53 protein-coding genes and 4 tRNA genes (2 of these 57 cut by a window edge) are annotated in these 55,375 nt (G+C 69.9%); 27 read left to right on the top strand and 30 right to left on the bottom strand.

Annotated elements, in window-relative coordinates; translation table 11 throughout:
• Positions 1 to 871 carry the 3' end of a DNA gyrase/topoisomerase IV subunit B gene (locus AC07VM_RS15145; protein ID WP_494912029.1) on the top strand. It extends 1,256 nt beyond the left edge of the window, so 871 of the gene's 2,127 nt are visible here — the last part of the coding sequence; the start codon falls outside the window, past its left edge; it ends in the stop codon at positions 869 to 871.
• Positions 872 to 952: 81 nt separating this feature from the next.
• Here AC07VM_RS15145 and AC07VM_RS15150 read toward each other — a convergent pair whose 3' ends face one another.
• The gene (locus AC07VM_RS15150) at positions 953 to 3,394 is read right to left on the bottom strand and encodes a DNA gyrase/topoisomerase IV subunit A (protein WP_494912031.1); all 2,442 of its coding nucleotides are present in this window, start codon (positions 3,392 to 3,394) and stop codon (positions 953 to 955) included.
• Between the two features lie 44 nt (positions 3,395 to 3,438).
• Here AC07VM_RS15150 and AC07VM_RS15155 point away from each other — a divergent pair, with 44 nt between their 5' ends.
• Entirely contained in the window at positions 3,439 to 4,560 is a 1,122-nt protein-coding gene (locus AC07VM_RS15155; RefSeq protein WP_494912032.1) for an alkaline phosphatase family protein, read from the top strand.
• Between the two features lie 42 nt (positions 4,561 to 4,602).
• Here the strand turns inward: AC07VM_RS15155 and sepH are convergent, their stop codons facing one another.
• The gene (sepH, locus tag AC07VM_RS15160) at positions 4,603 to 5,655 is read right to left on the bottom strand and encodes a septation protein SepH (protein WP_494912033.1); all 1,053 of its coding nucleotides are present in this window, start codon (positions 5,653 to 5,655) and stop codon (positions 4,603 to 4,605) included.
• Between the two features lie 198 nt (positions 5,656 to 5,853).
• Between sepH and AC07VM_RS15165 the strand changes: the two genes are divergently transcribed.
• Positions 5,854 to 6,147, top strand: coding sequence for a DUF4193 domain-containing protein (locus AC07VM_RS15165; protein ID WP_029259298.1), 294 nt, complete (start codon positions 5,854 to 5,856; stop codon positions 6,145 to 6,147).
• Between the two features lie 175 nt (positions 6,148 to 6,322).
• Here AC07VM_RS15165 and AC07VM_RS15170 read toward each other — a convergent pair whose 3' ends face one another.
• Entirely contained in the window at positions 6,323 to 6,787 is a 465-nt protein-coding gene (locus tag AC07VM_RS15170; RefSeq protein ID WP_494912035.1) for a DUF3093 family protein, read from the bottom strand.
• Positions 6,788 to 6,799: 12 nt separating this feature from the next.
• Between AC07VM_RS15170 and dut the strand changes: the two genes are divergently transcribed.
• The 5 genes from dut (at position 6,800) to dxs (ending at position 13,694) form a co-directional block, all read left to right on the top strand.
• Positions 6,800 to 7,270, top strand: coding sequence for a dUTP diphosphatase (gene dut / locus AC07VM_RS15175; RefSeq protein ID WP_267414700.1), 471 nt, complete (start codon positions 6,800 to 6,802; stop codon positions 7,268 to 7,270).
• Positions 7,267 to 7,854, top strand: coding sequence for a DUF3710 domain-containing protein (locus AC07VM_RS15180; protein ID WP_267414698.1), 588 nt, complete (start codon positions 7,267 to 7,269; stop codon positions 7,852 to 7,854). The genes dut and AC07VM_RS15180 overlap by 4 nt, the downstream gene beginning before the upstream one ends.
• The gene (locus AC07VM_RS15185; RefSeq protein ID WP_494912036.1) at positions 7,851 to 8,597 is read left to right on the top strand and encodes a DUF3159 domain-containing protein; all 747 of its coding nucleotides are present in this window, start codon (positions 7,851 to 7,853) and stop codon (positions 8,595 to 8,597) included. Before AC07VM_RS15180 ends, AC07VM_RS15185 begins: the two co-directional genes overlap by 4 nt.
• Before the next feature lie 153 nt (positions 8,598 to 8,750).
• Entirely contained in the window at positions 8,751 to 11,585 is a 2,835-nt protein-coding gene (locus AC07VM_RS15190) for an aconitate hydratase (RefSeq protein WP_494912037.1), read from the top strand.
• A gap of 168 nt (positions 11,586 to 11,753) precedes the next feature.
• Positions 11,754 to 13,694, top strand: a complete 1,941-nt coding sequence (gene dxs, locus AC07VM_RS15195; protein ID WP_494912038.1) for a 1-deoxy-D-xylulose-5-phosphate synthase — start codon at positions 11,754 to 11,756, stop codon at positions 13,692 to 13,694.
• A 24-nt stretch (positions 13,695 to 13,718) separates the two neighbouring features.
• Here dxs and AC07VM_RS15200 read toward each other — a convergent pair whose 3' ends face one another.
• The 3 genes from AC07VM_RS15200 to AC07VM_RS15210 all read right to left on the bottom strand — a co-directional run bounded on the left by AC07VM_RS15200 (position 13,719) and on the right by AC07VM_RS15210 (position 16,581).
• Entirely contained in the window at positions 13,719 to 14,414 is a 696-nt protein-coding gene (locus AC07VM_RS15200; protein ID WP_267414690.1) for an SPFH domain-containing protein, read from the bottom strand.
• A 140-nt stretch (positions 14,415 to 14,554) separates the two neighbouring features.
• The gene (locus tag AC07VM_RS15205) at positions 14,555 to 16,006 is read right to left on the bottom strand and encodes a glycerol-3-phosphate dehydrogenase/oxidase (RefSeq protein WP_494912039.1); all 1,452 of its coding nucleotides are present in this window, start codon (positions 16,004 to 16,006) and stop codon (positions 14,555 to 14,557) included.
• A complete protein-coding gene (locus AC07VM_RS15210) occupies positions 16,003 to 16,581 on the bottom strand; it encodes a TetR/AcrR family transcriptional regulator (RefSeq protein WP_494912040.1) in 579 nt (192 codons plus the stop codon). Before AC07VM_RS15210 ends, AC07VM_RS15205 begins: the two co-directional genes overlap by 4 nt.
• A gap of 20 nt (positions 16,582 to 16,601) precedes the next feature.
• Between AC07VM_RS15210 and AC07VM_RS15215 the strand changes: the two genes are divergently transcribed.
• Genes AC07VM_RS15215 through AC07VM_RS15225 form a run of 3 tightly spaced genes read left to right on the top strand, consistent with a single transcriptional unit; the run spans position 16,602 to position 20,755 of the window.
• The gene (locus AC07VM_RS15215; protein WP_494912041.1) at positions 16,602 to 18,224 is read left to right on the top strand and encodes an FAD-binding oxidoreductase; all 1,623 of its coding nucleotides are present in this window, start codon (positions 16,602 to 16,604) and stop codon (positions 18,222 to 18,224) included.
• A 1-nt stretch (position 18,225) separates the two neighbouring features.
• Complete coding sequence (locus tag AC07VM_RS15220; RefSeq protein ID WP_494912042.1) at positions 18,226 to 19,131, top strand: YegS/Rv2252/BmrU family lipid kinase; 906 nt, start codon at positions 18,226 to 18,228, stop codon at positions 19,129 to 19,131.
• Entirely contained in the window at positions 19,124 to 20,755 is a 1,632-nt protein-coding gene (locus tag AC07VM_RS15225) for a GMC oxidoreductase (RefSeq protein ID WP_494912044.1), read from the top strand. The genes AC07VM_RS15220 and AC07VM_RS15225 overlap by 8 nt, the downstream gene beginning before the upstream one ends.
• Here the strand turns inward: AC07VM_RS15225 and AC07VM_RS15230 are convergent.
• The 5 genes from AC07VM_RS15230 to AC07VM_RS15250 all read right to left on the bottom strand — a co-directional run bounded on the left by AC07VM_RS15230 (position 20,740) and on the right by AC07VM_RS15250 (position 26,587).
• Positions 20,740 to 21,291 carry a hypothetical protein gene (locus AC07VM_RS15230; RefSeq protein WP_494912046.1) on the bottom strand — a complete coding sequence of 184 codons (552 nt, stop codon included), beginning with the start codon at positions 21,289 to 21,291 and terminating at the stop codon, positions 20,740 to 20,742. The two genes, AC07VM_RS15225 and AC07VM_RS15230, sit on opposite strands and share 16 nt — an antisense overlap.
• A gap of 97 nt (positions 21,292 to 21,388) precedes the next feature.
• Positions 21,389 to 23,533, bottom strand: a complete 2,145-nt coding sequence (locus AC07VM_RS15235) for a 3-hydroxyacyl-CoA dehydrogenase NAD-binding domain-containing protein (protein WP_494912400.1) — start codon at positions 23,531 to 23,533, stop codon at positions 21,389 to 21,391.
• 8 nt (positions 23,534 to 23,541) lie between these two features.
• On the bottom strand, positions 23,542 to 24,747 hold the full coding sequence (locus tag AC07VM_RS15240; RefSeq protein WP_267414676.1) for a thiolase family protein: 1,206 nt from the start codon (positions 24,745 to 24,747) through the stop codon (positions 23,542 to 23,544).
• A gap of 72 nt (positions 24,748 to 24,819) precedes the next feature.
• Positions 24,820 to 26,013 (bottom strand): ribonuclease D, encoded by a 1,194-nt coding sequence (locus AC07VM_RS15245; protein ID WP_494912048.1) that lies wholly within the window; start codon positions 26,011 to 26,013, stop codon positions 24,820 to 24,822.
• Positions 26,006 to 26,587: a DUF3000 domain-containing protein gene (locus AC07VM_RS15250; protein ID WP_267414671.1), complete on the bottom strand. Its 582-nt coding sequence runs from the start codon at positions 26,585 to 26,587 to the stop codon at positions 26,006 to 26,008. Before AC07VM_RS15250 ends, AC07VM_RS15245 begins: the two co-directional genes overlap by 8 nt.
• A 25-nt stretch (positions 26,588 to 26,612) precedes the next feature.
• Between AC07VM_RS15250 and AC07VM_RS15255 the strand changes: the two genes are divergently transcribed.
• Positions 26,613 to 27,767, top strand: a complete 1,155-nt coding sequence (locus AC07VM_RS15255) for an alpha/beta hydrolase family protein (RefSeq protein ID WP_494912050.1) — start codon at positions 26,613 to 26,615, stop codon at positions 27,765 to 27,767.
• Here the strand turns inward: AC07VM_RS15255 and AC07VM_RS15260 are convergent.
• Together AC07VM_RS15260 and AC07VM_RS15265 are read right to left on the bottom strand one after the other, a co-directional pair.
• Positions 27,751 to 28,182: a SufE family protein gene (locus AC07VM_RS15260; RefSeq protein WP_267414669.1), complete on the bottom strand. Its 432-nt coding sequence runs from the start codon at positions 28,180 to 28,182 to the stop codon at positions 27,751 to 27,753. The genes AC07VM_RS15255 and AC07VM_RS15260 overlap by 17 nt on opposite strands.
• A 19-nt stretch (positions 28,183 to 28,201) precedes the next feature.
• The gene (locus tag AC07VM_RS15265; RefSeq protein ID WP_267414667.1) at positions 28,202 to 29,095 is read right to left on the bottom strand and encodes a sulfurtransferase; all 894 of its coding nucleotides are present in this window, start codon (positions 29,093 to 29,095) and stop codon (positions 28,202 to 28,204) included.
• Between the two features lie 145 nt (positions 29,096 to 29,240).
• Between AC07VM_RS15265 and zapE the strand changes: the two genes are divergently transcribed.
• The 3 genes from zapE to AC07VM_RS15280 all read left to right on the top strand — a co-directional run bounded on the left by zapE (position 29,241) and on the right by AC07VM_RS15280 (position 32,286).
• Complete coding sequence (gene zapE / locus AC07VM_RS15270) at positions 29,241 to 30,278, top strand: cell division protein ZapE (RefSeq protein ID WP_494912051.1); 1,038 nt, start codon at positions 29,241 to 29,243, stop codon at positions 30,276 to 30,278.
• Between the two features lie 134 nt (positions 30,279 to 30,412).
• Positions 30,413 to 31,651: an ammonium transporter gene (locus tag AC07VM_RS15275; RefSeq protein ID WP_267414664.1), complete on the top strand. Its 1,239-nt coding sequence runs from the start codon at positions 30,413 to 30,415 to the stop codon at positions 31,649 to 31,651.
• A gap of 20 nt (positions 31,652 to 31,671) precedes the next feature.
• On the top strand, positions 31,672 to 32,286 hold the full coding sequence (locus tag AC07VM_RS15280) for a type II toxin-antitoxin system PemK/MazF family toxin (protein WP_494912052.1): 615 nt from the start codon (positions 31,672 to 31,674) through the stop codon (positions 32,284 to 32,286).
• On the opposite strand, the gene AC07VM_RS15285 is transcribed toward AC07VM_RS15280, so the two are convergent.
• From AC07VM_RS15285 to AC07VM_RS15315, 7 genes are all read right to left on the bottom strand, one after another.
• Positions 32,252 to 33,409 carry an N-acetyltransferase DgcN family protein gene (locus AC07VM_RS15285; protein WP_494912053.1) on the bottom strand — a complete coding sequence of 386 codons (1,158 nt, stop codon included), beginning with the start codon at positions 33,407 to 33,409 and terminating at the stop codon, positions 32,252 to 32,254. The two genes, AC07VM_RS15280 and AC07VM_RS15285, sit on opposite strands and share 35 nt — an antisense overlap.
• Positions 33,410 to 33,578: 169 nt before the next feature.
• Positions 33,579 to 34,454 (bottom strand): DUF1684 domain-containing protein, encoded by an 876-nt coding sequence (locus AC07VM_RS15290; protein WP_494912055.1) that lies wholly within the window; start codon positions 34,452 to 34,454, stop codon positions 33,579 to 33,581.
• Positions 34,455 to 34,456: 2 nt separating this feature from the next.
• Positions 34,457 to 35,827, bottom strand: a complete 1,371-nt coding sequence (locus AC07VM_RS15295) for an acyl-CoA thioesterase/BAAT N-terminal domain-containing protein (RefSeq protein WP_494912056.1) — start codon at positions 35,825 to 35,827, stop codon at positions 34,457 to 34,459.
• Positions 35,824 to 36,798 (bottom strand): Ldh family oxidoreductase, encoded by a 975-nt coding sequence (locus AC07VM_RS15300; protein WP_494912058.1) that lies wholly within the window; start codon positions 36,796 to 36,798, stop codon positions 35,824 to 35,826. The genes AC07VM_RS15295 and AC07VM_RS15300 overlap by 4 nt, the downstream gene beginning before the upstream one ends.
• 14 nt (positions 36,799 to 36,812) lie before the next feature.
• Positions 36,813 to 37,628 (bottom strand): ABC transporter permease, encoded by an 816-nt coding sequence (locus AC07VM_RS15305; protein WP_494912060.1) that lies wholly within the window; start codon positions 37,626 to 37,628, stop codon positions 36,813 to 36,815.
• Complete coding sequence (locus tag AC07VM_RS15310) at positions 37,625 to 38,389, bottom strand: ABC transporter ATP-binding protein (protein ID WP_494912062.1); 765 nt, start codon at positions 38,387 to 38,389, stop codon at positions 37,625 to 37,627. Before AC07VM_RS15310 ends, AC07VM_RS15305 begins: the two co-directional genes overlap by 4 nt.
• Positions 38,386 to 39,447 carry an ABC transporter substrate-binding protein gene (locus AC07VM_RS15315; RefSeq protein ID WP_494912063.1) on the bottom strand — a complete coding sequence of 354 codons (1,062 nt, stop codon included), beginning with the start codon at positions 39,445 to 39,447 and terminating at the stop codon, positions 38,386 to 38,388. The genes AC07VM_RS15310 and AC07VM_RS15315 overlap by 4 nt, the downstream gene beginning before the upstream one ends.
• A 191-nt stretch (positions 39,448 to 39,638) precedes the next feature.
• Here AC07VM_RS15315 and AC07VM_RS15320 point away from each other — a divergent pair, with 191 nt between their 5' ends.
• The gene (locus AC07VM_RS15320; RefSeq protein ID WP_494912064.1) at positions 39,639 to 40,025 is read left to right on the top strand and encodes an SPW repeat domain-containing protein; all 387 of its coding nucleotides are present in this window, start codon (positions 39,639 to 39,641) and stop codon (positions 40,023 to 40,025) included.
• 58 nt (positions 40,026 to 40,083) lie between these two features.
• On the opposite strand, the gene AC07VM_RS15325 is transcribed toward AC07VM_RS15320, so the two are convergent.
• On the bottom strand, positions 40,084 to 40,542 hold the full coding sequence (locus tag AC07VM_RS15325) for a GIY-YIG nuclease family protein (RefSeq protein WP_494912066.1): 459 nt from the start codon (positions 40,540 to 40,542) through the stop codon (positions 40,084 to 40,086).
• A 114-nt stretch (positions 40,543 to 40,656) separates the two neighbouring features.
• Between AC07VM_RS15325 and AC07VM_RS15330 the strand changes: the two genes are divergently transcribed.
• Together AC07VM_RS15330 and AC07VM_RS15335 are read left to right on the top strand one after the other, a co-directional pair.
• Complete coding sequence (locus AC07VM_RS15330; RefSeq protein WP_494912068.1) at positions 40,657 to 41,742, top strand: PQQ-dependent sugar dehydrogenase; 1,086 nt, start codon at positions 40,657 to 40,659, stop codon at positions 41,740 to 41,742.
• Positions 41,743 to 41,826: 84 nt separating this feature from the next.
• A complete protein-coding gene (locus AC07VM_RS15335) occupies positions 41,827 to 42,309 on the top strand; it encodes a hypothetical protein (protein WP_494912069.1) in 483 nt (160 codons plus the stop codon).
• On the opposite strand, the gene AC07VM_RS15340 is transcribed toward AC07VM_RS15335, so the two are convergent.
• Both AC07VM_RS15340 and AC07VM_RS15345 read right to left on the bottom strand, forming a co-directional pair.
• On the bottom strand, positions 42,270 to 42,635 hold the full coding sequence (locus AC07VM_RS15340; RefSeq protein ID WP_494912071.1) for a hypothetical protein: 366 nt from the start codon (positions 42,633 to 42,635) through the stop codon (positions 42,270 to 42,272). The two genes, AC07VM_RS15335 and AC07VM_RS15340, sit on opposite strands and share 40 nt — an antisense overlap.
• A gap of 72 nt (positions 42,636 to 42,707) precedes the next feature.
• Positions 42,708 to 42,783 (bottom strand) — tRNA-Val (locus AC07VM_RS15345).
• 151 nt (positions 42,784 to 42,934) lie between these two features.
• Here AC07VM_RS15345 and AC07VM_RS15350 point away from each other — a divergent pair.
• The 4 genes from AC07VM_RS15350 to AC07VM_RS15365 all read left to right on the top strand — a co-directional run bounded on the left by AC07VM_RS15350 (position 42,935) and on the right by AC07VM_RS15365 (position 44,302).
• Positions 42,935 to 43,007: transfer RNA gene (locus AC07VM_RS15350), tRNA-Gly, on the top strand.
• Positions 43,008 to 43,061: 54 nt separating this feature from the next.
• A tRNA-Cys gene (locus AC07VM_RS15355) sits at positions 43,062 to 43,132 on the top strand.
• Positions 43,133 to 43,159: 27 nt separating this feature from the next.
• Positions 43,160 to 43,231, top strand: a tRNA-Val gene (locus tag AC07VM_RS15360).
• Positions 43,232 to 43,369: 138 nt separating this feature from the next.
• Positions 43,370 to 44,302: a helix-turn-helix domain-containing protein gene (locus AC07VM_RS15365; protein WP_494912072.1), complete on the top strand. Its 933-nt coding sequence runs from the start codon at positions 43,370 to 43,372 to the stop codon at positions 44,300 to 44,302.
• 26 nt (positions 44,303 to 44,328) lie between these two features.
• Here the strand turns inward: AC07VM_RS15365 and AC07VM_RS15370 are convergent, their stop codons facing one another.
• From AC07VM_RS15370 to AC07VM_RS15400, 7 genes are all read right to left on the bottom strand, one after another.
• The gene (locus AC07VM_RS15370; protein ID WP_494912074.1) at positions 44,329 to 45,555 is read right to left on the bottom strand and encodes a Dyp-type peroxidase; all 1,227 of its coding nucleotides are present in this window, start codon (positions 45,553 to 45,555) and stop codon (positions 44,329 to 44,331) included.
• Positions 45,555 to 46,091, bottom strand: a complete 537-nt coding sequence (locus AC07VM_RS15375) for a copper chaperone PCu(A)C (protein WP_494912076.1) — start codon at positions 46,089 to 46,091, stop codon at positions 45,555 to 45,557. Before AC07VM_RS15375 ends, AC07VM_RS15370 begins: the two co-directional genes overlap by 1 nt.
• Before the next feature lie 11 nt (positions 46,092 to 46,102).
• Entirely contained in the window at positions 46,103 to 46,717 is a 615-nt protein-coding gene (locus AC07VM_RS15380; protein WP_494912077.1) for a copper resistance CopC family protein, read from the bottom strand.
• Positions 46,718 to 46,836: 119 nt separating this feature from the next.
• Positions 46,837 to 47,442: a hypothetical protein gene (locus AC07VM_RS15385; RefSeq protein ID WP_494912078.1), complete on the bottom strand. Its 606-nt coding sequence runs from the start codon at positions 47,440 to 47,442 to the stop codon at positions 46,837 to 46,839.
• A 64-nt stretch (positions 47,443 to 47,506) separates the two neighbouring features.
• Positions 47,507 to 48,862, bottom strand: a complete 1,356-nt coding sequence (locus AC07VM_RS15390; RefSeq protein ID WP_494912080.1) for a cryptochrome/photolyase family protein — start codon at positions 48,860 to 48,862, stop codon at positions 47,507 to 47,509.
• Between the two features lie 49 nt (positions 48,863 to 48,911).
• Positions 48,912 to 49,325 carry a DoxX family protein gene (locus AC07VM_RS15395; protein WP_494912081.1) on the bottom strand — a complete coding sequence of 138 codons (414 nt, stop codon included), beginning with the start codon at positions 49,323 to 49,325 and terminating at the stop codon, positions 48,912 to 48,914.
• Positions 49,326 to 49,389: 64 nt separating this feature from the next.
• On the bottom strand, positions 49,390 to 50,340 hold the full coding sequence (locus AC07VM_RS15400) for an alpha/beta hydrolase (protein ID WP_494912083.1): 951 nt from the start codon (positions 50,338 to 50,340) through the stop codon (positions 49,390 to 49,392).
• A 162-nt stretch (positions 50,341 to 50,502) separates the two neighbouring features.
• Here AC07VM_RS15400 and AC07VM_RS15405 point away from each other — a divergent pair, with 162 nt between their 5' ends.
• From AC07VM_RS15405 to AC07VM_RS15425, 5 genes are all read left to right on the top strand, one after another.
• Complete coding sequence (locus AC07VM_RS15405; RefSeq protein WP_494912084.1) at positions 50,503 to 51,663, top strand: sensor histidine kinase; 1,161 nt, start codon at positions 50,503 to 50,505, stop codon at positions 51,661 to 51,663.
• Positions 51,660 to 52,325 carry a response regulator transcription factor gene (locus AC07VM_RS15410; RefSeq protein WP_494912086.1) on the top strand — a complete coding sequence of 222 codons (666 nt, stop codon included), beginning with the start codon at positions 51,660 to 51,662 and terminating at the stop codon, positions 52,323 to 52,325. The genes AC07VM_RS15405 and AC07VM_RS15410 overlap by 4 nt, the downstream gene beginning before the upstream one ends.
• A gap of 160 nt (positions 52,326 to 52,485) precedes the next feature.
• Positions 52,486 to 54,411 carry a threonine--tRNA ligase gene (gene thrS / locus AC07VM_RS15415; protein WP_494912401.1) on the top strand — a complete coding sequence of 642 codons (1,926 nt, stop codon included), beginning with the start codon at positions 52,486 to 52,488 and terminating at the stop codon, positions 54,409 to 54,411.
• On the top strand, positions 54,408 to 54,962 hold the full coding sequence (locus tag AC07VM_RS15420) for an HIT family protein (protein WP_267414624.1): 555 nt from the start codon (positions 54,408 to 54,410) through the stop codon (positions 54,960 to 54,962). The genes thrS and AC07VM_RS15420 overlap by 4 nt, the downstream gene beginning before the upstream one ends.
• Before the next feature lie 16 nt (positions 54,963 to 54,978).
• Positions 54,979 to 55,375 carry the 5' portion of a hypothetical protein gene (locus AC07VM_RS15425; RefSeq protein WP_494912087.1) on the top strand. The gene runs 128 nt beyond the window's last position, so 397 of the gene's 525 nt are visible here — the first part of the coding sequence; the start codon lies at positions 54,979 to 54,981; the stop codon falls past the right edge of the window.

Raw genomic sequence — 55,375 nt, forward strand, 5'->3', positions numbered from 1 at the left:
GTTCAGCTCGACCAAGCGCGACGACAAGAACCAGGCCACGCAGCTGCTGGACAAGATCGTCTCCGAGATGAAGGCCCGCGTCTCGGCGCGTGCGCACAAGGAGACCCAGCGTCGCAAGAACGCCCTGGAGTCCTCGACGCTGCCGACCAAGCTCGTCGACTGCCGCACGAACGAGGTCGAGCGCAGCGAGCTCTTCATCGTGGAGGGCGACTCGGCTCTCGGCACAGCCAAGAACGCGCGCAACAGCGAGTTCCAGGCGCTGCTCCCGATCCGAGGGAAGATCCTCAACGTGCAGAAGGCCTCGGTCGGCGACATGCTGTCGAACACCGAGTGCGCATCGATCATCCAGGTGATCGGCGCCGGCTCCGGACGCACCTTCGACATCGATGCGGCGCGCTACGGCAAGGTGATCCTGATGAGCGACGCCGACGTCGACGGCGCACACATCCGCACGCTGCTGCTGACGCTCTTCTTCCGCTACATGCGACCGCTGATCGAGCACGGCCGTGTGTTCGCCGCGGTCCCGCCGCTGCACCGCGTGATCGTGATGAACCCCGGGTCCAAGCCGAACGAGACGATCTACACCTACAGCGAGCAGGAGATGCACGCGCTGCTGACGAAGCTCCGCAAGGCGGGCAAGCGCTGGCACGAGCCGATCCAGCGCTACAAGGGTCTCGGTGAGATGGACGCGGAGCAGCTGGCGAACACGACCATGGACCGCTCCGGGCGACTCCTGCGCCGCGTGCGCATGGAGGATGCCGAGGCCGCCGGCCGCGTGTTCGAGCTGCTCATGGGCAACGAGGTCGCCCCGCGCCGCGAGTTCATCATCGACTCCTCCGACCGGCTCTCCCGCGAGTCCATCGACGCGTGAGTCCGAGGAGATGAAGAGAGCCGGCCCGGTCGATACCGGGCCGGCTCTCTTCGTTCGAGCGGTCGTCGTTCCGCTCGGCGATCAGACGATCGTGCGGCCGATGGATCCGATGACGCCCTCGACGGGCTGACCGGAGGCGTCGCGGCGCGCACCGAGCTCGGGGAGCTTGCGCACCGCGCCGGTCGGGTCCACGGCCTGCGGCGGGTTCGGACCGACCCAGGCGACCGTGAGACGGTCCTCGCCCTTCAAGAAGGCGTGTGCGCGTACACCGCCGGTGGCACGGCCCTTCGCCGGGTACTCCGTGAACGACGTCACCTTGGCGCGTCCCGGCTCGGTTCCGGGGAGGGCGCTGTCGGCACCGGAGACCGTGGCCACGACGGCCTCGACCGCCGGGTCCACGACGCCGAAGAACAGGACCGATGCGCCGGCGCCGAGCTTGATGCCGGCCATGCCGCCCGCGGGGGCACCCTGGGGGCGGACCGACGACGCGGCGAAGTGCAGCAGCTGCGCATCCGTCGTGACGAACACGAGCTCGGCGTCGTCCGGAGCCTCGGCCGCACCGACGACGGTGTCGCCGGGCTTCATGCCGATGACCTCGAGGTCAGGACGCACGGGGAGGGTGGACGGGACGATGCGCTTGACCGTGCCCTGGGCCGTGCCGAGCGCGATCGGCGTCTCGCTGTCGAACCGCACGAAGCCGAGGATCCGCTCACCCTTGGCGGTGATGCCGAGGTAGTCGCGCAGCGGAGTCCCCGCGGCCAGCTGCACCGAGGTGGAGGGCACGGACGGGAGATCGACGGGCGAGAAGCGCACGACACGGCCGAGGTTCGTCAGCGCACCGAGCTCGGCGCGGACCGTGGTCTCGACCGTCGTGAGGATGGCGTCGTGCTTGCTGCGGCGAGCCGGGACGGTCAGCTCCTGACCCTCGCCGAGGTCGACGCGCACGGCGCGGCCGGTGGTCGAGAGCACGAGGACGGTCGGCGCGTCGGCGATCTGCAGGTCGACCGCTCCCTTGGTCGCTCGCGGCTTCGGGGGAGCGGCGTTCATGAGCAGCGTGCGCCGCGGGGTGCCGTAGGCATCGGCCGCGGCATCCAGCTCGCGGGCGACCGCGGCGCGGAGCAGCACGGGGCTTCCGAGCAGTTCGCGGAGCGCGGCGATCTCCGCCAGCAGCGCGTCGCGCTCGCTCTCCAGCTCGATGCGGGAGAACTTGGTCAGGCGACGAAGCCGCAGCTCGAGGATGTACTCCGCCTGCAGCTCGCTCAGGTCGAAGACGGAGCGCAGACGCGTGCGGGCCTGCTCCGAGTCGTCGGACGAGCGGATGACCTGGATGACCTCGTCGATGTCGAGGATCGCGATGAGCAGCCCCTCGACGAGGTGCAGACGCTCTTCCCGACGGGCGAGACGGTAGCGGCTGCGGCGCGTGATCACCTCGAGGCGGTGACCCACGTAGACGCTCAGCATCTCCTTGAGCCCGAGGGTGCGCGGCTGGCCGTCGACCAGGGCCACGTTGTTGATGCTGAAGGAGTCCTCCAGCGGCGTGAGGCGGTACAGCTGCTCGAGGACGGCGTTCGGGTCGAATCCGGTCTTCACGCCGATCGCGACGCGCAGACCGTGATTGCGGTCGGTGAGGTCGGTGACGTCGCTGATGCCCTGCAGCTTCTTGGCCTGCACCGCATCGCGGATCTTCTCGATCAGGCGCTCGGGGCCCACCATGTACGGCAGCTCCGAGACGATGATTCCGGTGCGGCGTGGACCGAGCGGCTCGATCGACGTCTTGCCGCGGACCTTGAGGGCGCCGCGTCCGTTCGTGTACGCGTCCTTGACACCGTCGAGACCCATCAGGATGCCGCCCGAGGGGAAGTCGGGACCGGGCACGAACTCCATCAGGTCCTCGGTCGTGGCGTCCGGGTTCTCGAGCAGGTGCGTCGCCGCCGCCACGACCTCGATGAGGTTGTGCGGTGCCATGTTGGTCGCCATGCCGACCGCGATGCCGCTGGCGCCGTTGACCAGGAGGTTCGGGAAGGCGGCGGGCAGGACGGCGGGCTGCTGGAACTGACCGTCGTAGTTCGGGATGAAGTCGACGACGTCCTCGTCGAGGTTCTCGGTGAGGGCCAGGGCGGCCGCCGCGAGCCGCGCCTCGGTGTAACGCGCTGCAGCGGGGCCGTCATCGAGGGAGCCGAAGTTGCCGTGACCGTCGACCAGGGGCACACGCAGTGCCCACTCCTGTGCGAGGCGCACGAGTGCGTCGTAGATCGCGGAGTCTCCGTGCGGGTGGAGCTTTCCCATCACCTCGCCGACGACGCGCGCGCTCTTGACATGACCGCGATCGGGCCGCAGGCCCATCTCCGCCATCTGGTAGAGGATGCGGCGCTGCACGGGCTTCAGTCCGTCGCGCGCATCGGGCAGCGCGCGGGAGTAGATCACCGAATAGGCGTACTCCAGGAACGAGCCCTGCATCTCCGTCGAGAGATCGATGTCCTGGATGCGCTCCTCGACAGGCTCGGGCGGCGGGGTTTTCGGCATGGACTTCCTGAGGGCGTACGGGAGCCTGTGTCAGACTGGCTCGGATGTCCCTCATGCTACCGTCCGCACCCGCGAGCGCCCGGAGCGTCGTCGGGGTGGCGGGCGACCTGTTCGCCGCGCTCCGCGGCGAGTCCGAGGTGCTGCCGCGTGCGGAATCGGTCGTGCTGGTCGTGATCGACGGGCTCGGGGCGATCAGTCTGCGCGGTCACGCCGGGCACGCGCGCTCCCTGACGGCGGGGATGACGAAGAAGGATGTCGCGACGTCCGTCTTCCCGTCGACCACCGCAGCGGCGCTGACCAGCATCCTCACGGGGGTCTGGCCCGGTGAGCACGGCCTCGTCGGCTACCGGGTGCTCGACGCGAGCCGCGACGTGCTCGTCAACCAGCTGAGCGGATGGGAGACGGACGGCCTGGATCCGCTCACCTGGCAGCCCGCAGCCACCGTCTTCGAGCGTCTCGACGCGAAGGGTCACGAGAGCTTCGCCGTCGGTCTCGCGGCGTACGCGCACAGCGGCTTCACGAAGGCGACGCTGCGTGGAGCCCGGTTCTCTTCCGCAGCGACGGCGACGGAGCGCGTCCAGCTCGCGTATGAGCTCGCGCACACCCATCCGGGTTCGCTCGTCTACTGCTATCTTCCCGAGGTCGACAAGGCCGGGCACAAGCACGGGGTCGCCTCGGGCGAGTGGGTGGCCGCGCTGGAAGAGGTCGATGCCGCACTCGCCGCACGCGTCCCGCCCGGTGTGGGCGTGCTCGTCACCTCGGACCACGGCATGGTCGATGTCCCCGTCAACCGTCAGGTGATCCTCGAGGAGGAGCACCTCGCGGGTGTCCGCCACGTGGGCGGTGAGCCTCGCATGCTCCACGTGCATCTCGACGCCGAGGCGGACGGTGCCGCGGCGCTGGCTCGCTGGCGCGCGGACCTGGAAGGCGTGGCGGATGTGGTCACGCGCGCGGAAGCGATCGAGCACGGCCTGTTCGGGCCGACCGTCACGGCGGCGGCCGCATCACGGATCGGCGATGTGATGGCGATCGCCCGCGGTGCCTGGGCGATCTACGACGGGACGGCGGCCGACCAGCGCGGACGGGGCATGGTGGGCCAGCACGGTGCGCTCACCGCCGAGGAGCGGCAGGTGCCGGTGATCCGGCTCGGAGCCTTCGCGCGCTGAAGCCTGCGCCCGTGCCGGGACCCGGTGTGGGCGAGCAGACCGTCACTCGTCGGTGCGGGCTCCGAACACGATCTCGTCCCACGACGGCATGGCGTTCCGACGCCGCCGCCGACCACTCGTGTCGGCGGAGTCCGAGGGGGTCGCTGCGGGAGCGGGGGCCTGCGGAGGCTCCGGCTCGTCGTCGGACTGCTCGAACACCTCGAAGAGTGAGATCGGACTCGGTTCGTGGCGCTCGGAGTCCTCGTCCTCGTCCAGCAGGGGTGCCGTCTCGCGCTGTCCGCGGCGGCGGCGGAGAGCCTCCAGCAGGTCGGCGGTCTCCGGGTTCGTGGTCTGCGAGGAGGGCGCGCGCTTGATCGCGGCGTCCTGCGCGGCGACGTCGGAGCGCTCCGGGAGCGACGGGTCCTCGAACTCGCCGTCCGGCGCGGGGAGCAGACGCGGGCCGAAGGCTCCGGAGTCGAATCGGCTCTCGTCCTTGTACGGCGACGTGAGGCGGTCGGCCTCGACGGCGCGCAGGCGCGGGATCAGACCGTCCGGGAGAGAGCCCTGGCGGGAGAGCTGGGTGGCGTCCGCGTTCAGGGGCGAGAGCGCGCTGCGGCGCGGGTCGAAGCTCCAGCGGGCGTCGTGCTCGACGTCGTTGGCGGTGAACTCGAGCTTGACGGTCCAGCCGGAGTCCTCCTTCCAGCTCGCCCAGCGCTCCGACGTGGCCTCGATCTCGGCGAGTTTGGCGCGGACGGCGACCCCGAAGGTCGGCTGCGCGTCGGGTTCGACCTCGCTCCCGATGAGCACGGGCACGGCGAGCGCCTGCCCGATGATGTGCTCGCGCTCGGCGAGGACCGGTCCCTCGAATCGCGCCACGTCCTCGACGCTGATCCCGAGCAGCTCGGCGACCTCGGGGGCCGTGAGCCCTGCGCGGATCTGCGCCTGGATGTCGCGCGGGCTGGCCGCGAGCTTCTGCGCGGTCGGCTCGGCCTGGCGGGTGGCGCGACGGATCTCGCGCTGCAGCATGTCGTCGATGGGCAGCGCGAACCGCTCGCCCGACTCGGTCGCGAGTACGAGGACTCCTGCTTCTGTGCCGACGATGGTGACGTTTTCCATGCGAATGCCCCTCTGATGGGTGTGCGTTCATGGTGTCACGCGAGGGGCGCTCGGACCGGGAATACCCTGGGCGTGCCGTGAGTTTGCTCTGTCGCACGGACGAGCATTTGCGTTATGCCTTCGGGTCGTGCAAACTATGGCCGCCGAATACCCGACGGCGCACCACCCACTCGCACCATGAAAGTGGAGATCTACCGCATGGCAACCGATTACGACGCCCCCCGAAAGAGCGAAGACGACTCCGAGTCGATCGAAGCCCTCAAGGAGCGTGTGCCGGACAAGCTCTCCGGCTCAAGCGGGGACGAGGACTCCGACAACCCGTCGAGCTTCGACCTCCCGGGTGCCGACCTCTCCGACCTCGAGCTCGATGTCGTCGTGCTGCCCGCGCAGCAGGACGAGTTCACGTGCATGAGCTGCTTCCTCGTGAAGCACCGCTCGCAGCTCGACCACGAGGGCGCATCCGGGCCCATCTGCAAGGAGTGCGCTGCGTAAGCAGTCCTCCGAGCGACGTATCACGCGCCCCCGACCGTTCCGGTCAGGGGCGCGCTGTCGTCTGCGGGGATGTGCGGATGCGGGGCCGCGTGGGGTGCGGGCGCTCGGCCGCGTGCGGCGGGAAATGCTCGGCCGCGTGCGGCGGGAAATGCTCGGCCGCGTGCGGCGGGACTGCTCAGCCGCGTGCGGCGCGGATGGCGGCGGCCAGACGGTCGGGCGTGCGGGTGGAGATCGTCCACGCCTCCACGGGATCGTCCTGGTCGAGGTTCGGGACGACGACGACGCCGTCGATCCCGCCGCGGATCAGGTGCCATCCCCGCGCGGGGAGCCTGGGGCCACGGGCCTGGCGGGCGTCCTCACCGGTCAGCGCGACCGGTTCTCCGAGGAACCGCGCATCGATGTGGGCGCGGCCGGCGCGAAGGACGGTGCCGTCGACGGAGACGACCGGTGTGGCGGCGATGAAGCCCAGCACCAGGAGCGCGGACACCGCGGCGCCGAGCGCGAGTGCGACGGTCGAACCGATCGGCACGAAGACGAGTGACACCATCGGTCCTGCCACCGCGACCGTCACGAGCAGCCAGAGGCTCGGAGCGAGTCTTTCGCGGTAGCGGGGACGTGCGTCTGTTGCGGGGTTCTGCATTAGCCTCATGGGGTGACCGATTCCGTTGATGTCCCCATTATCGCCGCAGTGGTGCCCGGGTACGCGCATCCGGGCGATGCCGGCGCCGATCTGGTGGCGGCCGAGGCCGTGCGCCTGGAGCCCGGTGAGCGCGCTCTCGTGGCCACGGGAGTCCGCATCGCGCTGCCCGACGGGTATGCCGCCTTCGTGGTCCCGCGCAGCGGTCTCGCCGCCAAGCACGGGATCTCGATCGTGAACTCGCCCGGCACGGTGGACGCGGGGTACCGGGGCGAGATCAAGGTGAGTCTGATCAACACCGACATCCACAGCGCGTACGATGTGGCGGTCGGCGATCGCATCGCGCAGCTGATCATCATGCCGGTGACACGTGCCACGTTCCTCCCGGTCGACGAGCTGCCCGACAGCGTTCGTGGTGCCGGCGGATTCGGCTCCACCGGGTACCAGGCGGGGCTCACGCAGAACGAAGCAGGGCAGACCAAATGACAGACAACAACGAGACTCCTTCGAAGTCGGCGCCGGTGAACCGCGCCACCGATGGTCCCTTCGACGATTCCGAGGCGAACCCGGTCCGCCCGTACATCGACCTGGGGGGAATCAAGATCCTGCCCCGCGAGGGCCTGAACCTGCGCCTCGAGGTCGAGGAGCAGTCCAAGCGCATCGTCGCGGTCGGCCTCGACTACGCCGACTCGTCGCTCCAGGTGCAGCCCTTCGCCGCCCCGCGCACGGGCGGCCTGTGGGACGAGACGCGCGTGCAGCTGCGCGACCAGGTGAAGGCTCAGGGCGGTCGGGTCGAGGAGCGCGAGGGTCCGCTCGGCAAGGAGCTCCTCGCCGAGGTCCCCGCCGCGGCCAGTGAAGGCTCCGGCCTGCGCCTCGCACGCTTCATCGGCATCGACGGTCCGCGCTGGTTCCTCCGCGGTGTCATCGGCGGAGCCGGAGCGTCCGACCCGGAGGCGGGTGCGAAGGTCGAGGACCTGTTCCGCTCGATCGTCGTCGTCCGCGGCGGCGCCCCCATGCCGCCGAGGGACCTGATCCCGCTGAAGATGCCGGCGACCCCGGGCTCCGCGTGACCACGCCCGAGCCCACGCCCGAGCCCGAAGCGGAACGCGAGAAGCGCACCTCCGAGATCCTCGGGGAGGCGCTCGGCAGTGCCGCGCGCCGGGCCGGTCTCGATCCCAGCGAGAGCGCGACCACGCACAAGGTGGTGTGGTCGGCCATGGGCGGCTGGCGCGGCATCTTCGAATCGGTCCTGCCCAGCCTCGCCTTCGTCATCCTCTTCACGATCCGTCCCGAGCCGCTGATCCTGTCGCTGGGGATCTCGGTGGGCATCGCCGCGCTCTTCACGATCGTCCGGCTGGTCCAGAAGTCTCCGCCCTCCGCGGCGCTCGGCGGCCTCATCGCTGCCGTCGCCGCGGCCGCCCTGGCCCTGTGGACGGGTCGCGGCGCCGACAACTTCGTGCCGGGTCTCATCACGAACGCCGTCTACGGATCGGTGATCCTCGTGTCCGCGCTGGTCGGCTGGTCGCTGATCGGCCTCGCGGTCGGATTCCTGATGGGGGAGGGCACCAGCTGGCGGAGCGACCGCCGCAAGCGCCGCGCCTACTTCTGGCTCGGAATCGCCTGGGCGGCGCTGTTCTTCGCGCGCCTGGCGGTGCAGCTGCCGCTGTACCTCGCGGGTGACGTCACCGCCCTCGGCACGCTCAAGCTCATCATGGGGCTGCCGCTGTTCGCGCCCCTCATCGCCGTCACCTGGCTGGTGGTCCGCGCGCTCCACCCGCGCGAACCTGCGCGCGGGGACGCTCCCGAGGCGTGATAGATTTATCTTGACATCAAGATAAATCGCAGGCTTTCGCCGGTGAGCTGCGCGGAGCAGACTGGTTAGGTCCGCCTTGCTAGCCGCAGGGGCTCGCTGGCGAGCAAGATGGAGGCGCCTGTCGCTCCCATCCGAATAGAAGGAGACGGAATCGTGTCCACGGTGAACAGCTTCGGTGCCAAGAGCACCCTGACAGTCGGCAGCACCGACTACGAGATCTTCCGCATCGACACGGTGCCCGGTTTCGAGAAGCTCCCCTTCAGTCTCAAGGTCCTCCTGGAGAACCTGCTTCGCACCGAGGACGGCGCGAACGTGACGAAGGCGCAGATCGAGGCGCTGGGTTCGTGGGATGCTGCGGCGGAACCCAACACCGAGATCCAGTTCACGCCGGCCCGCGTGGTCATGCAGGACTTCACCGGCGTCCCCTGCATCGTCGACCTCGCCACCATGCGTGAGGCCGTCACGGCTCTGGGTGGCGACGCGAACAAGATCAACCCGCTCTCGCCCGCCGAGATGGTCATCGACCACTCCGTCATCGCCGACCTGTTCGGTTCGGAGAACGCCCTCGAGCGCAACGTCGAGATCGAGTACGAGCGCAACGGCGAGCGCTACCAGTTCCTGCGCTGGGGCCAGACGGCGTTCAGCGACTTCAAGGTCGTCCCCCCGGGGACCGGCATCGTCCACCAGGTGAACATCGAGCACCTGGCCAAGGTCATCTACGACCGCGACGTCGACGGTGTGCTGCGGGCATACCCCGACACCTGCGTCGGCACCGACTCGCACACCACGATGGTCAACGGCCTCGGCGTGCTGGGCTGGGGCGTCGGCGGCATCGAGGCCGAGGCCGCGATGCTCGGCCAGCCCGTGTCGATGCTCATCCCGCGCGTCGTCGGCTTCAAGCTCTCGGGCGAGATCCCGGCCGGCGTCACCGCGACCGACGTCGTGCTCACGATCACCGACCAGCTGCGCAAGCACGGTGTGGTCGGCAAGTTCGTCGAGTTCTACGGCGAGGGCGTCGCATCCGTGCCCCTCGCGAACCGCGCCACCATCGGCAACATGTCGCCGGAGTTCGGTTCCACGGCCGCGATCTTCCCGATCGACGACGTGACCCTCGACTACCTGCGCCTCACCGGCCGCAGCGAAGAGGCCGTCGCCCTGGTCGAGTCGTACGCCAAGGAGCAGAAGCTCTGGCACGACGCCGCTCACGAGCCCACGTTCAGCGAGTACCTCGAGCTCGACCTCGGCACGGTCGTGCCGTCGATCGCCGGCCCGAAGCGCCCGCAGGACCGCATCCTCCTCTCCGAGGCGAAGTCGCAGTTCGAGCAGGACATCCTGAGCTACGCGACCGCGTCCACCTCGGACTCGATCGTCGACCTCGAGTCGAAGCACTCGTTCCCGGCGTCCGACCCCGGTCAGACCCCCGGCGACGAGGAGCCCACCACGCGTCCGGTGCACATCAACAGCGGCGCACCGGCGAACGCCTCGAAGCCCGTGCCGGTCACGACGCCGTCGGGGGAGAAGTACATCCTCGACAACGGCGCCGTCACGCTGGCCGCCATCACCTCGTGCACCAACACCTCGAACCCGTCGGTCATGATCGCCGCCGGTCTCGTCGCACGCAAGGCACTCGAGAAGGGCCTGAAGCAGAAGCCGTGGGTCAAGACCACGCTCGGCCCGGGCTCGAAGGTCGTCACCGACTACTACGAGAAGTCCGGTCTCGACAAGGACCTCGAGGGCCTCGGCTTCTACACCGTCGGCTACGGCTGCACGATCTGCATCGGCAACTCGGGCCCGCTGATCGAAGAGGTGTCGGAGGCGATCAACTCGCACGACCTCGCCGTCACCGCGGTCCTCTCGGGAAACCGCAACTTCGAGGGTCGCATCAGCCCCGACGTGAAGATGAACTACCTCGCCAGCCCGCCGCTGGTCATCGCCTACGCGCTGGCCGGATCGATGCACTTCGACTTCGAGAACGACGCGCTGGGCAAGGGCACCGACGGCGAAGACGTCTTCCTGAAGGACATCTGGCCGACCCCGGCCGAGGTGCAGGAGCTCGTCGACTCGTCGATCTCGCGCGAGCAGTTCATCAAGCAGTACGCGACCGTCTTCGACGGTGACGAGCGCTGGCGCAGCCTGCCCACCCCGGATGACGCGATCTTCCAGTGGGACGAGAACTCGACCTACGTCCGCAAGGCGCCGTACTTCGAGGGCATGACGATGGAGCTCACCCCGGTGAAGGACATCGAGGGTGCGCGCGTCATGGCGACCCTGGGCGACTCGGTCACCACCGACCACATCTCGCCCGCCGGAAACATCAAGGCCGGCACGCCTGCGGCCCAGTACCTCACGGAGCACGGCGTCGACCGCAAGGACTTCAACTCCTTCGGCTCGCGTCGCGGCAACCACGAGGTCATGATCCGCGGCACCTTCGCCAACATCCGTCTCAAGAACGCGATGGTCGCGGCCGTCAACGACGGACAGGTCGTCGAGGGTGGCTTCACCCGCGACTTCACGCAGCCCGGTGGCCCGCAGTCGTACATCTACGACGCGAGCATGAACTACCAGGAGCAGGGCACGCCCCTCGTCATCTTCGGTGGCAAGGAGTACGGCTCCGGCTCGTCGCGCGACTGGGCGGCCAAGGGCACGAGCCTGCTGGGCGTCAAGGCGGTCATCACCGAGAGCTTCGAGCGCATCCACCGCTCGAACCTGATCGGCATGGGTGTCGTCCCGCTGCAGTTCCCCGCCGGCGAGAGCTGGGAGTCGCTGGGTCTCGACGGTACCGAGGTCGTCTCGATCACGGGCCTCGAGGAGCTCAACAACGGCGTGACGCCGAAGACCGTCAAGGTCACGGCCACTCCGAGCGAGAACTCGCCCGAGGGCAAGCAGCCGATCGAGTTCGACGCGGTCGTCCGCATCGACACCCCCGGTGAGGCGGACTACTACCGCAACGGCGGCATCCTGCAGTACGTGCTGCGTTCGCTGGTCTGATCGCACGGATGAAGGGGCTCGGGTCTTCGGATCCGGGCCCCTTCATCGTGCCGCCCCTTCATGTCAAGGGGTGCCGATTCACCGTGCTCTCGGAGCGCGGCGGGGTAGGATCGAGGGGCGCTCGCACCGTCGTCGGGCGCTTCTGACGGAGCCTGTGAGGAGGTGCAGATGCCCATTCTTCCGAGCATCTCAGGACCCCGTGATCTTGATGCACTCTCGACCGACCAGCTGACCGAGCTCGCTGCGGAGATCCGCACGTTCCTGGTCGAGAACGTGTCCAGGACGGGTGGCCACCTCGGCCCCAACCTGGGTGTCGTCGAGCTGACGATCGCCCTGCACCGGGTGTTCTCCTCCCCGGATGACCCCTTCATCTTCGACACCGGACACCAGTCCTACGTGCACAAGCTCCTCACAGGGCGGCAGGACTTCTCCGCCCTGCGCGTGCGTGGTGGCCTCGCCGGCTATCCGCAGCGCGGCGAGAGCGACCACGATGTGGTGGAGTCGTCGCACGCCTCCAGCTCGCTCAGCTGGGCGGACGGCATCTCCCGGGCGCTGACGGCGACGGGCCGTGCGGACCGCCATGTGGTCGCCGTCGTCGGCGATGGCGCGCTGACGGGCGGGATGACCTGGGAGGCGCTGAACAACATCTCCGACGACAACGACCGCAACCTGGTCATCGTCGTCAACGACAACGGTCGCTCCTACGCGCCGACGATCGGCGGCATGTCGCGGTACCTCAACCGCGTGCGCACCGCGGCGGCCTACAAGGACCTCCACCAGCGTTCCGACCGCCTGTTCCGCGCGTTCGGTCCCGTGGGGCGTGCGGTGTTCCGAGGCGTCCGTGGCGGCACGCACGGCTTCCTCTCGCGGTTCACGAACAACGAGGCGCTGTACTCCAACCTCGACATCAAGTACCTCGGCCCGGTCGACGGGCACGACCTCCCGGCGCTCCTCGAGACGCTGGAGCTCGCGAAGTCCTACGGCGCGCCGGTCATCGTGCACACGATCACCGAGAAGGGCCGCGGATACCAGCCGGCCCGCGACGACGAGGCCGACCAGTTCCATGCCGTCGGCAAGATCGACCCGACCACCGGGGAGACGCTGTCCTCCGGCGGACGCGGATGGACGGACGTGTTCTCCGACGCCCTGGTCTCGGTGGGGGAGCGACGGAACGACGTGATCGCGATGACCGCGGCCATGCTGCGTCCGACCGGACTCGCGCCGTTCGCCGAGCGGTTCCCGGATCGGGTCTACGACGTCGGTATCGCCGAGCAGCACGCCGTGGCATCCGCCGCGGGACTGGCCTACGGCGGCCTGCACCCCGTCGTCGCGCTGTACGCCACGTTCATGGGGCGCGCCTTCGACCAGGTGCTGATGGACGTCGCTCTGCACCGCGCCGGAGTCACCTTCGTGCTCGACCGCGCCGGCGTCACGGGGCCCGACGGGCCCAGCCACCACGGCATGTGGGACCTCGCGATGCTGCAGATCGTCCCGCACATCCGCATCGCCGCTCCTCGGGACGGCGCACGCCTGACCGAGGCGCTGGAGGAGGCCGTGGCCGTCGACGACGCGCCGACCGTCATCCGGTTCCCGAAGGGCGAGGTCTCCGCCGATCTCCCCGCGATCGAACGTCTGGGCGACGGGGTCGACGTGCTCGCCCGCGGTGAGTCCGAGGACGTGCTCATCGTCGCCATCGGTCCGTTCGCCGAGCTCGCCCTCGACGTCGCCGATCGGCTCCGCGCGCAGGGGATCGGTGCGACCGTGATCGACCCGCGCTGGGCGATCCCTGTGCAGCCGTCGATCGTCGAGCTGGCCCGGCACCACCGCCTCGTGATCACCCTCGAGGACGGCATCCGCGTCGGCGGCATCGGCACGCGCGTGCGTCAGGTCCTCCGCGAGGCGGGCATCGACACGGCCGTGGACGAGCTCGGGCTGCCGGACGAGTTCATCGACCATGCCTCCCGGGACCAGATCCTCGCCGACGCCGGGCTCACGGCGCCGAAGATCGCCCAGGACATCGTGTCGCAGGTGCTCGGGACCCGCATCCCGAAGGCGCGCCACGCCGGCGAGACCGGGACGATCGAGCTCCCGCTGCACGAGCGGCGCTGACCGCAGGACGCGAAGCGCGGGCCGTCAGTTCAGGGCGTGCAGGGCGGCGACGGCCTGCGCTCCGCGGTCCACGTCCCGGAGCGCGGTGGACAGCAGGTAGCCATCCGTGAGCGCGTCTCCGGTGACCATCACGCGCACGAGCTCGACGCCGCAGGCCCGGCGGACCTCGTCGGCGCTGGCGGCGATCACCCGCGTGTTGATCTCGTCGTTGTGCGGGAGCTCTGTCCCGTCGAGTCCTCGGATCACGTCTCTCAACGCCGCGCCGACGATGTTGGAGGCGCGTTCCTTGACGTTGACGACGTCGAGCTCGAACACCCGGAGATCCCGACCGGTGGGTATGGGGCGCCACTCGAACGACGCGTGCACGCGATGCTGGTGTCCGCTCGCACCGGACATCTCACGGGCGGGGAGGTCGGTCGCGCGGCAGCGGACGTCGATGAGGCGGTACCAGTAGAACAGCGGGAACGCACCGTGCGACCCGGGGTCGAGGACGACGACCTCGCCGACGGCGCCGCCGCGGTTGGTCGGGCGTCGCTGGGGACGATTGCGGATGATCGGCTTGCCGTTGCGGGTCCGGATCGCGGCCCACCCCTCGTCGACCGTGACGACGAAGAGCTTGAGCAGCGCGGGGAGGACCAGGAGAGTGGTGAGGATCGCCGTGCCGGTCTTCAGCAGCCCCGACATCCCCTTGCCGCCCAGCATCGTGAAGAGCATGTCCATGACACCACTGTGCAGGGTGATGGCGTGCGAGGACGACGGAGGAGAGCATCGACCGGGGGATTTCATGCGCTGTTCGCCGGTCGTTCCCCGGGACGCCGCGCCGTGGATACGGGGCGACGCGGAACGGCGGCGTCGCCGGCTCAGCCGACGTCGGCGAGGGTGCGCGCGACGACCGCCTCGACGGCCGGAAGACACCGGTCCCGATCGGCGTCGACGAGCCCGACGCGGGTGCGCCGGTCGAGCACGTCCTCAGCCGTCACGGCGCCCTCGACCCGGACGGCGAACTCGACCTCCGCGCGGGTCAGCCCCGTCGCGTCGTCGAGCACCTCAGTCGTGGTGGGGACGTCGCGGTCGACGAGGCGCAGCGCGGCGGTGCGACTGGGGGCCGCCTGCAGTCCACGCACCTCCGAGGCGAGATCCACCGCATCCTCGGCCATCCGCCGATACGTCGTCAGCTTCCCGCCGAGCACCGTCACGAAACCCGCATCGGAGACCGCCACGAGGTGTCGTCGCGAGACGTCGGCCGTGGCGTCCGACCCGCTGTCGACGAGAGGGCGCAGGCCGGCGAACGCGCCGCGCACCTGATCGCGTCGGATCGGTGTCGTGATCACCCGGTTGAGGCTTCGCAGCAGGAAGTCGATCTCCGGTCCGGTCGGCTGCGCCACACGGGGCACGGCTCCCGGGGCGTCCTCATCCGTGAGACCGACGATCACCCGACCGTGCGCCTGCGGAAGCGCGAAGACGTAGCGACTGATCGACCCTTCATGGGGAATGGTGAGCGCCGCCGTCGGCGAACCCAGATCGGCGGCGTCGAGCACGATATGGGTGCCGCGACTGGGACGCACGCGGATGGCCTCGTCGAGCGAGCCGGCCCACACCCCGGTGGCGTTGATCACGGAGCGGGCGGCGATCTCGAACCGCTCTCCTGTGAGCACGTCCTCGGCGGTCGCCCCGTCGCCCCGCAGCGCGACCGCACGGACCCTGGTGAGGATGCGCGCACCGCGCGCCGCAGCGGTCCGTGCCACCGTGGCCACGAGTCGGGCGTCGTCGACCAGCTGTCCGTCGTAGGACAGCATGCCGCCCCGGAGGCCGCGGGAGTCGAGGGCGGGCGCCAGCCGGGTCGCCACCCGAGCGGAGACGATCCGGGGCGCGGGCAGCACCGCCCGGGGCGTGCGCGCCCGCATCCGCAGCAGGTCGCCGAGCCCCATGCCGGCTGCGCCCGCCACCCGCTGGCGCAGCGTGACGCCGCGGCTGAAGGGCAGCAGCTGTCCGAGCGGCCGGATCAGGTGCGGAGCGATCGTCGTCATGAGCAGGTGCCGCTCCCGCGCACTCTCCTTCGCGGTGGCGACGTCGCCCGTCGCGAGGTACCGCAGCCCGCCGTGCACGAGCTTCGAGCTGAAGCGACTGGTGCCGAAGGCGAGGTCCTCCGCCTCGATCAGCGTCACGCTGAGGCCGCGAGAGGCGGCGTCGAGCGCCACGCCCGCGCCGGTGATTCCCCCGCCGATGACGAGGACGTCCGTCCGTTCGTCGGTGGCGAGGGTCAGATCGGTCCTCCGACGCGCGACGTTGAGCGCGGATGACGGCGTGCTCATGGGCGCAGCAGCCCGTCGAGCGCGGCGCGCAGCTCCCGCTCCCACGCGGACTCGGAGATGAGGTCGGCCACTGTGCCGTGCGAGAGGACTGCGGACTGCGCGATGAGCATCAGCATGACCGCGATCTCCTGCGGTGCCCCCGGTCTGACCGATCCGTCCGCCTGCGCGGAGCCGATGGCGGTCGCCAGCCATTGCAGGATCAAGCGCTGACTCGATCCGACGCGCTGCAGCGTGTAGCGAGTGAAGGCCTCCGGCTCGTCGTCGAGCAGCCGCGCGTACAGCGGATCCTTGCGGAAGAGCGTGGTGAAGCGCAGCACGTCGTCGACGAGCGCGGTGCGGGTGCGTGCGTCGGCGGAGAACGTGCTCAGGATGCCGTCGACCCGGCGGAGGAGTGCAGCGCGGACCACGTCGTCGGCGTCGCTCCAGCTGCGGTAGATCGTGGGGCGGCTGAGTTCGGAGCGGCGTGCGAGCTCGGCGATCGTCACCCCGTGGACGCCGCGACGTTCGATCAGGGTGTCGGCGGCGTCGAGGATGCGCGCCTGGGTGGCGTCCCAGAGAGGTTGACGTTCTTCCATGATGTGTCACACTGTAACGCATGGGCCAAGACAATGGCAGGGTCGATGCCGACCCGTCGATGAGGTGGAACGGCTGGGGAGACCCGGACAAGGCGAAGGGCCTGCCGCTGGCGGTGCGCACGCTGCTGCCCCTGCTGCTCGGACGCATCCGCAAGCCCGAGCCCGCGGTCGAGCTCGCCCAGGTGCGGGTGACGCCTTCGACGCTGAGCGATGACGATCTCGTGGCGTTCCGCGACGCTGTCGGCCCGCAGTACGTGGATGTCACCGCGGAGGGGCGCATCCGCCATGCCGGCGGACGTTCGACTCCCGATCTCCTCCGCCGACGACAGCGGGATCAGGACGTCCCGGACGCGGTGATCCGTCCCGCGAACCACGACGAGGTCCGCGCCTGTCTCGACGTCGCGGGCCGGCGCGGTGTCGCGGTCATCCCCTTCGGCGGCGGCACGAGCGTCGTCGGGGCGCTGGACCCGGAGAGGGGAGACCAGCACGCGGTCGTGAGCCTCGACCTGCGCCGCCTGAACGGGCTGATCCGCCTCGACGAGATCAGCGGAGACGCGGTGCTCGCGGCCGGCACCACGGGACCGGAGGCCGAGTCGCTGCTCGCGGCTCACGGTCTCGAACTCGGTCACTACCCGCAGAGCTTCCGGTACGCGACCATCGGCGGCTTCGCTGCGGCGCGCTCCTCCGGCCAGAACTCCGCGGGCAACGGGCGCTTCGACACGATGGTCACCGGGATCCGCGTCGCGACGCCGACCGGCGACATCGAGCTCGGGCGCTCACCCGGCTCCGCCGCCGGTCCTGACCTGATCCGGGTGTTCCTCGGCTCGGAGGGCATCTTCGGCGTGATCACCGAGGTGCGCGTGCGCGTGCATCCGATCCCGCGGGAGCGTGTGTTCGAGTCGTGGTCGTTCCCGGACTTCGCCGCCGGAGCCGCGGGGCTGCGAAGCGTGGCGCAGCAGGGCGCCGGACCCACCGTCATCCGTCTGTCCGACGAGGCGGAGACCGCCGTGAGTCTGGCTCAGGTCGGCAAGATCGGCAAGGCACTCGCGAAGGGCGCCAGTGTCGTGACCGTGTACGAGGGCGAGGGGATCGCCGAGCGTCGTGCCCGTACCGGTGCGCTGCTGTCGGCTGCCGGCGGCACGTCGGCCGGCGAGGGCGCGGCGGAGGAGTGGCTGCAGGGTCGCTTCGACGGCCCGTACCTGCGCGACTCGCTGTTGGACGCCGGAGTGTTCTGCGAGACGCTCGAGACCGCGACGACCTGGTCGAACCTGCTCGGGCTACGTGCGACCGTCGAGACCGCCCTCAAGGAGGGGTTCGCTGAGGCCGGGGCCCGCTCGTACGTGATGTGCCACGTGTCGCACATCTATCCCACGGGAGCGTCGCTGTACTTCACCGTGCTCGCCGGCATCCGTGCCGATCCGCTCGCGGTGTGGGGTCCGGTCAAGTCACGCGTGAACGACGCGATCCTCGCGAACGGCGGCACCATCAGCCATCACCACGCGGTCGGCCGTGACCATGCTGCCTGGCTGGAGCAGGAGATCGGCGACACCGGCATCCGCATCCTCCGGGCGATCAAACGCGAACTCGATCCGGCGGACATCCTCAACCCTGGCGCCGTGATCTCCGTCGAGCGGACGCGCTGACGTGGCCGAGCACATCGCCGTGCTCGCGAATCCGTTCTCCGGCAAGGGTCGGGGCGGACGAGCGGCCGAGGCGGCCGTCCGACTCCTCCGGGAGCGCGGGTCCGAGGTGCGCACCTACGCCGGCGCTTCCGCGGCGGACACGGCACGGCTCGCCGAGACCGCGCTGGCGGAGGAGCCCCGCGTGCTCGTGGTCGTGGGCGGTGACGGCACGCTCTCGGGCGTGCTCGACACGGTGTGCGCCGCCTCCGTCCCCGTCGTCCTGGTGGCCGCGGGAACGGGGAACGATCTCGCCCGTGCCCTGGGACTCCCGCGTGGTGACGCCCGGGCCGCCGCCGAGCTCGCCCTCACCGGTGCGCCGCGGGCGATCGACGTCGGCGTGGTCGACACCGCGAGGGGCAGCCGGAAGTTCCTGACCATCGCGGCGCTGGGCTTCGACGCGAAGGTCAGCGATCGCACCAACCGCCTCCGCTGGCCGCACGGCGCGCCCCGCTACTACCTCGCCCTGCTCATCGAGCTCGTGCGACTGCGGCCGATGGACTTCACCCTCTCCGTCGACGGCGAAGCCGTCAGGAGCTCGCCGGGCACGCTGATCGCGGCCGGCAGCACCTCCAGCTACGGCGGCGGGATGCCGATCTGCGCCGGGGCCGTCCCCGACGACGGGCTCCTCGACATCGTCCATGTCGCACCGCTGGGCCGCCTTCGTCTGCTGCGTCTCTTCCCGCTGCTCCTCCGCGGGACGCATCTCTCGCGCGGTGAGGTCGCGCATCGCCGCGCACGGTCGGTGACCGTGTCGGCCCCGGGCCTCGTGGTCTACGCGGACGGCGAGCGGATCGGCGAGGATGAGTGCACCATCTCGGTGCTGCCGGGGGCGCTCACGATGATGGTGCCGAAGGAGAGCGATGACTGATTTCGACGAGGACGTCGTGATCGTGGGTTCCGGCTTCGGAGGTTCCGTGGCGGCTCTGCGGCTGGCGGAGAAGGGCTACCGTGTGCGCGTCTACGAGGCGGGTCGCCGCTTCGAGGACGACGACTTCGCGAAGACCAGCTGGAATGTCCGCCGGTACCTGTGGGCACCGGCGCTCGGCTGCCATGGCGTGCAGCGCATCCACCGGCTGCCGCACGTGATGATCCTGGCGGGTGCCGGTGTGGGAGGCGGATCGCTCAACTACGCGAACACGCTGTACCAGCCGGGGACGGCGTTCTTCGAGGACCCGCAGTGGCAGGGCATCGCAGAGTGGGAGTCCGAGCTGGCACCGCACTACGCCACGGCGAAGCGGATGCTCGGCGTCGTCGAGCACTATCCGCACACGGGACCTGTGGAGCGGATCATGGCCGGCGCCGCGGACGACCTCGGTGTCGGCTCGACGTTCCGGCACGCGCCGGTCGGGGTCTGGTTCGGGAGACCGGGGGAGCGCACGCCGGATCCGTTCTTCGGCGGTGAGGGCCCCGATCGCACCGGCTGCACCCTCTGCGGCAACTGCATGGTGGGCTGTCGCGTCGGCGCGAAGAACACGCTCATGAAGAACTACCTGGCTCTCGCGGAGCGCCGAGGGGTCGCGATCGAGGCACTGCGCACGGTGACCGAGGTGCGGGAGCTTCCCGGCGGTGGGTTCGCGGTGACGACGCAGCGCAGCGGGGCGTGGTTCCGGCACGCGCGGAGGACCGTGACCGCGCGGCAGGTGGTCCTGGCGGCCGGTACCTGGGGCACGCAGCAGCTGCTGCACCGGATGAAGCAGTCCGGGGCATTGCCGCGGATCTCGGCGTCCGTCGGCCGTCTCACGCGCACCAACTCCGAGGCGTTGGACGGCGCGGTCGCCACGAGCGTCCCGGAGTCGCTCCAGCTCGCCCGGGGCGTGGCGATCACGACCTCGTTCCACATCGATGACCGCACGCACGTAGAGAACGTCCGCTATGGCCCGGGATCGAACCTGATGGGTGCGCTGGCGACTGTCCTCGTCCCCGGCGACCGACCGCTCGGGGTGCGTCTGCGCAGCCTCGTCGCGCAGGTGCTCCGCTCCCCGCTGCGACAGTTCCGACTGGGCAACCTCCGTCGCTGGAGCGAGCGCGGGATCATCGCGCTGGTGATGCAGACGGCGGACAACTCGCTCACCCTCTCGCTGCGCCGTCGCTTCGGTCGGCTCGTGATGACGAGCGCGCAGGGACACGGAGAGCCGAACCCCAGCTATCTGCCCCAGGCCCACACGGCGGCGGCGGCGATCGCCGCGCGGGTCGAGGCCGACGGCGGGGTGCTCGCGGCCGCACGCGGATCCTGGCCGGAGGTGTTCGGCATCCCGCTCACCGCGCACTTCCTCGGCGGCGCCGTGATCTCGGCATCACCCGCGGACGGTGTCGTCGACGCGTACCACCGGGTCTGGGGCCACCCCGGCCTGCACGTCGTCGACGGTGCGGCGGTGCCCGCGAATCCCGGCGTGAACCCCTCGCTCACGATCACCGCACTCGCAGAGCGGGCGCTGTCGTACTGGCCCCGACGCGGTGAGGACGACGCTCGACCGGCTCAGTCCGCGAGCTGAGCCTCGGCGACCTGGGCCTGTGGTGCAGGGTCCTCGTCCAGCGCTCGTGACGCGGTCCAGTACCAGCCGTAGGCGACGCTGGCGGCGCTCGCGCCCAGGAGCGGCACCGCGATGTACGGCTCGGTGATGTGCGTCAGCAGGGACCCGAGCTCTCCGGTCTCGGTCCCCGGCCAGACACCGCCGATCGCGATGACCAGACCGCCGACGACGAGACCGAGCCCCGCGAAGGCGACGAGGTGTCGGCGGATGCTCGCCACGGTCCGCAGGAATCGGCCCAGCACGTACGCCGCCGCGCCGCCGACGACGGTCGCCAGGACGGAGACGGCCACGACGAAGACCAGCTGGAACCAGGCGACGAGGACCAGGATCGAGAAGATGCCCTGCAGTGAGCGCGACATGATCGTGAGGACGACCGTCGTCACCACGAGGAACAGCAGGTTGAACGTGATCCAGGTCGCGAGTGCGCCGCGCCAGAACTCGCGCCCGCGGAAGGCCATCGGCTGCTCCGCGGTGCGCGGAGACGGACGAGAGGTCATCGATCCAGGCTAGGGCCTCCCGGCCCGGCGGACGACGAAGCGCCCCATCGGATCCGCGGGGAATCCGATGGGGCGCTTCGCGTGTTGATCTCCGCGATCAGCGGCTCTCGACACCGCGGATCTGCGGGGTGTGGAACGAGCCGCCGAATGCGCGCTCGGACGCACCCTCACGGTCGAGGTAGGGCGAGGCCCCGCCGTCGATGAACGGCCAGCCGGCGCCGAGGATGAGGCACAGGTCGATGTCCTCGACCTCAGGCACGACCCCCTCATCGAGCATCAGCTTGATCTCCTGAGCCAGACCGTCCTGCACGCGCTGGAGGATCGTCGCAGCCGTTGCCGGCGTCTTGCCCACAGCGGGCTTGAGCACCTTCTCCGCCTGCTTGCTCCAGCCGACGACGCGTCCGCCCTTGTCCTTCTCCACGACCGCGTCGAGCTCGGCCAGAGCGTGGAAGTTCTCGTTGGCGTAGAACCGCTCGGGGAAGGCGTGCACCATCGTGTCCTGCACGTGCGCCGCAACCTTCCAGCCGACCAGGTCGATCAGCTGGAACGGTCCCATCGGCAGACCGAGCGGGCCGAAGGCCTTCTCCACGTCGGCGATCGGCGTGCCCTCGTAGACCGCGCGGGCGGCCTCGCCCATGACCTTCGCGAGCAGACGGTTCACGACGAACCCGGGGGCGTCGGCGGTGAGCACCGCGTTCTTGCCCAGGTTCTTCGCGACGACGAAGGCCGTCGAGAGCGCGGCATCGGCGGTGGCCGGCGTCTTCACGATCTCGATCAGCGGCATCACCGCGACCGGGTTGAAGAAGTGGAATCCGACCAGTCGCTCGGGGTGGGCGAGCTTCGACCCGATCTCCTCGACCGAGAGCGACGAGGTGTTCGTCGCGAGGATCGCGTCGTCGGCGATGATCTTCTCGATCTCGCCGAACACCTGCTGCTTGACGCCGACCTCTTCGAACACGGCCTCGATCACGAAGTCGCAGTCCGCGTAGAGGCTCTTGTCGGTCGTGCCGGTGACGAGCGCACGGAGCTTGTTCGCCGAGTCGGAGTCCAGACGGCCCTTGGCCTCGAGCTTGCCGATCTCCTCGTGGATGTAGGCGACGCCCTTGTCGACGCGTGCCTGGTCCAGGTCGGTGATGAGCACGGGCACCTGGAGCTTGCGCACGAAGAGGAGGGCGAACTGGCTCGCCATGAGCCCTGCGCCGATGATGCCGACCTTCGTGACCTTCTTCGCGAGCTCCTTGTCGGGTGCGCCGACAGGTCGCTTGGCCCGCTTCTGCACCAGATCGAACGCGTACATCGACGCGGCGAACTGGTCACCCGTGACGAGCTCCGCCAGGGCCTCGTCCTCGCGGGCGAAACCCTCCGCCTTGGTCCCGCTCTTCGCCTTGTCGAGCAGCTCGAGCGCCGCGTACGGCGACTTCGGCATCGTGCCGATCTTCGACTCGAGCATGCCGCGCGCCATCTTGATGGCGATCGGCCACTTGGTGAGGCGCTCGATCTTGCCCGGCTCGTTCTTGCGCTCGACCTTCTTGCCGCCGAGCACCGCGTCGGCCCACGCCAGCGAGTTCTCGAGGTAGTTCGCGGCCGGGAAGATCGCGTCGAAGATGCCGAGGTCGAACGCCTGCTGCGGCTTCAGCATCCGGTTCTGCTTGAGCGGGTTCGAGATGACCACCTCGAGGGCGTTCTCGATGCCGATCAGGTTCGGCAGCAGGTACGCGCCTCCCCAGCCCGGGATGATGCCGAGGAAGACCTCGGGCAGGGCGACCGCGGCGGCGGAGGAGTCGACCGTGCGGTAGCTGGAGTTCAGCGCGATCTCCAGGCCGCCACCGAGGGCGAGGCCGTTCACGAAGGCGAACGACGGCACACCGAGGTCGCCGAGCTTGCCGAGCACCTTGTGGCCGAGCTGCGCGATCAGGCGTGCGTTGTCGCGCGAGCCGACCTTGCTGATGTCGGAGAGATCGGCGCCGGCGGCGAGGATGTACTGCTTGCCGGTGATGCCGACGGCCTGGATCTCACCGGCGGCCGCCCGTGCCTTGAGCCCGTCGAGCGTCTCGCCGAGCTGAGTCAGCGTCGCCGGCCCGAGCGTGTTCGGACGCGTGTGGTCACGACCGTTGTCGAGCGTGATCAGGGCGAGGACCCTGCCTGAGGCGAGGCGGATGTCGCGCACGGGCGACTGCGTGATGACCTCGCCCTCGGTGAGCGCCTGGATGGGGGAGAAGTCGATGTCGTCGTAGTTCGTCACGTTCGCGCTCACTTCTTCTTCTTGCCGTCGTAGTGCGGGTTCTCCCAGATGACCGACCCGCCCTGGCCGAGTCCGACGCACATGGCGGTCAGGCCGTAGCGGACGTCGGGGCGCTCAGCGAACTGCGCGGCGAGCTGGATCATCAGACGCACGCCGGACGCGGCGAGCGGGTGGCCGAGCGCGATCGCGCCGCCCCACTGGTTGACGCGGGGGTCGTCGTCGGCGATGCCGAAGTGATCGAGCAGCGAGATCACCTGGATGGCGAACGCCTCGTTCAGCTCGAACAGTCCGATGTCGGCGATCGTGAGACCGGCCTTCTTGAGGGCCTTCTCGGTCGACGGGATCGGGCCGATGCCCATGATCTCCGGCTGCACACCGGCGAAGGCGAACGACACCATGCGCATCTTCGGCGCGAGGCCGAACTCCTTCACGGCCCCGCCGCCGGCGAGCAGCGACATCGTCGCGCCATCGGTGAGGGGGGAGGAGGTCCCGGCGGTGACGCGGCCGTGCGGACGGAACGGCGTCTTGAGAGCCGCGAGGTCCTCCATCGTGGTCTGCGGGCGACGACCCTCATCCTCGGTGGCGAGACCCCAGGCGCCGTCGGCGCCCTTGGTGGCGACCGACACGAGGTCGGGCTGGATCTTGCCGGCGTCGTACGCCGCCTGCACCTTGTGCTGGCTCAGCATGCCGAAGCGGTCGGACCGCTCCTTGGTGAGGTGCGGGAAGCGATCGAAGATGCGCTCGGCCGTGACGCCCATGTTGAGCGCGCCGGGGTCGACCATCTTCTCGGCGACGAATCGCGGGTTCGGGTCGGCGTTGGCGCCGATCGGGTGGTGTCCCATGTGCTCGACGCCGCCGGCGAGGGCGAAGTCGTACATGCCGACGCCGATCGAGGCGCCCATGGTGGTGACGCTCGTCATCGCGCCGGCGCACATGCGCTCGACGGCGAGGCCGGGCACGGTCTGCGGTAGGCCGGCGAGGATCGCCACCGAGCGGCCGAGCGTCAGCCCCTGGTCGCCGGTCTGGCTCGTCGCGGCGATCGCCACGTCGTCGATGCGGTCGGCCGGGACGGCCGCGTTCCGCTCCATCAGGCCGATGGTCGCCTTGACGGCGAGGTCATCAGCGCGGGTGTTCCAGTACATGCCCTTTTCGCCGGCACGCCCGAAAGGCGTGCGTACTCCATCGACGAAGAAGACGTCCGAGATCTCGGCCACTCTGCCTCCAAGTTAGTGCGTGGCCTCAGTCTATGAAGCACGCGAAACGGGGAGGAATCGGTTGGATCGAACCTACGAAGCGGGTGCGGGGGTGGTGTCGGGCGATTGCGCCGCCTCTACAAAGGCGGCCGCGATCTTCTGTGCGGTCTGTGCAATCTGCCAGGGACGAGCACCCAGCGCGGCAAGCGCGGCGGCGATGTCCTCCGGCGTCTCGCCCGGCAGATCCCAGGCGACGCGACGGAGGTACTCGGGAGTGAGGAGGTTCTCGGTCGGCATGCCCAGTTCCTCGGCGACGGCCTCGACCACGGGACGGGCCGCCTTCAGTCGTGCATCCGCCTCGGGGTTCCGGTCGGCCCAGGCGCGGGGCGGAGGAAGCGTGTCGCTGGGGACGCGTTCGCGCGGAAGCTCCTCGGCGGCGCGGCCGTCGACGATCGCCTGCCACCAGCGGTCGAGCTGCGTGCGGCTCGCGCGGCCCTGGAACTCCTTGATGCCGGCCAGCGCCTGCTTCGACGTCGGGTTCGCCATGACCGCGGCCACCAGGGAGCGGTCGGGGACGAGACGCCCGGGCGAGACGTCCTGGTCGCGGGCGTAGGCCTCGCGCGCCTGCCACAGCGAGCGGGCGACGGCGAGGTTGCGTGCCCCGCGCACCTGGTGCAGCCCGCTCAGCCGACGCCACGGATCCTCCCGCGGGGGCTTGGGCGCGCGGGCGAGCGTGGCCGCGAACTCCTCGGCCGCGAAGGCGGTCTTGCCCTGCTCCTCCAGCTCGTCCACGAGGATGTCGCGGACGTCGATGAGGTGGAGCACGTCGAGTGCGGCGTACTCGAGCCACGAGTCCGGCAGCGGACGCGTCGACCAGTCCGACGCGGAGTGCTCCTTCTTGAGCGTGATGCCGAGGGTGTCCTCGACGACGGCGCCGAGTCCGACCCGCTCGTGGCCGAGCAGGCGGGACGCGAGCTCGGTGTCGAAGATCACCGGCGGCTCGAGGTGCAGCTCGCGCAGGGACGGGAGGTCCTGACTCGCGGCGTGGAGCACCCACTCGACATCGCCGATCGCGTCCTGGAGCGGCGCGAAGTCACCGATCGCCGGGGGGTCGAAGAGGAAGACGCCGGCGTCGCGGCGGAACACCTGCACGAGGTAGGCGCGCTGGGAGTAGCGGAAGCCGGACGCGCGCTCCACGTCGACGGCGACGGGGCCGGTGCCCCCGGCGAGCACGGCGCAGGCCGCGCGGAACTCCTCAGCATCCGAGATCACGGAGTATTCAGTCACGTACAGCCTTTCGCGCGCCGATCACGGCGATGCCCTCGGAGCCGGGCGGAAGTCCCGCCAGCATTCCGACCAGCTCGGCCCATGCTTCGACGTGCGGTCGGAACGGGCCCTCCGGAGTCCAGGACGCCCGCAATTCTATCTGGGCGCCGTCGCCCTCGACGGCGAGACCGCCGAATCCCTTGGACAGCGTCTTCGTCGAGGTGCCCGAAGCGGAGTGGTAGATCGCGTTCCGGGAGTCCAGCGCGTCGACCAGCCACGACCACGTCACGTCCGCCAGGAGGGGGTCGGTGCCGATCTCCGTCTCCAGGGGCGCCTGGGCGAAGAGCACGATGCGCCATGCGCCGCCCCAGGCGTCGGGCGCATCCGGATCGTGCAGGAGGACGAAGCGCCCGGTGCCGTACACGGAGTCCCCGTCGCCGTCGGGGCGCACGTCCGCGGCGAGGGCGACGGCGAACGGAGCGAGGCCCTGCGGGGTCGTGATCTCACGCACCGTGATGTCGTCACGGAACGCGGTCTCACGCAGTTCGGCCACGGCGCTGTCGAAGGGCGTCCCGGCCTCGGGGTGTGCGGTCACGGCAACAGGCTAGAGTCAGGAAGCGATGAAGAGTCTCAGGCACGCCGTTACGCTCCTTGTCCCTGCCCTGCTCGCTTTCGGAGCAGCGTTCGCTCTCGTGGTGTTCGCCGTCGCGCGACGCGTCGTCACGCCCATGCGTCGGCCCACCGACACCGAGATCCTGGCCGTCGACACGGGCGCCCAGACCATCGAGCTGCAGCGCTCTCTCGACACCGAGCTTCCGGGCCGGTACGGACTCTTCACGACCGGGACGTACGGCTACGTCAAGCTCGGCGCCGTGCTCAGTGCGGACGGCGCCCGCGTGCGCCGCAAGCTCCTGACGCAGATCGAGCCCGGCTCACGCGTCGATCGCGCAGCCTCGTTCAGCGGGTACTACTACTCCTCGCCGAGCGAGCTGCACCTGCGGTGGGAGAACGTGCTGATCGGCTCGCCGGCCGGTCCCTGCCCCGCCTGGTACTTCCCGGCGTCGTCCTCCACCTGGGTCATCCAGGTGCACGGCCGCGGCGCGACCCGCGCGGAGTGCCTGCGCGCGGTGCCGGTGCTGCACGCCGCCGGACTGCCCACCCTCGTCGTGTCCTACCGCAACGACGGGGAGGCGCCGCGGACGAGGGCCGGTGCCTATTCGCTCGGGGCGTCGGAGTGGCGCGACGTCGACTCCGCGATCGCCTACGCCCTCCGTCACGGCGCCGAACGGGTCATCCTCATGGGCTGGTCGATGGGCGGCGCGGTGTCGCTGCAGGCCGCCGTCAGCTCGGGGCATCGTGATCGCATCGCCGGGATCATCCTGGAATCGCCCGTCGTCGACTGGCGCACGGTCCTGCGCTTCCAGGCGCGTCTGGCCGGCGTGCGTGCACCGCTGCCGGAACTCGCCATGGGGGCGCTGCAGCGACCGCTCACCGCGCGTCTCAGCGGTGCCGACGAGCCCATCCCGTTCGACCGTCTCGACATGGTCGCCCGTGCCGACGAGCTGACCGCACCGATCCTCATCCTGCACAGCGACGACGACGGGTTCGTGCCCGCGGACTCCTCCCATGCGCTGCAGGAGGCGCGGCCGGATCTCGTCACGATGCCGAAGTTCACCGTCGCGCGGCACACCAAGCTGTGGAACTACGACGAGACGGGCTGGAGCACCGCGATCACCGAGTGGCTGCAGGAGCAGGGCTTCAGCGCTTCTGCCTGACCTGGTTCTTCGCCCGCATCAGCATCCCGGTCATGCCTCCGATGCGCAGGGGCGACACCGCCTTGGTGAGACCGATCGACTGCGGATAGTCGTTCGGGATCGCGAGCACCTCGTCCGCCGTGAGCCCGGTGAGGCCCTGGACCAGGATGCTCGCGAACCCGCGGGTCGTCGGAGCCTCGGGCGGGGCGGTCGCGTGCATCGTCACGATGCCGTCGTCGACCTCGACATGGATGTAGACGGGCGACTGGCACTCCGCGACGCGCTCGTACGCCTCCGGGTGCGCGGCGACCTCGTCGGAGACGTCCGGAAGCTCGTCGGAGAACTCGAGCAGCAGCAGGAGCCGATCGGCCTCCGGGGTCTCCAGGAAGCCGTCGCGGATCTCGGCCAGGGTGTCAGGAACGTCGCTCGTGCTCATCCCTGTCATTGTCACATGCTCAGACGGTGCCCGGCTCGGAGCCGGTGACGATCGGCACGCGCACGGCGCTGCCCCACTCGGTCCACGAACCGTCGTAGTTGCGCACGTTCTCGAAGCCGAGGAGGTGCTTGAGCACGAACCAGGTGTGGCTCGAGCGCTCACCGATGCGGCAGTAGGCGACGACGTCGTCCCCGTCGCGGAGTCCGGCTCCGTCGCGGTAGATCGCGTCGAGCTCGGCACGGCTGCGGAAGCCGCCGTCCTCGGCGACGGCCTTCGCCCACGGAACGCTCTGCGCGGTCGGGATGTGGCCGGCACGCAGCGTGCCCTCCTCGGGGTACGCGGGGGCCGTGGTGCGCTCACCGCTGTACTCCTCGGGGGAGCGGACGTCGATCAGCGGGTTGCCGATGTGCGCGAGCACGTCCTCCTTGTAGGCGCGGATGATCGAGTCGTCGCGCTCGACGACGGGGTACTCGGTCGCGGGACGGTTCGTCGCCTCGCGCGTGAGCTCGCGGCCCTCGGCGATCCAGCGGTCGCGACCGCCGTCGAGCAGACGGACGTCCTCGTGGCCGAAGAGCGAGAACACCCAGAGCGCGTAGGCAGCCCACCAGTTGTTCTTGTCGCCGTAGATGACGACCGTGTCCGAGCGTTCGATGCCCTTGCGGCTGAGCAGCTCGGCGAAGCCCTCGCCGTCGACGTAGTCGCGCACCACCGGGTCGTTGAGCTCGGTGTGCCAGTCGACCTTCACGGCGCCGGGGATGTGGCCGGTCTCGTAGAGCAGCACGTCCTCATCGGATTCGACGACCACGAGCCCCGGTGCTCCCAGTCGTTCGGCGAGCCACTCGGTGGTGACGAGGCGGCCCGGTTCGGCGTACTCGGCGAACTTGGGGGAGGAGGAATCGAACTCGATGGCCATGGGGTCTCCGAAGCGTTGAGCGGACGAGGGTGCTGCTGCAGACGGCGTAGTGTTGATCCGTCCCTTCGACGATAGATCCCCGCCGAGCACCCTGCGCCCGATTCGTAAGACTTCGACACAGGTGAGCACCTGATTCAGGACCGTGATGACCGACCCGACCAGCCGCACGGGAATCGTGCACCTCACCGAGCGTCAGCCGACCGTCAGCGGACCCGAGATGCTGGCGAGCCTGGTGCCGCCGCCGCAGTTCGACACCGCGACCTTCGACAGCTACCGCGCCGACCCGGCCTACCCCTCGCAGGAGGAGGCGAAGGAGACGCTGATGCGCTTCGCCGGGCGCGGCACCCCCGCGAAGCGCGGCGGTCTGTTCAGTCGGGCCAAGAAGGAGCCGGAGCTCAAGCCGGGCGTCTACCTGGACGGCGGATTCGGCGTCGGCAAGACCCACCTGCTCGCGTCGATCTACCACGCGATGCCCGCCCGCCGGAAGTACTTCGGCTCGTTCATCGAGTACACGGCGCTCGTCGGCGCACTCGGCTACAAGAACACGGTCGACCTGCTCAAGGGCGCCGATCTGCTGTGCATCGACGAGTTCGAGCTCGACGACCCGGGCGACACGATGGTCATGACCCGCCTGCTGGGGGAGCTCGTGCCGACCGGCACCCGCCTCGCCGCGACCTCGAACACCCCGCCGAACGCTCTCGGTGAGGGGCGCTTCGCCGCGCAGGACTTCCTCCGCGAGATCCACGCCATGTCGGACAGCTTCCAGACGCTGCGCATCGACGGCGTCGACTTCCGGCAGCGCGCGCTCGACGGGCACGCGGTCGTCCTCGACGAGGACTCCTACGGCGCGGCGGTCGAGAAGGCCGGCGCCGCAGGGGCCGCGTCCGACGACCGCTTCGACGATCTGATCCGCCACCTCGCGCAGGTGCACCCGTCGCGGTACATCCGACTCATCGACGGGATCGGCAGCGTCGGGCTCCGCGATGTGCGCCAGCTCACCGACCAGTCCGAGGCGCTGCGCTTCGTGGCGTTCGTCGACCGGGTGTACGACGCGCAGATCCCGATCCTCGCGACCGGACTCGGCCTGGACTCGGTGTTCTCCGACGAGATGCTGGCCGGCGGCTACCGCAAGAAGTACCTGCGCGCCATCTCCCGTCTCAACGCGCTGACGCATTCTGCGTAAGCCCGCAGGCCCGCGTAACGCGATGTTCACGCCCGGAGCAGTCCTGTAACCACGGGGAAACAAACCACACGCATGCGCGAAACGGCGCGTCGTCACACTGAAGCTCTCAATTACTTCGGATGTGAGGTTTTCCTATGGATGCTCCCGGCAACATCTCGTGGGCCATCACCGCGACAGCGCTGGTGCTGCTCATGACGCCCGGCGTCGCCTTCTTCTACGGCGGTCTCGTCAAGGCGAAGAGCGTCGTCAGCATGATGATGATGAGCTTCGGCTCCATCGGTCTTGTCGCCGTGCTGTGGATTCTCTACGGCTTCTCGATGAGCGCCGTCGACAGTCCGACCGCCTTCGCAGGCAACCCGTTCGCCGACTTCGGGCTCTCCAGCCTGGCGTCCGGTGAGGGATCGAACGTCGCGCTCCTCGGTGTCGCGTACGGCGCGACCTTCGCGATCATCACGGTCGCCCTGATCTCGGGGGCCATCGCCGACCGGGCCAAGTTCGGCAGCTGGCTGATCTTCGCGGGCATCTTCGCCACCGTCGGGTACTTCCCGGTCGCAGCCTGGGTCTGGGGCGGCGGATGGATCATGAACCTCGGCACCACGCTCTTCGGCGAGGACAGCGGCATCGGCGTGATCGACTACGCCGGTGGAACCGCGGTGCACATCAACGCCGGTGCTGCGGCCCTGGCTCTGGCGCTGGTCCTCGGCAAGCGCATCGGCTTCCAGAAGGGCATCCTGAAGCCGCACAACGTGCCGCTCACCCTGCTCGGCGCGGCTCTGCTGTGGTTCGGCTGGTTCGGGTTCAACGCCGGTGCGGAGTGGCTCGCGGAGGACATGGGCGGCGTCGGGCTCATCGGTCTGAACACGCTCGGTGCCACGGCCGCGGCCATCCTCGGCTGGATCCTCATCGAGCGCATCAAGGACGGCAAGGCCACGTCTGTCGGCGCCGCATCCGGTGCCGTCGCCGGCCTCGTCGCGATCACCCCGGCCTGCGCCAACCTCACGCCCGGCTGGTCTCTGCTGCTCGGTGCCGTCGCCGGTATCGTCTGCGCCCTCGCCGTCGAGCTGAAGTTCCGCCTCGGCTTCGACGACTCGCTCGACGTGGTCGGCATCCACCTCGTCGGCGGCCTGATCGGAACCCTGTACCTCGGATTCTTCGCCACCGGCACCGGCCTGTTCGTCGGCGGCGACGCCCGCCAGCTCGCGGTCCAGCTGATCGCCGCACTCGGCGTGCTGATCTACTCCTTCGTCGTCGCCTTCATCATCGGCTTCGCGATCCAGAAGACGATCGGATTCCGCATCACGAACGAGGACGAGATCGCCGGTGTCGACCAGGTCGTCCACGGCGAGGAGGGCTACGCACTCATCGACGCATGATCTGCGGTTAGGGTGACCGTGTGAGCAAGACCAACGGCATCCTGACAGCACTCGCGGAGATCCTGCTCAAGGCAGTGGGCTCCGTCCGGGCGTCTCGGACCTCAGGTCCGAGGCGCCCGGACGCGCGTCTGCGGACCTCGCAGGAGCGATCCGTCCCCGTCCCCTCCGGCTCGGTCCCCTCCGGCTCTGTCCCCTCCGGCCGCGATCAGGGGCGGGTGCACGGCACCGAGACCGTCCGGATCGACCCGGACCGGATCGAGGGTCTGCAGGTCGCCTACGCACCTGAGCGGGACGGTGCGCCCGACGCCGGCGAGATCGTCTGGACCTGGGTGCCCTACGAGGAGAACGACGGCCGAGGCAAGGACCGCCCGGTGCTCGTGATCGCGCGGCAGTCCGCGGAGCGCGTCTACGCGGTGCGCATGACCAGCAAGGCGCACCAGGGCGACCGGGACTACCTGTCGATCGGCAGCGGCGCGTGGGACTCGCAGGGGCGTGAGTCCTGGGTCGACGTCGAGCAGCTGTACAGCGTGCACGAGCGAGGGCTGCGCCGCGAGGCCGCAGTCCTCGACCGGCGTCGTTACGACCGGGTGGGTGCGGCGCTCACGCGGCGCTACGGGTGGACCGCTGCGGGCTGAGCGTCGGGAACGCCCGGAGCACCATGTCCACCAGCTCGGACAGCGGCCGCGTCAGCGGGTCGGTGGCCGGGAGTCCGGTGTCGAGCTCGATCTCGTCGATCGCGGCGGCGAGCTCGGGGGTCGTGAGGTTCTCGTGGTTGACCGTCACTCCGATCACCCGGGTGTCGGCGAAGGCTTCGATGAGTGTGATCTCGCTGGTGACCGTGGGCATCGCGACCATCGGGAAGTCGCCCAGGACGGTGCGTCCGGGGGCGTGCTGCACGATGACGCCGGCGGGCTGACTGCCGCGGAGGATGTGCGCCGAGGTGATGTAGGCCGGGTGGCTGAGCGCGCCCTGGCCCTCGACGATGATCACGTCCGGATCCTCGCCCTCGAAAGCGGCGACGACCTGGTTCTCGACCTCGCCGGAGCAGAACTGCGGCACGAGGGCGTCGAGTGCGACGCCGTAGCGGCCGCCCTGGATGATGGTGGTCTGTCCGGTGCCGACCATGACTGCGTGGATGCCCCGCTCGTTGAGCGCGCGCACGAGGATCGTCGCCGTCGTGCGCTTGCCGATCGCGCCGTCGGTGCCGAGGATCGTGATGCGCGGGCACGTCACGTCGAAGATGCGGCCGGAGAACAGGTGGAGGTCCTTCTTGTCACGGGGGCGACGGATGTCGGTGATCGTCACCTCGGCGAGGAGGGCCGCGGCCACGAACTCGGCATCGTCGGTGAGGAACTCGTGCAGGCCGTTGATGATGTGCATCCCGCGGGCGATGCCGTCGAGCAGCACCGTGCGCTGGTCGGCGGAGAGCAGGCCGTCGGCCGGCGCCACACCGCAGATCAGGTAGTCGGGCACCCGGCCCGCGTGGGCGATGGCGGTGGGGAGGCCGTCGAGGACGGGGATCCCGTTCGCGGTGCCGTCCAGGAGCGATCCGGCGTCGGCGCCCGCATGCGTGCTGTCGATGACGCTGAGGATCTCGTACTTCTCCGAGTGACGGACGAGCCCGTTCGCGGTCTTGCCGTCCTGCTCGCCGAACTGGCCCTCGCAGTAGACGATCGCCGTGGTGCCGGCCGGCAGATCGACGGGGGCGGCCCAGGCGTGCGCGGGGTCGATGGAAGAGGGGACTGACGGGGTGGGCATGACGCTCCTCGGGCTCACACAGAGGAGGCGACGGAGAACGAAATGACCGATGAGGGCCCGTTGGTCGACGAGAAGTCTTCCCTGATGCCGGCGAGATGCCGGCATGCTCACCGTAGCAGTGCTGCCTGGGACCGGGCCGCGAGTGCGGTGCGGCCCGGTCCGGAGCGGATCAGGTGCTCTGGAAGGTGAGCACCCGGTCGATGTCGACGTCGGGCTTCTTCTCCCCGGCGAGCACCTCGAAGTCCAGATGGTTCTGGCTCGGAGGGAGCGGGCAGGTGACGAAGTTCGTGAACGCGCAGGGGAGGGCGGTCAGGTAGTTGAAGTCGATGTGGTCGATCCGCTCACCGGTCTCGTCGGCGAACTGCAGCTCGACGACGCGTCCGGCGCCGTATGTCGTCTGCCCGCTCGTCAGGTCGCGGATGTGGGCGACGGGCTGCACGCCGTACGCCGCATCCTTGCCGATCAGCGCGAGCTCGTAGGTGCGCCCGGCGTGCTCGAAGGCGAGGGTGCCGATACGTGCGGTGGTCTCACGGACTCCCGTCTCGACCGTGACCTGCTCGACGTCCTCGCGCACCGCGGGGGTGAAGCGGGCGGGGAGGCGCCAGGCCGGGTCGTAGTCGTAGGCGGACAGGCCGGAGAAGTCCTTGCGGTCGGACTCGCGGGGGTCGCGCACACGCACCGCGAAGATGCGGTCTCCGTCGTCGGTCGTGCGCGGGATGGTCTCCACCTCGCTCCCCCCGAAGTACACTGGCACGCTCTTGCCATGGCCGTAGGTCTGGTTGCGACCGGGCACGATCTCGACAGGGGCGGTGGGGTACTCGCCGTCGACGACGAGGTTCGGGCCATCGGCGGGCGGCGTGTAGAGGACCTTGCCGTCCGCGACGCCCCAGGTGCCGGGCAGACCCTCCAGGACGAGGCCGCTCTCGCCCTCACGCAGCCAGTGCTGGGCGACGAGGGCGGTCCAGCCGTAGGGGCGGGTGAGCTCCGCGACGCGGGCATGACGCCATTCCCGCCACTGACCTTCCAAGTGCTCGTTCGCGGGCATGACTACCGTCCTTCTTCGTGGGAGTGGTCCGCGTCGGCGGCCGCGGCGGCGTCGGCGGTGCGGTGGATGAACGCGCAGACCCGTTCGAACGAGTCCGCGCCGGCGACGGCGTTGCCCCGGGGCGTGCCGCCGTTCGAATAGTGCACGCCCGAGACGGGGTGCACGCGTTCGATGTCGGTGCTGGGCAGGTGGGGGAGTGCGATCCCGTGGCCCGCCTCCTCGTAGTCGAGGTGCAGGCGCTCGGCGGTGTGCCCGTGGCGCTCCAGCGTGTCGAGCACGATGCGCGACGCCATGCTCGACGGCCAGGCGCGATCGTCGAGACCGGACACGCAGGCCACGGCTCCGCGGAACCGCTCGACCGGGATGCGGGAGGCGCGCGCGAGCTCGCGGTCGTGCAGGCCGTCGACGTACACGTCGCGGTGCCGGGTGGGCGGAGGCTCGTCGTTCCACGGCTGCCACGTGACGCCGGCGTTGTCATGCCAGAGATGTTCGAGCGGCTCGCCACCCCGCGTCCAGGTCGGTCCGTTCCAGCCCTCGGCGGGATCGGCGGCGCCCTGGGCACCGAAGGTGAAGGCGCCCGGGACGAACGGCGCGACGCCGAGGACGAGCTCCGGGTAGGTCGCGGCCAGCAGCAGCGACAGCTCGCCGCCGCGGGACTGACCGCTCACAAGGGGGAGGCCGCCCTTCGGATCGAGCGTCGATGAGGCGAAGCGGAGCGCCCGCTCGAAGTACTCGAGCGGGGTACGGGAGATGTGATCGGGCAGGCCCGGGGCCCGGAAGTACCCCAGCGCCAGAGCCTGTATGCCCCGCGACGCATATTGCGCGGCGCGGGCCTCGTTGATCCCTCCGCCGGAGCCGTTGAGCACGATCACGGTGGGGTGCGGTCCCTCGTGCGCGGGGCGGAACAGGGTGCCGACGAGGCCGTCCGCGCGGATCTCCGTCCGCTCGACACCGTCCCCGCGCAACCACTGCGTGACCTGGACGGTGTCCGTCGTCGACGGAGCGCCCGCCCCGGGGACGTCGAGGTGACCGGTGCCCGGCTCGCTCCAGGCGGTGAGCATGGTGAGGATCGGGCGTTCGACATCCGCGGGCTCGGCGGAGCCGGTCGTTCCCGGCTCGCGGCGCTGCGACCAGAACAGCCCCATCGCGTCGGCCACCCGATAGTCGCCCGAGACGGGGGCCTGCGCCGCGAGGTCGACGAGGCCGTCGCGGTCGGCGAGGAACGTCGCCTGCGCGGCCCAGTCGCCACCGTCTCTCGCGGTGACGGCGCGCACCGTGACGAGCGATCCGGGCAGGGCGCCTCGGACGACGATCGAACGCCGTTCCCACAGCGGTCCGATCGGCGGGGCCACCGAGAGGCGGAAGGTGCTCACCGCCCCGCCGCCCCTTCTCCGCGCTCTCGCAGCCAGTCGAGGGCGTCCACCGGGATGTCGATCGTGGACGGCAGATCGGCAGGGTCCGCGGTCAGGACGTCGAAGCGTGCGGGGAGATGCCCTCCGGCCGCACGCCAGTCCCGATCCAGCTCGGCCGCGGCGGACGCGGCGTCGACGGCTCCTGCGCGAGCGGGATCGAACGCGATGACGACCGCACCCCGGGTGCTCGGTGCCTCGGGATCGGTGACGCGGCCGCCCACGGCGACACCCGCGAGGAGCTCGACCACCAGACCGGTGAGGGAGCCCACGAGTCCGGTCGGCAGGAGTGCGGCGACGGCTGCCGGGTCGGTCGTGGGCGCGCCCTCCGCGTCGATGGCGCTGCCGTCGGGGAGGGACCCACCGGCGGCCGCGGCCTCGCGGACCGCGGCGAGGGTGAGCGCGGAGGTCGCGTAGTCCACGACCAGGGGAGCACCGTCGGCCCGGGGCGCGCCCACAGCGAGCGGGTTCGTGCCGATCGCGGCCGCGTGTGCGCCCCACGGGGCGACCGCGGCCGGCGACTGCGCCGCGACGAGCGCGACCACGCCCTCCGCTGCGAGCGAGCGCGCGGCGAGACCGAGGATGCCGAGGGCCCCGGCGCCGCGGATCCCGATGATCGCCAGACCGTTCGTGGCGACGGCCTCCGATGCGCGTCGGACGGCCGAGGCGAGGGCCACGACCCCCGGCGCACCGGTCGCGTCGACCGAGCCGATCGCGGCGCCGTCATCGCCCGGGGGAGTGCGGGCGACGGGGGTGCCGCCGAGACGCGCGAGATCGCGCGCCAGCATCCGGATGCCGAACTCCGGCAGGCCCAGCTGCTCGGCCTGGAGCAGCCAGAACGCCGCGAGGGCGACGTCGTCCGGTTCGCCGCCGGGGACAGCCGTCTGCAGCACCCGACGCAGGTCGGCGAGGGTCTCCTGTGCGTCCACGTTCATGGTGCCTGCTCCGCTCAGTACTTGACCCACGGCACGACGCGGCGCTCCAGGAGGGCCCACAACGCGGTCGCTCCGTAGCCCAGCACCGAGATCGTGACGATGCCGACGTACATCTTCGACACCGCGAACGTGCCCCAGGAACTCCAGATCATGTACCCGAGACCGCTGTTCGCACCGACGAACTCGGATGCCGCGATGATCACGAAGGCGCCGCCGGTGGCGAGCTTGATGCCGGTGAAGATCGACGGGAGCGCGTACGGGAACGAGACGGTCATCCAGCGCTGGAGGCGCGTCGCCCCGTTCGCGTTCGCCACGTCGTTCAGCAGCGGCGGGGTCTGCATGACTCCGCCGAGCGTGTTGAAGAGCAGGTAGAAGAACACGCCGATCGCGACGATGACGTACTTGCTCGTCTCGCCCAGGCCGAAGATCAGCAGCAGCAGCGGGAAGATCGCGACCTTCGGCACCGGGAGCAGGGCCGAGAAGATCGGGTCGAGCAGCAGCCGGAGCGTGCGCACGGACCCGAGCAGGATGCCGAGGACGATGCCGGGGATCGCCCCCAGCACGAAGCCGATCGCGATGCGGGACAGCGTGATCCCGATGTTCTCCAGCAGCACTCCGGAGACGAGGAGCTCGAAGAACGTCTCGATGATCGAGGTCGGTGCCGGGAAGAACCGGGCGTCGAGGATGCCGGTCCGGCTCGCGATCTCCCAGACGAGGAGGATGAGCAGGGGCGTGTAGGGGCCGAGGCGTCGGACCCAGACGGAGCCGCGCTCCGCCTTCACGGCCTCCTTGAGCTGCGCCTCGATCTCCGGGTCGGCGATCGTGGTCATGAGGCCAGCTCCTGTTCGCTCGCGTTCTCGAGCAGCGACCACAGTCGTGCCGTGATCTCGCCGTATCGCGTATCGCGCCGCAGCCCGGCGATGTCGCGGGGCCGGCCGAAGGGGACCTCGATGTCGTCGATGATCCGTCCGGGGCGGTGCGACATCACGACGACGCGGTCGGCGAGCATCAGCGCCTCGTCGACGCTGTGCGTGATGAACATGACGGCTTTCGAGGTGCGCTCCCAGATCTCGAGCAGCTCCTGCTGGAGCGTGACCCTCGTCTGCTCGTCGAGGGCGCCGAACGGCTCGTCCATCAGCAGCAGGTCTCCGTCGTCCGCGAGCGCGCGGGCGACGGAGGTGCGCTGGCGCATACCGCCGGAGATCTGCGCGGGGTAGTACCCGCCGAAGTCCGAAAGACCGACGAGGTCGAGCAGCTGATCCACCCGCTCCGTCCGCTGCGTCCGGGAGAGACCGCGCAGCTTGAGCGGGTATCCGATGTTCTGCGCGACGGTCAGCCACGGGAAGACGCCGTGCTCCTGGAAGACGACGGACGGGCGGCTGGAGGTCTCGATCGTGCCCAGACTCGGCTTCTCGAGGCCGGCGGCCAGGCGCAGCAGGGTGCTCTTGCCGCAGCCCGAGGGCCCGAGCACGCACACGAACTCGTTGTCGGCGATCTCCAGGTCGATGTCCTGGAGCGCGACCAGCAGCTCGTCCTTGCGATCGGCGTTCGGGTACGCCTTCCAGAGGCCCTGGACGGTGAGCCCGCTCATTTCGCCGAGGAGGCCAGGTCGCCGCTCTCCTGCAGCGCGATCGCGTCCTTCAGGATGTCTTCGCGGTAGATGTCCTTGATGCCGGAGTCGCCGTCGAACTCGAGGGCGTCACGGTCGCGGAAGAACTGCTCCTGGCGGGCGACGTCCTTCCAGTCGATCGCACCGCTCGGGTCCTGGGTGGTGAGGGCGATCGAGGTCAGCGTCTCGACCGGCAGATCCGTGTACTCCGCGATGATCTCCTGCGTGGCGGGGTCGTCCCAGCCGCCGTCGTCGAGCTCCTTGACGGCCTTCAGGTACGCGGCCGTGAACGCCGTGACGGCAGCCGGGTGCTTGTCGACGTACTCGGTGTTGAAGACCATCGCGCCGAGCTCCACGCCGGCCTGGTAGTCGATCGGGAGCAGCTCATGGGCGATGCCCTGGGAGATGACGGCCGACGAGATGGGCTCGATCGACCAGCTCGCGTCCACCGAGCCGTTCGCGAGCGCTGCGGGGATGTCGCCGGGGCTCAGGTTGACGAGCTCGACGTCGTCGACGCTCAGCCCGACCGACTCGAGGGCGAGGTCGACGGAGTAGATGCCGAAGCCGCCGTCGCCGGGGATGCCGATCTTCTTGCCCTTCAGGTCGGCGGCGTCGGTGACGTCGGACGCATCCGAGGCGATCAGCGGCGACGGGTTCGGGCCCGACTCCGGGATGCGCGAGACGCTGGCGATCACGGAGATCGACGCGCCGGCCTTGGTGGCGTTGAACAGGCCGGCACCCCACGTGGCCCCGCCCGCGGTGATGTTGCCGGTGCTGACCTGCTGGTACGTCTCGCCGGAGCTGCCGCCCTTGGCGACGAGCTCCACGTCGAGTCCGGCCTCTTCGAAGTAGCCCTTCTCCTCGGCGAGGAAGAACGGCGCGTAGTCGGCGTACGGGGAGTAGAGGAAGGTGATCTTGGGAGCGTCCGCGGCGGTCTCCGTCGCCGCATCGCCCGATCCGGACGAGCTGCATGCGGTCACCAGCAGCGCACTGGTGAGGACGAGAGCGGCGCCCGCGAGGGCACGGCGACGAGAGGTCATGATCTTGCTCCAGGGGGTTCGGGTGATGTGCACGGGAAGCACATGCTCATGAATCTATCGATTCCGTCGGCGGCCCAGATCGCGGCGGCGTCACATTCCGTCACCGACGCCGGAACCCGGCGCAATCCGATCCGTGGAGGGCGTCGAACCAGTGGTGAGTCGCGTTCAGCGGCGCCACACAAGGAGGAATCATGCGTTTCATCCCCACCAAGGTCCACGGAGTCCTCGACTACATCGTCGGCATCGCGCTGATCGCCGCACCCTGGCTGTTCGGATTCGCTAGCGTGGGCGGAGCGGCCGTCATCATCCCGATCGTCCTCGGCGTCGGACTGATCGTCTACAGCCTGTTCACGAAGTACGAATGGGGCCCCTTCGGCTTCATCCCGATGCCCGTGCACCTCGTGTTCGACATCGTCGCCAGCCTGTTCCTCGCGCTCTCGCCGTGGATCTTCGGCTTCGCGGGCGAGGCTCTCAACGTCTGGCTCCCGCACGTCGTCGTCGGTGTCGCCGTCATCGTCGTCGTGCTGTTCTCGCAGCCCCAGCCGGCGACCACCCGAGGTCGTGCCGCGACGGTGTGATCCCACGCGAGACGCGATGCCGGGCGACTGCGCTTCCCGAAGCGGTCGTCCGGCGTCGTCATGCCTCCGGGGCGTCCGCCGGAGGCTCGTCGTCGCCCCGGAGCGCCCGGCTCAGCCAGCGGGCGTAGAGCTGCCAGGGATCGCCGACGCGTCGGAGGTCGGCGATGTGGGTGCGGAGCTCGTCGGTGAGGGTGAACCACTCGCCGCCTTCACGGATGGCCGCGAACTCCCGATGCCGCTGCTGTTCGACCGCCCGTCCTCCCCGCTCGAACGCGAGCAGCTCGTCGTGCATGATGCTCGCGAGCCGTTGACGAGGCCGTCTGGACGTGCCGATCTTCACCCGGCGGTCGTAGCGGAGGTAGTAGACGACGTCGACGCGGGGGAGCGGCAGATCCGGATCGGGGGCGTCGCCGTATCGCCAGCCGCAGTCCTCGCAGAACCAGGCTCCGTCGCTGCGGGCGCCCCGCGCTCCACCGCAGAGCGCGCAGGGACCGGGGAGCGAGTCGATGGTCGGCACCGCGGCAGACTACGCGCCCCTTCGGACACGGCTCGGCGGGGAATCGGTGCGGAGCCCTTCTGTGCGGGTGACGGCGCGCCTAGTGTCGGAGTGAGTGGGTCGAAGGGAGTGGGGATGGCCAGGACGGAGCGGCTCCGTGTCGGTGCCTGCCTCGCGGCCTGCGCGGCGACCGCCCTGTTGGTGGCCTGCGCTCCGGCCTCACCGGCGCCGTCCGCGTCCACGCTTCCGGCGGACTCCGGAGCGATCGCGCCGGGGCAGGAGACCGTCATCGTCGAGGATCTCGCCGCGCCGTGGTCGATCGCTTTCCATGACGGGACGGCCGTGCTCAGCGAGCGCGACAGCGCGCGCATCGTCGAGATCTCCGACACGGGCGACCTGCGCGAGGTCGGAGTGATCGACGGCGTCGAGGCGCGGGGAGAGGGCGGTCTGCTGGGCATCGCGGTCTTCGGTGACTGGCTGTACGCATACTCCACGGCGGCGGACGAGAACCGCGTGCAGCGATTCGCCCTGTCCGGGAAGCCCGGCTCGCTGGAGCTCGGTGAGCCGGAGACGATCCTGTCCGGCCTCGCGTCCGCGACCAACCACAACGGCGGGCGGATCGCCTTCGGTCCCGACGGGATGCTGTACGTGACGGTCGGCGATGCGGGGGATCGGGAGAGCGCTCAGGACCCGCGCGCGTTGTCGGGCAAGATCCTCCGTGTCACACCGGACGGGACGGTGCCGGATGACAATCCCTTCGCGGGCTCGCCCGTCTACAGCCTCGGTCACCGGAACCCGCAGGGCCTGGCGTGGGCGGACGACGGCACGATGTATGCGAGCGAGTTCGGACAGGACACCTGGGACGAGCTGAACGTGATCGAAGCCGGTGGGAACTACGGGTGGCCGGACGTGGAGGGCATCGCGGATCGCGACGGCTTCATCGATCCGGTGCAGCAGTGGGCGCCCGAAGCGGCGAGTCCGAGCGGCATCGCCATCACCGCGGGGGCGATCTTCATCGCGAACCTGCGGGGGGAGCGGCTGCGCGAGGTTCCCCTGGACGATCTCGGCACCTCGGCGGAGCACTTCGTCGGGGAACTCGGGAGGCTCCGTGACGTCGTCGTCGCCCCGGACGGTGCGCTGTGGGTGCTGACGAACAACACCGATGGGCGGGGCAGCCCGAGGGCGGGGGACGATCGCGTGGTGCACGTGCCCGTGGGATGACGCGCGCCGAAACGGAGGGATGGCGGGACGCGATCCGCTCGCGTACCGTGAGGGCATGCTGTGGGGCAGCGGGGGATGGGGACGATGATGACCGGTTTTCGCACGTTGGTCGCCGCGGTGTGCGCCGTCGGTCTGCTCACGGCGGGAGCGCTGGGCATCACCGCGACCCGTGCGGCGTGGTCACCGTGCGCGGCGGATCAGACCCTCGACCCCTGTCTTCGGGCGATGGATCAGCCCGGACATCTCGCCACGCTCCAGATGCTCTGGCTGCTCTGCCTGGCGCTCTGCGTCGGGGCGCTCCTGGCGTCGGTACGCGGCCGACAGCGGACGCTCGCGGTGTCGGCCCTCGTGGTCGTGCTCGTCATGAACGCGCTGACCGAGTACCTGCTGTGGCTCGAATTCGCCGGTGGGCACTGGGATGTGCCGCCGGGGACCGGATACACGCAGGCGACCGCGTTCGTGGTGGCGGGCGTGCTGGTCGCCGTCGGCGTGCTGCTCCGTGACCGGTCGGACGAGGTCGTGCGGGGTCAGACCGTGAAGCCGGGCGCCCACGCGACGCTCAGGTAGGAGACGACAGGAGCGAGCACCAGCGCGATGAGGCCGACGACGGACATCGCTCTGCTCGCGGGTGTGCGGCGGAGCGCCGTGAGGAACGTCGCGAGGTACACGACGCTCACGCAGACCGAAGCGACGAGGCCGCTGCCGATTCTCTGGGACTCCTGGCAGTTCGGAGGCGAGGGGTAGACCGCGGGGCAGACGAGCGGCCCCCAGGGGACCGCGGCGATCCAGATCATCGCGATCGTTCCGCCCGCGAGCAACGTCGCGGTGATGATCAGCACCCGAGGGAAGGGAAGCCGGGCGGCGACGGGCGTGCTCTCGACAGTCGACGTCATGCCACCGACGTTAGCGTGAGCGGGGTCAGGGCGCCCGGAGAACAGGAAAGCCCCCGAAGGATCGGGGGCTTGTGGTGGGCGATACCGGACTCGAACCGATGACCTCTTCCGTGTGAAGGAAGCGCGCTACCAACTGCGCCAATCGCCCATACCCGTGGGGTACGTCAACCGATACTACCGGACGCTCGGAGGCTGTGAGGACCACTCGGGGAGACACGCGCGAGATTCGCTACCGGTTTGGCAGAGGGCAGATCTTCGGCTAATGTTTCATGAGTGCCCGGGACAACCGGGAACAAAATGCGGATGTAGCGCAGTTGGTAGCGCACAACCTTGCCAAGGTTGGGGTCGCGAGTTCGAGTCTCGTCATCCGCTCGAGTGGAGAAGGTCTTCTTCGGAAGATCATCTGCACGTGGGGTCAATCCACACGGTGGCGTGGCCGAGCGGCTAGGCACCGGCCTGCAAAGCCGTTTACACGGGTTCGAATCCCGTCGCCACCTCACGGGAAAACTGAATAGCCCCAACGGGCGCGATTGGCGCAGCGGTAGCGCGCTTCCCTGACACGGAAGAGGTCACTGGTTCGATCCCAGTATCGCGCACAGACAAACCCCCGGTTCTCCCGGGGGTTTTTGCGTACTCGGGGGTCCTTCCGCTTCTCGAGTTCCCTGCGATCTGTTCCGGATCCCTGCCGTGCGGGCATACTGACTCTCAGATGTCGGTCTACGAGGGGGATGGGCATGGGGAGCATCGACGTCGGCGTGGCTGATGTCCACCGGCTGATCGGGAGGGCGAAGGCGTCCGCCCCGGATCCCGCCGCCTTCCGGGGGCGTCAGCACAAGCGCCGGTACGGCGAACTCGTGGCCGAACGGGCCACGATGGGGACCATCCGGTTGAGGTCGACGCCGCCTCAGCGCTCCGACACCCCGTTGATCGCGTTCTACCGCGCGATCAGCGGCGCGCTGAACGTGGCGTTCAGCGGACAGACCTACACCGTGGCGGCGGGCGAATGCGTCCTGATGCTCTCCACGCGCCCCTACGACTTCGTCATCGAGGACGGCGAGTTGTCGCAGGTGCTCGTCCCCCTCCGGCTGTTCGCCCCGACCTCGATCGCCGACCTCCTCGCCGCGATCGACACCCCGTCGCCGCCCTCCCTGGTCAACGCCACGATCTGGACCGCGATCGACGCGCTCATCGATGCGCCGGACGATGAGGAACCGGACGCCGCTCGCGACCAGGAGCTCGAGAACCTCGTGGTCGCGCTCCTCACCCAGGTCGCACTCAACATCACGCAAGCACGACAGGTGCAGGCGACACGATCCCCGGTCCTCACCGCGGCCCTGCTGTATCTCGAAGACCATCTCGCGGATCCGGAGCTCGATCTCGACTCGATGGCGGCAGGACTCGGCACCAGCCCCCGGACCCTGCACCGCGAGTTCCGCGCGATCGGCACCAGCCCGATCGCCGCCCTCCGCGACGCGCGACTCACCGCCGTCGCCCGGCGGCTGAGCGCGCGAGCAGCCCTGCCGTCGCTGGACGCCCTCGCGCACGACCACGGGTACGGCGACAGGACGGCACTCACCCGGGCCTTCCGCCGGCGCTTCGGACGCTCGCCGCTGGAGCACCGGCGTCGGGTCATGCCCTTCCCGGAGCCGGCGCTCCCGACGGAGTGATCACGGCGGGGTCGACCACCGCCTCGTCACGTGAGCAGTGTGTCGCCGACGAAGCCTCCCTCCGCGCATCCGGGCGGGATCGCGAACACGGCGGAGCCGATCGGCACCGTCCACTCGTTGAGCAGATCGAGCTCATCGAGCCGTCGCTGCATCGGAACGAACTGACGCTCGATATCGGCCTGGAACGAGACGAAGATCAACCCCGACTCCGAGACGTCGCCGCCGGCCGGGCGTTCGTCGTAGTTGTACGCGCGTCGGAAGATGCGCTCCCGCCCCTCACCGCGAGCTCGCCGGATGTGTGCGAACGGCGGGATCACCGGAAAGCCGATCGCCGTGGTGGCGTCGAAGTCCGGCTCGTCGAACTCCTCGCTCCCGGTGAGCGGGGCGCCGTTCGACAGCGTCCTTCCCACCGAGGCATCGCGTCCGCTGCGGTCCAGCCGATCCCACTTGTCGAGGTCCATGCGGATCCGTCGGATCACCGCGCCGGTGCCGCCGGTGAGCCACCCCCGGTCCGTCCAGACGACCCGATCGAAGTCCGCTGTCCCCGGCTGGGGGTTGGTCGTGCCGTCGACCTGCCCGAACAGGTTGCGCATCGTCGTCCCCGGCCGCTCGGTTCCGTACGCCCGCCGGAAACCCTGCTGGGTCCATCGGATGCTCGCGAAGCCGCGGGCGTCCTTCAACAACATGCGCGTCGCGTGGGCGACCGTGAGCGGATCGTCACCGGCGATCTGCAGCAGGAGATCGCCGTCGGAGAACTCGGGGCGCAGCCGATCCACCCCGAATGCGGGAAGAGGCGCGAGCCACGCGGGTGCCACGCCCTCCGCACGCTGCACGAGCCCCGGACCCAAGCCGAAGGTGACCGTGAGGCGAGCGGGGGAGAGCGCGAGCTCCGGTTCCGAGTCGGCGAGCGCCGGAAGCCCCTGCGTCAGACGAGCGGCATCATCCGTCAGGATGCGCAGGAGGCGGGTGAGCGCCTCGCGGTCGACGTCATCGTGGAGATCGAGGCCGACGAAGACGCCGTGCGCCTGGGCGGCCGTGTCGATGCCGGCCTGATGCACGCCGAAGAACGGCACGGTCTCATCGCCGTTCATCGGCGCGGCGGCGGGACCGGTATCGGTGTCCGGACGGTTCAGGGCGATGTCCGCTCCCACGGCCGCGACCGCGCCGACACCGGCGACAGCTCCTCCGAGGAGGAACTGCCGCCGGGTCGACCCGGCGCGGCGGGAACGGGCGCCCTCAGCGGGCGCCGTCATCAGTGATCCATGCCCTCGTGCTCTTCGCCGCCCTCGTAGTTCTCGTTCGCCCCGGAATAGTCCTTGACGGGGGCGGAGAACTCGTAGGTCGAGTCGTCGGCGAACGTGAGCGTGAAGGTGACGTCGCTGCCGGCGGCGAGCGGGCCGGTCAGATCCATCATCATGATGTGATTCGCGCCGGGCTCCAGGGCGAGCTTGCCTCCGGCGGGGATGACGAAGCCGCCCTCGATCTCGCGCATCACCATCTCCCCGGCTTCGTTCTCGACCGTCTCGTGGAGTTCGAGCATGGGGGAGGCCTCCGACGCGACCGAGACGACGGTCACGTCATCTTCGCCCGAGTTGACGAGGCTCCCGAAAGCGGCGGACATGCCCTCGTCGGCGGACTTCACCCAGGCGTCGTCGATCGTCACGACCTCGCCCGCCGGGACGGTCTCGGTCTTGACCGGCGCGTTCTCGGGGGCGCAGCCGGTCAGGGCGAGCACGGAGACCGCGATCACGGCCGCGAGGCGGGGAAGGGTTCTGGTGGTGGTGTTCACAATGGTGCCTTTCACAGGTCATCTGCCGCGGAACCGCCGGTCTCCGGCGGTGCGGCTGCCGTCCGGGGACGGCGAAGGAAACGAACGAGCACGAGCGCGAGGACGGCGACAGCCGCTCCGCCCGCGCCGATGAGCAGCACCCTCACGGTGCCGCCTGATCCTGCGTTCTGATCCGGTTGCTCTGACGGTTCCGGGGGAGCGTCCACTCCGCCACCGGTCGTCGCCGTCTCCATCGGATCGGCGTCGCCGACCGTGAAGGGGATGACCCCGGCGATCGGATGGCCGTCTTCCGACACGACCTGCCACCGCACCTGATACCCGGCGACCGGCATCCCCGGTGCGAGCGGGGCGGTGACGGTGCGCCCGTCCACCGTGACGTCGCCGGCGACCCAGTCCTCGCCCGACGCGTCGACGACGAGGACGACGGCCCCGGTCAGAGACGCGTCGAGGACCAGGAGTTCGCCGGAGAACGTCATCGCGATGCTCTCGGGCGGGGTCGCCAGCCGTTCATCGGCAGCGGGCGTGCTGGAGATCAGCTGGTCGTGGGCGGACGCCGGCGTGGCGATCGCGAAGGTCGCGACCGTCGCCAGCACCAGCCCGGCCGCGATCCTGCGGACAGGGGACATGGGAATGGCCTCTCATCAGACGTCGCGCGTGCGACGTGCATGCGTGCGTTCAGAACCGCGCGCAGCGGACGCGCGCGGCGGGACGCACCACGGGTCCGCGAATCGGCCCCGGGTGCGGATCAGATCGCAGCGGTGAGAGGTGGGGCTCGGCCCCGAAGAGTGGCGAGGAGCAGGAGGTCATCGGCCGCGGCCACCGCGAAGCGGCCGCGGGGAGTGCGCACCGCGCGGAGGACCGGCAGCACCAGCACGAGATCGACCCGGCGACGCACCCAACGGACCAATTGCACCGCGAGCTCGCGCGCCGCCAGGATCAGGCGCTCGCCCCGATGGAGGGCCGCCACCGTCAGCAGGGCCGCGAGACCGTGCCCGAGCCACATGGACGCGTCGGCGGTGACAGCCTCGGGGATGCCGGGCGTCGCCGGGATCACGAGCGGTGCGCCGTGCACGTGCGGTGCGGAGACGCCCGAGGGCGTGATGGTGCCGAGGACGAAGAGGGTGTGGAACAGGAACTGGCTGATCGCGACGGAGAGCCCGAGCCGGATCAGTGACAGCCTGCGGCCGGCCAGCAGCACGCAGATCATGAACGAGAACATCCACGGCACGAGGATGCCGAGGGCGCCAGGCATCTGGCCGCCGCCGGAGACGTGCCCCGCGAGGGCGACGAAGATGGCCAGTGACGAGGCGGCGAAGCCGCGGACGACGGCTGGCTTCCTGGACTCGGTCACGGCACCAGTCTGGCATGGAGTCCGTCACGGCCCCGTTCCACGGGGCCCGAGGCGTCGCCGGCGCTCAGCCTCCGCGAGGACCGCGCGGGGCCTGCTTGACCACGTCGTACGCGGCGAGCGCGGCCTTGCGGGTCTCACCGAGGTCGACGATCGGCTCGGTCGGCGCATCCGAGGCCCACTGCGAGATGTAAAGCCCCTGCGGGTCGAACTTCTTCGCCTGGAGCTCGGGGTTGAACACGCGGAAGTAGGGCGCGGCGTCGGCACCGGAGCCCGCCACCCACTGCCAGTTGAACGGGTTGTTCGCTTCGTCGGCATCGACGAGTGTGTCCCAGAACCACTCTTCGCCGAGACGCCAGTCGATGAGCAGGTTCTTCACGAGGAAGGAGGCCACGACCATCCGTACGCGGTTGTGCATGTACCCCGTGTGCCAGAGTTCGCGCATCCCGGCATCGACGAGTGGAACCCCGGTATCGCCGTGCTGCCAGGCGTCCAGCTGCGCGGGGTCGAGGGGCGGCCAGGGGAACGCGTCGAACTCGTGGCGCAGGTTCGTGGTCGCCAGGTCGGGCGAGTGGTAGAGCGTGTGCCAGGCGAACTCGCGCCATCCCAGTTCGGAGAGGAAACCGCCCGCGCCCTCGACGCCGACCGCCTCGTGCCACACGGTGAACGGACTGAGCTCCCCCCACCGCAGCCGAGGCGAGAGCAGCGAGGTCGCGCCGGCGGCGGGCTCGTCGCGCGCACGATCGTAGGAGGGGAGGTCGTTCTCGAGGAACTCCGTGAGGCGGCGCCTGGCCGCGGGCTCCCCGGGCTCCCAGGTCTCGCGGAGCCCTGCTGCCCAGTCCGGAGACGTCGGCAGGAGGCCCCAGTCGTCGAGCGCATCGGAGGCCGGGGGATGGTCGACGCCGGCGACGTCGCGCGGCTCGGCGAGCGGCGTCCGCGGAGCGGGAAGCGCGACGCAGGCGCGCCAGAACGGCGTGAACACGGAGTAGTGGGTGCCACTGCCGGTCGTGACGGTCCACGGCTCATGCAGCAGGGAGGCGGCGAAGGAGGTGACGTCGATGCCGTCGGCGCGCAGCGCGGTCTTGAGGGCGGCATCCACCGACCGCTCGGGGCCGCCGTACCGGCGATTCCAGAAGACGGCTCCGGCATCGATCTCGTCGGCCAGCTCCGACACCACGCGTTCCGCGGGGCCGCGGCGCAGCACCAGGAAACCTCCTCGATCACGCAGTCGCCCCCCGAGGGACTCCAGCGAATGATGCAGCCACCATCGCGCCGCGCCACCGAGCGGGCGGAAGCCCGGAGACTCCTCGTCGAGCACGAAGACCGCGACGACCGGTTCGCCGCGATCGATCGCAGCGCGCAGGGCGGGGTTGTCCGCCAGACGCAGATCGTCTCGGAACCAGACGAGCGAGGGGGAGACCATGGCCCCATTCTCGCTGACCGGAGCCCCTCCTTCGGCAGACGGGCTGAGATCAGCGCCGGCGCGTGCGGCGGGGATGCCCGCCCTCATCGCCCGTGGCCCACAGCGCCCACGCGACGAGCAGCGGCTGCAGGAAGAGACGACCGAACCGTCGGGCGTCGGTGTCGAGTCCGGGAGTCGAGCGCCGCGTGCGCCACTGGTGCACGTTGCCGGGGAACACCGCGGCGAAGAACGCGGCCGTCGCCCACCCGATCCTGCGCCGTTCCCTAGGGAGCGCGACGAGTCCGACGGCGAGCGCGACCTCCGCCGCCCCCGAGGCGATCACGATCGCATCCTTGTCGAGCCGCGTGATCCGGGTGGCCCAGTCGGGGACCACGACGCGGAACCCGCGGGTGCTGACGAAGTGCGTGACGCCGATGGCGCCGAGGGCGAGGGCGAGGATCCAGCGGGCGACTGCTCTGCTCATCCGCTCACGCTACAGGTGCGCGTCGGAAGCACCATGCCTCCGACGCGCACCGGCGACGGATCGGTCAGCCGGCCGAGAGGCCTCGTGCCTGCTCCCAGGTCCGGAAGCCGTCGGCGATCTCAGGGGAGTGCGTGTGGTGCAGATAGTGCTCGCCGTCCAAAGGCACCACGGTTCCATCCGCCACGGTCGCCGCCTGCTCCTCGTGGAGGGACAGCCATTCGGGCGTGGTCTCGTTCTCGGCCACCGCGAAGAGCAGGAGGGGCAGATCCTCCGGGAACGTCGTGCCGATCGCATCCGCGAAGTTGGTCCGGATATGGGACATCTCGTCCAGGTAGGTCGGGCTGAGGGAGTTCCGGTTGCTCAGCAGCGTCATCTGCTCGCGCGACTCCGCCGAGAAGACGGACTCCTCGTCGTCGGCGCCGCCGAACGCGGTGAGCAGCCGGACGAGACCGAGGTTCTTCGCCGCCCCCATCAGGCCGGTGGGAAACACGGTGTCCATGTGCGGCTGGCCCGGGACGCTGGTGTCGATGCCGACGAACGCCCGCACCTCGTCGGGATACCGGTTCGCGAACTCGATGCCGTAGATGCCGGCGATCGAGTGCCCCATGAGCACGTAGCTGTCGATGTCCAGGCTCTGGAGCGCCTCGTGGACCTCCGCGACGATGTTCTCGGTGGTGCGGGGCCGGTCGGTCCCGTCGCTCAGTCCGTACCCGAAGGGCTCCACCACGACCACGCGATGGTCCGCTGCGAGGTCGTCCACCAGCGGCTCGAAGTCGAGCACGGGGGAGGCGGTGCCGAATCCGGGCAGCATCACGATGGTCTCCGGCCCGTCGCCCGTGATCCGGACGTTCATGTCGCGCCCGTCGACGCTCACGGTCTCGCCGTACGGCCCGATGCGATCGGCTTCGACACCCGTCGCCACGGCGTTGACGATCGTCGTGGTGGCCAATCCCACCGCGATCACGGCACCGATCGCCGTCACGGTGATGAGCGCTCTCTTCGCGAACTTCTTCATGGACACCTCTCCCGGTCGCGCGGTGCGACCCTGTTCCAGCGTTCCTCGTCGCGTCCGTCGGCGCGTCCCCCCGGTGCAGACACCCGCGTACCGCGTTCGCGGTATGCGGAGGTCGTCCTCACGGGGGACTCGCGGCCGGGAGAACCGCGGAATACTGGAGGGATGACGGCGCCCGGAGCTCAGGGGATCGCGGCCGCGCTGCGGAGCGTCATCGTCTTCGCCGTGGTCGTCACCTTCGCCGTCCTGCCGTTCCCCGCCGAGGACTTCCGGGCCACCGGGTGGCTGCTGGTCCCCGCGCTCCTGCCGGCTGCGGCGGTGCTGGTCCGTCGTCGCATGCCGTTCGTGGCTCTCGGGGCGAGTCTGTTCTGCGCGATCGTGCTCGCGTTCGCCGGTGTCGTCTCTCCCAGTGCGCTCCTGGCGGCCGCCTTCAGCTGCTACACGCTCGTCGATCTGCGCGGACGGCTGGTGGGCGCGGCCGGAGTCGTCGCCGCGGCAGTGGTCGTGTTCTTCTCGAACGGCCTCGCCATGGACGGCGACCTCTTGGACTCCGCCGCGCTCCAGTTCGTCCTGTTCCTCCTGCTCGCCGGTGCGCTGGGCGATGCCGCGCGCTCGCGTCGGGAGTTCGTCGCGGTGATGACGGAGCGGGCCGAGCGTGCCGAGCAGAGCCGCGACGACGAGGCGCGGCGCCGGGTGATGGAGGAGCGGGTGCGGATCGCCCGGGATCTGCACGACGTCGTCGCGCACCAGATCTCGGTGATCAGCCTCAACGCCGGGGTGGCGTCATCCGCCGTGGAGAGCAGGCCCGAACGTGCCCGGGAGGCTCTCACGACGATCCGCAGCGCATCGCGCACGGTGCTCACCGACATCGGCGGCCTCATGTCGCTGCTGCGCGCGGACGACGGCGACGACCCCTCCGATCTCCGTCCGCAGCATGGGCTCGCCGACCTCGACGCCCTGGTCGAGCGGTTCGAGGAGGTCGGTCTCCGCGTCGACCTGCGGCGCGAGGATGACGCCGTGGCGATGTCCCCGGCGAGCGACCATGTCGCGTATCTGGTCGTGCAGGAAGGGCTGACGAATGCGCACAAGCACGGCGCGCAAGGGCGAGTCGCGGTGACGGTGCGCGCCGTCGATGAGGCGCTCGCTCTGACGGTCGCGAATCCGGTGGATCCGAGTGTCGTCCGCTCCTCGCCGAGCGGTCACGGGCTCCGTGGGCTCCGTGAACGGGTCTCCGCCGTCCGGGGCGAGGTGGCCGTGGAGAGCACGGGCGAGGATTTCGTCCTCTCCGTGCACCTCCCCACGAACGGACGGAGTATCCGCGCATGATCTCGGTTCTCGTGGTCGACGACCAGCCGCTGGTCCGCCAGGCGGTGCGCGACATCCTCACGGACGGGGGCCTGCACGTGGTCGGCGAGGCCGCCACCGGGCGCGCAGCGGTCGCGTCCGCCGCCGAACTCGTCCCGGATGTGGTGCTGATGGACATCCGGATGCCGGACCTGGACGGGATCGCCGCGACCGCGCTGATCTGCGCCGCGCGTCCGGAGGGAAAGCCCCGGGTGCTGATCCTCACGACGTTCGAGGAGGACGACTACGTGGTCGCCGCTCTCCGCGCGGGCGCGAGCGGCTTCATCGGCAAGGGGGCGGAACCGGACGACATCGTCCGGGCGGTGCGCACGATCGACGCCGGGGAGTCGCTGCTGTCGTCCACGGCGACGCGCACGCTCATCGAGCGTTCGGTGCGCGGAGCCACCCCACCGACGCCGGGCGCCCACGCGGAGGTGCTCGCCCGGTTGACGGCCCGTGAGCAGGAGGTGCTGGTGCTGGTCGCCGGAGGCCGGACGAACCAGGAGATCGCGTCGATGCTCACCATCTCGCCGCACACCGCGAAGACGCACGTGAACCGCATCATGTCGAAGGTGGATGCGCGCGACCGCGCCCAGCTGGTGATCCTCGCGTACGAGTCCGGAATCGTCGTCGCCGGAGGCTGAGCGCCTTCCGCGGCACGTCTTCGATCGGGCGTGTGCGGCGGTCAGGACCGCGTGATCATGCGAGTAACCTGGGTACCGACCCAGATGGAGAGTTTCTGTGCCTGAAAACGCCCGGCCGAATGACGGCTTCGCCCTGTTCACTGACCGAAACGTCGTCGCGATGCGCGTCAACGGCGATCTCAAGGATCTCGCCACGACCGTGACCGACACCGACGAGGTCGAGCCGGTCACGATCGACAGCCCGGACGGGTTGAACATCCTCCGCCACTCCGCGGCACACGTGCTCGCGCAGGCGGTGCAGCGGATCAACCCGCAGGCGAACCTCGGCATCGGCCCGCCCATCACGGACGGCTTCTACTACGACTTCGGCGTCGAGACCCCGTTCACGCCCGAGGACATCAAGGCCATCACGAAGGAGATGCAGCGCATCGTCCGTGAAGGCCAGCGCTTCGTGCGCCGTGTCGTGACCGATGACGAGGCGCGCGCCGAGCTCGCGGACGAGCCGTTCAAGCTCGAGCTCATCGGCCTCAAGGGCGGGAAGGAAGCCGCGGAAGGCGCCTCCGTCGAGGTCGGCGAGGGCGAGCTCACGATCTACGACAACACCACCCGTGACGGCGAGGTCGTCTGGAAGGACCTCTGCCGCGGTCCGCACCTGCCGAACACCCGCATGATCGGCAACGGCTGGGACCTCACCCGCATCGCGGCCGCCTACTGGCGCGGCAGTGAGAAGAACCCGCAGCTGCAGCGCATCTACGGCACCGCCTGGCCCACCAAGGACGAGCTGCGCGCCTACCAGCACCGTCTGGAGGAGGCCGCGAAGCGCGACCACCGTCGCCTCGGCAAGGAGCTCGACCTGTTCTCGTTCCCCGAGGAGATCGGCTCCGGTCTCTCGGTCTGGCACCCTCGCGGCGGCGTCATCCGCGGCGAGATGGAGCAGCACGCGCGCAAGCGCCACATCGAGGGCGGCTACACCTACGTGTACACGCCGCACATCTCGAAGGAAGACCTCTTCCTCACCTCGAACCACCTCGTCACGTACAAGGAGGGCATGTTCCCGCCGATCGTGATGGACGAGGAGCGCGACGACGAGGGCAACATCACCAAGCAGGGTCAGGACTACTACCTGAAGCCCATGAACTGCCCGATGCACATCCTCATCTACAAGGAGCGTGCGCGCAGCTACCGCGACCTGCCGCTGCGGCTCGCCGAGAACGGCACCGTGTACCGCAACGAGCTCTCCGGCGCGCTCCACGGCCTCACCCGTGTGCGCGGTTTCACCCAGGACGACTCGCACCTGTTCGTCACGCCCGACCAGCTCGAGGCCGAGGTCGCCAAGGTCCTCGAGTTCATCCTCTCGATGCTGCGCGACTTCGGTCTGACCGACTTCGAGCTCGAACTGTCGATGAAGGATGACGAGAAGTCGAAGTGGATCGGCTCCGACGAGTTCTGGGAGTCGTCGACCGACGCCCTGCGTCGCGTCGCCGTCGCCTCCGGCCTCAAGCTGACCGAGGTCCCCGGAGAGGCCGCGTTCTACGGTCCGAAGATCGACCTCAAGACGCGCGACGCGATCGGTCGCACCTGGCAGCTCTCGACCGTCCAGGTCGACCCGAACCTGCCCGAGCGCTTCGACCTGGAGTTCATGGACAAGGACGGGCAGAAGAAGCGCCCGATCATGATCCACCGTGCGCTCTTCGGCTCGATCGAGCGATTCTTCGCGATCCTGCTCGAGCACTACGCCGGTGACTTCCCGGTCTGGCTGTCGCCGCTGCAGGTCGTGGGCATCCCCGTCGCGGACGACTTCGCCGACTACCTCGGCGAGGTCGTCGGCACGCTCCGCTCGCAGGGCGTCCGCGCCGAGCTGGACACGTCGGACGACCGGATGCAGAAGAAGATCCGCACCCACACGACCGGCAAGGTGCCGCTGCTGCTGATCGCGGGGGAGCAGGACCGTGCCGCCGGCACCGTGTCCTTCCGCTACCGCGACGGCTCGCAGGAGAACGGTGTGCCGATCGCGGACGCCGTGGCCCGCATCCGCGCCGCCATCGACTCCCACGCCCTCGTGCAGACGGCGGGGGACTTGGCGTGACCGAGGGGGAGCAGCCGCTGGAGGACGCCGGACTCCTCGCCGGAGTGCCGGACGAGTTCCAGCGGCTGTGGACCCCGCACCGGATGGCGTACATCCAGGCGGGACCGGAGCCGCTTCGTGAGGAGTGCCCGTTCTGCGAGGCGCCGAAGTTCCCCGATGCCGAGCGCCTGGTCGTGGCGCGGGGCCGGACGGCCTACGTGCTGTTGAACCTGTTCCCGTACAACTCCGGGCACCTGCTCGTCTGCCCGTACCGCCACATCGCGACGTACGATCAGGCGACCCCCGAGGAGGTCGCCGAGATCGGCGCGCTCACGCAGACCGCGATGCGGGTGCTGCGCGGGGTGGCACGGTGCGACGGCTTCAACCTCGGGATGAACCAGGGCGCGGTGGCCGGGGCCGGTGTCGACGCCCACCTGCACCAGCACGTGGTGCCGCGGTGGACCTCGGACGCCAACTTCTTCCCGATCATCGCGAAGACCAAGGCGCTGCCGCAGCTCCTCGGCGAGGTGCGGGAGGCCGTGGCGGCAGCCTGGCCGCAGCCCGAAGCCTGACCGCACCGCCCGATCGATGACTCTGCCCTCGCGACGCGTCGCATCCGTGGTGCTCCTCGGCCTCACGGCTTCGCTCGCCACCCTCCTCGTCGCCTGCACGCCGCCGTCGAGCCCTGAGCCCACGCCGACGAGCGTCGAGGACGAGGGGCGCGCGTTCTATCTCGCACAGGGCTACGGGGAGAACGAGGGACGGCTCACCCCCAAGACCCCCGAGCAGCAGCGACTGGTCGACGACGTGATCGAGAGCGGTGTCTGGGCCGGCATCCCCGACGAGGATGTCGCATGGATGAGCCTCGAACTCACGATCGACGTCTGCCTGGTGGCGATCGAGGACGAGCACCGTGTCGATGCCGCACAGGTCAGTGCGCACATCGACTCGTCGGACATCCTTCGCACCTGGTCGGATGCGTTCG

Source organism: Microbacterium sp. GW821-FHT01D02, assembly GCF_059422585.1.

What these genes read in the sequence shown, in the direction of transcription:
- AC07VM_RS15150 (WP_494912031.1), bottom strand. Translation starts at nt 3,394, where the DNA reads ATGCCGAAAACCCCGCCGCCCGAGCCTGTCGAGGAGCGCATCCAGGAC.
- AC07VM_RS15155 (WP_494912032.1), top strand. Translation starts at nt 3,439, where the DNA reads ATGTCCCTCATGCTACCGTCCGCACCCGCGAGCGCCCGGAGCGTCGTC.
- sepH (WP_494912033.1), bottom strand. Translation starts at nt 5,655, where the DNA reads ATGGAAAACGTCACCATCGTCGGCACAGAAGCAGGAGTCCTCGTACTC.
- AC07VM_RS15165 (WP_029259298.1), top strand. Translation starts at nt 5,854, where the DNA reads ATGGCAACCGATTACGACGCCCCCCGAAAGAGCGAAGACGACTCCGAG.
- AC07VM_RS15170 (WP_494912035.1), bottom strand. Translation starts at nt 6,787, where the DNA reads ATGCAGAACCCCGCAACAGACGCACGTCCCCGCTACCGCGAAAGACTC.
- AC07VM_RS15180 (WP_267414698.1), top strand. Translation starts at nt 7,267, where the DNA reads ATGACAGACAACAACGAGACTCCTTCGAAGTCGGCGCCGGTGAACCGC.
- dxs (WP_494912038.1), top strand. Translation starts at nt 11,754, where the DNA reads ATGCCCATTCTTCCGAGCATCTCAGGACCCCGTGATCTTGATGCACTC.
- AC07VM_RS15200 (WP_267414690.1), bottom strand. Translation starts at nt 14,414, where the DNA reads ATGGACATGCTCTTCACGATGCTGGGCGGCAAGGGGATGTCGGGGCTG.
- AC07VM_RS15205 (WP_494912039.1), bottom strand. Translation starts at nt 16,006, where the DNA reads ATGAGCACGCCGTCATCCGCGCTCAACGTCGCGCGTCGGAGGACCGAT.
- AC07VM_RS15210 (WP_494912040.1), bottom strand. Translation starts at nt 16,581, where the DNA reads ATGGAAGAACGTCAACCTCTCTGGGACGCCACCCAGGCGCGCATCCTC.
- AC07VM_RS15215 (WP_494912041.1), top strand. Translation starts at nt 16,602, where the DNA reads ATGGGCCAAGACAATGGCAGGGTCGATGCCGACCCGTCGATGAGGTGG.
- AC07VM_RS15225 (WP_494912044.1), top strand. Translation starts at nt 19,124, where the DNA reads ATGACTGATTTCGACGAGGACGTCGTGATCGTGGGTTCCGGCTTCGGA.
- AC07VM_RS15230 (WP_494912046.1), bottom strand. Translation starts at nt 21,291, where the DNA reads ATGACCTCTCGTCCGTCTCCGCGCACCGCGGAGCAGCCGATGGCCTTC.
- AC07VM_RS15255 (WP_494912050.1), top strand. Translation starts at nt 26,613, where the DNA reads ATGAAGAGTCTCAGGCACGCCGTTACGCTCCTTGTCCCTGCCCTGCTC.
- AC07VM_RS15260 (WP_267414669.1), bottom strand. Translation starts at nt 28,182, where the DNA reads ATGAGCACGAGCGACGTTCCTGACACCCTGGCCGAGATCCGCGACGGC.
- AC07VM_RS15265 (WP_267414667.1), bottom strand. Translation starts at nt 29,095, where the DNA reads ATGGCCATCGAGTTCGATTCCTCCTCCCCCAAGTTCGCCGAGTACGCC.
- zapE (WP_494912051.1), top strand. Translation starts at nt 29,241, where the DNA reads ATGACCGACCCGACCAGCCGCACGGGAATCGTGCACCTCACCGAGCGT.
- AC07VM_RS15275 (WP_267414664.1), top strand. Translation starts at nt 30,413, where the DNA reads ATGGATGCTCCCGGCAACATCTCGTGGGCCATCACCGCGACAGCGCTG.
- AC07VM_RS15285 (WP_494912053.1), bottom strand. Translation starts at nt 33,409, where the DNA reads ATGCCCACCCCGTCAGTCCCCTCTTCCATCGACCCCGCGCACGCCTGG.
- AC07VM_RS15290 (WP_494912055.1), bottom strand. Translation starts at nt 34,454, where the DNA reads ATGCCCGCGAACGAGCACTTGGAAGGTCAGTGGCGGGAATGGCGTCAT.
- AC07VM_RS15300 (WP_494912058.1), bottom strand. Translation starts at nt 36,798, where the DNA reads ATGAACGTGGACGCACAGGAGACCCTCGCCGACCTGCGTCGGGTGCTG.
- AC07VM_RS15305 (WP_494912060.1), bottom strand. Translation starts at nt 37,628, where the DNA reads ATGACCACGATCGCCGACCCGGAGATCGAGGCGCAGCTCAAGGAGGCC.
- AC07VM_RS15310 (WP_494912062.1), bottom strand. Translation starts at nt 38,389, where the DNA reads ATGAGCGGGCTCACCGTCCAGGGCCTCTGGAAGGCGTACCCGAACGCC.
- AC07VM_RS15315 (WP_494912063.1), bottom strand. Translation starts at nt 39,447, where the DNA reads ATGACCTCTCGTCGCCGTGCCCTCGCGGGCGCCGCTCTCGTCCTCACC.
- AC07VM_RS15320 (WP_494912064.1), top strand. Translation starts at nt 39,639, where the DNA reads ATGCGTTTCATCCCCACCAAGGTCCACGGAGTCCTCGACTACATCGTC.
- AC07VM_RS15330 (WP_494912068.1), top strand. Translation starts at nt 40,657, where the DNA reads ATGGCCAGGACGGAGCGGCTCCGTGTCGGTGCCTGCCTCGCGGCCTGC.
- AC07VM_RS15335 (WP_494912069.1), top strand. Translation starts at nt 41,827, where the DNA reads ATGATGACCGGTTTTCGCACGTTGGTCGCCGCGGTGTGCGCCGTCGGT.
- AC07VM_RS15340 (WP_494912071.1), bottom strand. Translation starts at nt 42,635, where the DNA reads ATGACGTCGACTGTCGAGAGCACGCCCGTCGCCGCCCGGCTTCCCTTC.
- AC07VM_RS15365 (WP_494912072.1), top strand. Translation starts at nt 43,370, where the DNA reads ATGGGGAGCATCGACGTCGGCGTGGCTGATGTCCACCGGCTGATCGGG.
- AC07VM_RS15370 (WP_494912074.1), bottom strand. Translation starts at nt 45,555, where the DNA reads ATGACGGCGCCCGCTGAGGGCGCCCGTTCCCGCCGCGCCGGGTCGACC.
- AC07VM_RS15380 (WP_494912077.1), bottom strand. Translation starts at nt 46,717, where the DNA reads ATGTCCCCTGTCCGCAGGATCGCGGCCGGGCTGGTGCTGGCGACGGTC.
- AC07VM_RS15390 (WP_494912080.1), bottom strand. Translation starts at nt 48,862, where the DNA reads ATGGTCTCCCCCTCGCTCGTCTGGTTCCGAGACGATCTGCGTCTGGCG.
- AC07VM_RS15395 (WP_494912081.1), bottom strand. Translation starts at nt 49,325, where the DNA reads ATGAGCAGAGCAGTCGCCCGCTGGATCCTCGCCCTCGCCCTCGGCGCC.
- AC07VM_RS15400 (WP_494912083.1), bottom strand. Translation starts at nt 50,340, where the DNA reads ATGAAGAAGTTCGCGAAGAGAGCGCTCATCACCGTGACGGCGATCGGT.
- AC07VM_RS15405 (WP_494912084.1), top strand. Translation starts at nt 50,503, where the DNA reads ATGACGGCGCCCGGAGCTCAGGGGATCGCGGCCGCGCTGCGGAGCGTC.
- AC07VM_RS15410 (WP_494912086.1), top strand. Translation starts at nt 51,660, where the DNA reads ATGATCTCGGTTCTCGTGGTCGACGACCAGCCGCTGGTCCGCCAGGCG.
- thrS (WP_494912401.1), top strand. Translation starts at nt 52,486, where the DNA reads ATGCGCGTCAACGGCGATCTCAAGGATCTCGCCACGACCGTGACCGAC.